This window comes from Paenibacillus aurantius (genome assembly GCF_032268605.1).
Taxonomy (GTDB): domain Bacteria; phylum Bacillota; class Bacilli; order Paenibacillales; family NBRC-103111; genus Paenibacillus_AO; species Paenibacillus_AO aurantius.
This window is the reverse complement of record NZ_CP130318.1, coordinates 177,501-234,504: the sequence shown is the minus strand read 5'-3', so window position 1 is coordinate 234,504 and position 57,004 is coordinate 177,501. Positions and strand designations below refer to the sequence as shown.

Annotated in this window: 57 protein-coding genes, 1 tRNA gene, 2 rRNA genes and 1 riboswitch (2 of these 61 only partly in view); of the genes, 5 read left to right on the top strand and 55 right to left on the bottom strand. The window is 55.5% G+C overall.

All coding sequences use genetic code 11. From position 1 onward, the window contains the following. The 29 genes from pabA to pth form a co-directional block, all read right to left on the bottom strand. Positions 1–349 carry the 5' portion of an aminodeoxychorismate/anthranilate synthase component II gene (gene pabA / locus MJA45_RS01085; protein WP_315605478.1) on the bottom strand. The gene continues 230 nt to the left of window position 1, outside the view, so 349 of the gene's 579 nt are visible here — the first part of the coding sequence; its start codon is at positions 347–349; its stop codon lies beyond the left edge, outside the window. Positions 350–362: 13 nt separating this feature from the next. Then, complete coding sequence (locus tag MJA45_RS01080; protein WP_407083096.1) at positions 363–1,946, bottom strand: anthranilate synthase component I family protein; 1,584 nt, start codon at positions 1,944–1,946, stop codon at positions 363–365. Between the two features lie 125 nt (positions 1,947–2,071). Further along, positions 2,072–3,010: a cysteine synthase A gene (gene cysK, locus MJA45_RS01075; protein WP_315605477.1), complete on the bottom strand. Its 939-nt coding sequence runs from the start codon at positions 3,008–3,010 to the stop codon at positions 2,072–2,074. Between the two features lie 88 nt (positions 3,011–3,098). Continuing rightward, positions 3,099–4,040 carry a peptidylprolyl isomerase gene (locus MJA45_RS01070; RefSeq protein ID WP_315605476.1) on the bottom strand — a complete coding sequence of 314 codons (942 nt, stop codon included), beginning with the start codon at positions 4,038–4,040 and terminating at the stop codon, positions 3,099–3,101. A 27-nt stretch (positions 4,041–4,067) separates the two neighbouring features. After that, positions 4,068–4,946: an Hsp33 family molecular chaperone HslO gene (gene hslO / locus MJA45_RS01065; RefSeq protein WP_315605475.1), complete on the bottom strand. Its 879-nt coding sequence runs from the start codon at positions 4,944–4,946 to the stop codon at positions 4,068–4,070. Positions 4,947–4,983: 37 nt separating this feature from the next. Further along, positions 4,984–5,748 (bottom strand): type III pantothenate kinase, encoded by a 765-nt coding sequence (locus MJA45_RS01060; RefSeq protein ID WP_315605474.1) that lies wholly within the window; start codon positions 5,746–5,748, stop codon positions 4,984–4,986. Next, positions 5,745–6,614 carry a carboxylating nicotinate-nucleotide diphosphorylase gene (nadC, locus tag MJA45_RS01055; protein ID WP_315605473.1) on the bottom strand — a complete coding sequence of 290 codons (870 nt, stop codon included), beginning with the start codon at positions 6,612–6,614 and terminating at the stop codon, positions 5,745–5,747. Before nadC ends, MJA45_RS01060 begins: the two co-directional genes overlap by 4 nt. After that, on the bottom strand, positions 6,607–8,226 hold the full coding sequence (nadB, locus tag MJA45_RS01050; RefSeq protein ID WP_315605472.1) for an L-aspartate oxidase: 1,620 nt from the start codon (positions 8,224–8,226) through the stop codon (positions 6,607–6,609). Before nadB ends, nadC begins: the two co-directional genes overlap by 8 nt. A gap of 39 nt (positions 8,227–8,265) precedes the next feature. Continuing rightward, positions 8,266–9,204, bottom strand: coding sequence for a quinolinate synthase NadA (gene nadA / locus MJA45_RS01045; RefSeq protein WP_315605471.1), 939 nt, complete (start codon positions 9,202–9,204; stop codon positions 8,266–8,268). A 286-nt stretch (positions 9,205–9,490) separates the two neighbouring features. After that, positions 9,491–11,482 carry an ATP-dependent zinc metalloprotease FtsH gene (gene ftsH, locus MJA45_RS01040; protein WP_315605470.1) on the bottom strand — a complete coding sequence of 664 codons (1,992 nt, stop codon included), beginning with the start codon at positions 11,480–11,482 and terminating at the stop codon, positions 9,491–9,493. Between the two features lie 198 nt (positions 11,483–11,680). Further along, on the bottom strand, positions 11,681–12,217 hold the full coding sequence (hpt, locus tag MJA45_RS01035) for a hypoxanthine phosphoribosyltransferase (RefSeq protein WP_315605469.1): 537 nt from the start codon (positions 12,215–12,217) through the stop codon (positions 11,681–11,683). A gap of 51 nt (positions 12,218–12,268) precedes the next feature. Beyond that, complete coding sequence (gene tilS / locus MJA45_RS01030; protein ID WP_315605468.1) at positions 12,269–13,699, bottom strand: tRNA lysidine(34) synthetase TilS; 1,431 nt, start codon at positions 13,697–13,699, stop codon at positions 12,269–12,271. 21 nt (positions 13,700–13,720) lie between these two features. Beyond that, the gene (locus MJA45_RS01025) at positions 13,721–14,632 is read right to left on the bottom strand and encodes a protein kinase domain-containing protein (protein WP_315605467.1); all 912 of its coding nucleotides are present in this window, start codon (positions 14,630–14,632) and stop codon (positions 13,721–13,723) included. Next, positions 14,616–15,383 carry a vWA domain-containing protein gene (locus MJA45_RS01020; protein ID WP_315605466.1) on the bottom strand — a complete coding sequence of 256 codons (768 nt, stop codon included), beginning with the start codon at positions 15,381–15,383 and terminating at the stop codon, positions 14,616–14,618. Before MJA45_RS01020 ends, MJA45_RS01025 begins: the two co-directional genes overlap by 17 nt. 326 nt (positions 15,384–15,709) lie before the next feature. Further along, positions 15,710–18,202, bottom strand: coding sequence for a stage II sporulation protein E (gene spoIIE, locus MJA45_RS01015; RefSeq protein ID WP_315605465.1), 2,493 nt, complete (start codon positions 18,200–18,202; stop codon positions 15,710–15,712). A gap of 366 nt (positions 18,203–18,568) precedes the next feature. Further along, a tRNA-Met gene (locus MJA45_RS01010) sits at positions 18,569–18,645 on the bottom strand. Between the two features lie 150 nt (positions 18,646–18,795). Continuing rightward, positions 18,796–19,341: a S1 domain-containing RNA-binding protein gene (locus tag MJA45_RS01005; protein WP_315605464.1), complete on the bottom strand. Its 546-nt coding sequence runs from the start codon at positions 19,339–19,341 to the stop codon at positions 18,796–18,798. Between the two features lie 89 nt (positions 19,342–19,430). Next, positions 19,431–19,754: an FtsB family cell division protein gene (locus tag MJA45_RS01000; protein WP_315605463.1), complete on the bottom strand. Its 324-nt coding sequence runs from the start codon at positions 19,752–19,754 to the stop codon at positions 19,431–19,433. 20 nt (positions 19,755–19,774) lie between these two features. Beyond that, complete coding sequence (yabQ, locus tag MJA45_RS00995; RefSeq protein WP_315605462.1) at positions 19,775–20,359, bottom strand: spore cortex biosynthesis protein YabQ; 585 nt, start codon at positions 20,357–20,359, stop codon at positions 19,775–19,777. Continuing rightward, complete coding sequence (gene yabP / locus MJA45_RS00990; protein ID WP_315605461.1) at positions 20,356–20,634, bottom strand: sporulation protein YabP; 279 nt, start codon at positions 20,632–20,634, stop codon at positions 20,356–20,358. The genes yabQ and yabP overlap by 4 nt, the downstream gene beginning before the upstream one ends. 161 nt (positions 20,635–20,795) lie before the next feature. Continuing rightward, the gene (locus tag MJA45_RS00985; protein ID WP_315605460.1) at positions 20,796–21,059 is read right to left on the bottom strand and encodes an RNA-binding S4 domain-containing protein; all 264 of its coding nucleotides are present in this window, start codon (positions 21,057–21,059) and stop codon (positions 20,796–20,798) included. Beyond that, the gene (locus tag MJA45_RS00980; protein WP_315605459.1) at positions 21,059–21,331 is read right to left on the bottom strand and encodes an HU family DNA-binding protein; all 273 of its coding nucleotides are present in this window, start codon (positions 21,329–21,331) and stop codon (positions 21,059–21,061) included. The genes MJA45_RS00985 and MJA45_RS00980 overlap by 1 nt, the downstream gene beginning before the upstream one ends. A gap of 89 nt (positions 21,332–21,420) precedes the next feature. Then, positions 21,421–22,908 (bottom strand): bifunctional methyltransferase/pyrophosphohydrolase YabN, encoded by a 1,488-nt coding sequence (yabN, locus tag MJA45_RS00975; RefSeq protein WP_315605458.1) that lies wholly within the window; start codon positions 22,906–22,908, stop codon positions 21,421–21,423. 68 nt (positions 22,909–22,976) lie between these two features. After that, positions 22,977–24,620: a putative polysaccharide biosynthesis protein gene (locus MJA45_RS00970; protein WP_315605457.1), complete on the bottom strand. Its 1,644-nt coding sequence runs from the start codon at positions 24,618–24,620 to the stop codon at positions 22,977–22,979. Positions 24,621–24,747: 127 nt separating this feature from the next. Then, entirely contained in the window at positions 24,748–25,290 is a 543-nt protein-coding gene (spoVT, locus tag MJA45_RS00965) for a stage V sporulation protein T (protein WP_315605456.1), read from the bottom strand. A gap of 206 nt (positions 25,291–25,496) precedes the next feature. After that, positions 25,497–26,609 carry a peptidylprolyl isomerase gene (locus MJA45_RS00960; protein WP_315605455.1) on the bottom strand — a complete coding sequence of 371 codons (1,113 nt, stop codon included), beginning with the start codon at positions 26,607–26,609 and terminating at the stop codon, positions 25,497–25,499. Continuing rightward, positions 26,596–30,117, bottom strand: a complete 3,522-nt coding sequence (gene mfd, locus MJA45_RS00955) for a transcription-repair coupling factor (RefSeq protein ID WP_315605454.1) — start codon at positions 30,115–30,117, stop codon at positions 26,596–26,598. The genes MJA45_RS00960 and mfd overlap by 14 nt, the downstream gene beginning before the upstream one ends. 260 nt (positions 30,118–30,377) lie before the next feature. Then, positions 30,378–30,608 carry an anti-sigma-F factor Fin gene (locus MJA45_RS00950; RefSeq protein ID WP_315605453.1) on the bottom strand — a complete coding sequence of 77 codons (231 nt, stop codon included), beginning with the start codon at positions 30,606–30,608 and terminating at the stop codon, positions 30,378–30,380. Positions 30,609–30,705: 97 nt separating this feature from the next. Then, positions 30,706–31,266 (bottom strand): aminoacyl-tRNA hydrolase, encoded by a 561-nt coding sequence (pth, locus tag MJA45_RS00945; RefSeq protein ID WP_315605452.1) that lies wholly within the window; start codon positions 31,264–31,266, stop codon positions 30,706–30,708. A 166-nt stretch (positions 31,267–31,432) separates the two neighbouring features. On the opposite strand from pth, the gene MJA45_RS00940 reads away from it, so the two are divergent. Beyond that, positions 31,433–31,633: a hypothetical protein gene (locus MJA45_RS00940; RefSeq protein ID WP_315605451.1), complete on the top strand. Its 201-nt coding sequence runs from the start codon at positions 31,433–31,435 to the stop codon at positions 31,631–31,633. 244 nt (positions 31,634–31,877) lie between these two features. Here the strand turns inward: MJA45_RS00940 and MJA45_RS00935 are convergent, their stop codons facing one another. The 12 genes from MJA45_RS00935 to MJA45_RS00880 all read right to left on the bottom strand — a co-directional run bounded on the left by MJA45_RS00935 (position 31,878) and on the right by MJA45_RS00880 (position 41,548). Further along, the gene (locus tag MJA45_RS00935) at positions 31,878–32,519 is read right to left on the bottom strand and encodes a 50S ribosomal protein L25 (protein ID WP_315605450.1); all 642 of its coding nucleotides are present in this window, start codon (positions 32,517–32,519) and stop codon (positions 31,878–31,880) included. 158 nt (positions 32,520–32,677) lie between these two features. Beyond that, positions 32,678–34,069: a bifunctional UDP-N-acetylglucosamine diphosphorylase/glucosamine-1-phosphate N-acetyltransferase GlmU gene (glmU, locus tag MJA45_RS00930; protein WP_315605449.1), complete on the bottom strand. Its 1,392-nt coding sequence runs from the start codon at positions 34,067–34,069 to the stop codon at positions 32,678–32,680. Positions 34,070–34,295: 226 nt separating this feature from the next. Next, positions 34,296–34,580: a septation regulator SpoVG gene (gene spoVG, locus MJA45_RS00925; protein ID WP_315605448.1), complete on the bottom strand. Its 285-nt coding sequence runs from the start codon at positions 34,578–34,580 to the stop codon at positions 34,296–34,298. Between the two features lie 129 nt (positions 34,581–34,709). After that, a complete protein-coding gene (locus MJA45_RS00920) occupies positions 34,710–35,096 on the bottom strand; it encodes a RidA family protein (protein ID WP_315605447.1) in 387 nt (128 codons plus the stop codon). A 29-nt stretch (positions 35,097–35,125) separates the two neighbouring features. Next, complete coding sequence (purR, locus tag MJA45_RS00915) at positions 35,126–35,944, bottom strand: pur operon repressor (RefSeq protein ID WP_315605446.1); 819 nt, start codon at positions 35,942–35,944, stop codon at positions 35,126–35,128. A gap of 186 nt (positions 35,945–36,130) precedes the next feature. Continuing rightward, positions 36,131–36,985: a 4-(cytidine 5'-diphospho)-2-C-methyl-D-erythritol kinase gene (gene ispE / locus MJA45_RS00910; RefSeq protein ID WP_315605445.1), complete on the bottom strand. Its 855-nt coding sequence runs from the start codon at positions 36,983–36,985 to the stop codon at positions 36,131–36,133. A gap of 222 nt (positions 36,986–37,207) precedes the next feature. Next, positions 37,208–37,387 (bottom strand): small, acid-soluble spore protein, alpha/beta type, encoded by a 180-nt coding sequence (locus MJA45_RS00905; protein ID WP_315605444.1) that lies wholly within the window; start codon positions 37,385–37,387, stop codon positions 37,208–37,210. A gap of 126 nt (positions 37,388–37,513) precedes the next feature. Further along, on the bottom strand, positions 37,514–37,789 hold the full coding sequence (veg, locus tag MJA45_RS00900) for a biofilm formation stimulator Veg (RefSeq protein WP_315605443.1): 276 nt from the start codon (positions 37,787–37,789) through the stop codon (positions 37,514–37,516). Positions 37,790–37,940: 151 nt separating this feature from the next. Continuing rightward, positions 37,941–38,849 carry a sporulation peptidase YabG gene (gene yabG, locus MJA45_RS00895; RefSeq protein WP_315605442.1) on the bottom strand — a complete coding sequence of 303 codons (909 nt, stop codon included), beginning with the start codon at positions 38,847–38,849 and terminating at the stop codon, positions 37,941–37,943. 52 nt (positions 38,850–38,901) lie between these two features. After that, on the bottom strand, positions 38,902–39,798 hold the full coding sequence (rsmA, locus tag MJA45_RS00890; RefSeq protein WP_315605441.1) for a 16S rRNA (adenine(1518)-N(6)/adenine(1519)-N(6))-dimethyltransferase RsmA: 897 nt from the start codon (positions 39,796–39,798) through the stop codon (positions 38,902–38,904). After that, positions 39,795–40,349: a ribonuclease M5 gene (gene rnmV, locus MJA45_RS00885; protein ID WP_315605440.1), complete on the bottom strand. Its 555-nt coding sequence runs from the start codon at positions 40,347–40,349 to the stop codon at positions 39,795–39,797. The genes rsmA and rnmV overlap by 4 nt, the downstream gene beginning before the upstream one ends. Positions 40,350–40,489: 140 nt before the next feature. After that, complete coding sequence (locus MJA45_RS00880; protein WP_315605439.1) at positions 40,490–41,548, bottom strand: resuscitation-promoting factor; 1,059 nt, start codon at positions 41,546–41,548, stop codon at positions 40,490–40,492. Positions 41,549–41,945: 397 nt separating this feature from the next. After that, positions 41,946–42,129, bottom strand: a riboswitch (cyclic di-AMP (ydaO/yuaA leader). A gap of 280 nt (positions 42,130–42,409) precedes the next feature. On the opposite strand from MJA45_RS00880, the gene MJA45_RS00875 reads away from it, so the two are divergent. Then, positions 42,410–43,156 (top strand): ABC transporter ATP-binding protein, encoded by a 747-nt coding sequence (locus tag MJA45_RS00875; protein ID WP_315605438.1) that lies wholly within the window; start codon positions 42,410–42,412, stop codon positions 43,154–43,156. After that, on the top strand, positions 43,153–44,376 hold the full coding sequence (locus MJA45_RS00870) for an ABC transporter permease (protein ID WP_315605437.1): 1,224 nt from the start codon (positions 43,153–43,155) through the stop codon (positions 44,374–44,376). Before MJA45_RS00875 ends, MJA45_RS00870 begins: the two co-directional genes overlap by 4 nt. Here MJA45_RS00870 and MJA45_RS00865 read toward each other — a convergent pair. Further along, positions 44,369–45,136 carry a TatD family hydrolase gene (locus MJA45_RS00865; protein ID WP_315605436.1) on the bottom strand — a complete coding sequence of 256 codons (768 nt, stop codon included), beginning with the start codon at positions 45,134–45,136 and terminating at the stop codon, positions 44,369–44,371. The genes MJA45_RS00870 and MJA45_RS00865 overlap by 8 nt on opposite strands. Before the next feature lie 35 nt (positions 45,137–45,171). Then, complete coding sequence (locus tag MJA45_RS00860) at positions 45,172–46,464, bottom strand: HD domain-containing protein (RefSeq protein ID WP_315605435.1); 1,293 nt, start codon at positions 46,462–46,464, stop codon at positions 45,172–45,174. A 287-nt stretch (positions 46,465–46,751) separates the two neighbouring features. Here MJA45_RS00860 and MJA45_RS00855 point away from each other — a divergent pair, with 287 nt between their 5' ends. Continuing rightward, positions 46,752–47,006 carry an AbrB/MazE/SpoVT family DNA-binding domain-containing protein gene (locus tag MJA45_RS00855; protein ID WP_315605434.1) on the top strand — a complete coding sequence of 85 codons (255 nt, stop codon included), beginning with the start codon at positions 46,752–46,754 and terminating at the stop codon, positions 47,004–47,006. Between the two features lie 357 nt (positions 47,007–47,363). On the opposite strand, the gene rsmI is transcribed toward MJA45_RS00855, so the two are convergent. The 10 genes from rsmI to MJA45_RS00805 form a co-directional block, all read right to left on the bottom strand. Next, positions 47,364–48,287, bottom strand: a complete 924-nt coding sequence (rsmI, locus tag MJA45_RS00850; RefSeq protein ID WP_407083095.1) for a 16S rRNA (cytidine(1402)-2'-O)-methyltransferase — start codon at positions 48,285–48,287, stop codon at positions 47,364–47,366. Then, complete coding sequence (locus MJA45_RS00845; RefSeq protein WP_315605433.1) at positions 48,211–49,014, bottom strand: tRNA1(Val) (adenine(37)-N6)-methyltransferase; 804 nt, start codon at positions 49,012–49,014, stop codon at positions 48,211–48,213. Before MJA45_RS00845 ends, rsmI begins: the two co-directional genes overlap by 77 nt. Before the next feature lie 159 nt (positions 49,015–49,173). Then, positions 49,174–49,509 (bottom strand): DNA replication initiation control protein YabA, encoded by a 336-nt coding sequence (yabA, locus tag MJA45_RS00840; protein WP_315605432.1) that lies wholly within the window; start codon positions 49,507–49,509, stop codon positions 49,174–49,176. 25 nt (positions 49,510–49,534) lie between these two features. After that, on the bottom strand, positions 49,535–50,338 hold the full coding sequence (locus MJA45_RS00835) for a PSP1 domain-containing protein (protein ID WP_315605431.1): 804 nt from the start codon (positions 50,336–50,338) through the stop codon (positions 49,535–49,537). Between the two features lie 2 nt (positions 50,339–50,340). Continuing rightward, the gene (holB, locus tag MJA45_RS00830; RefSeq protein WP_315605430.1) at positions 50,341–51,318 is read right to left on the bottom strand and encodes a DNA polymerase III subunit delta'; all 978 of its coding nucleotides are present in this window, start codon (positions 51,316–51,318) and stop codon (positions 50,341–50,343) included. Between the two features lie 33 nt (positions 51,319–51,351). Next, entirely contained in the window at positions 51,352–51,798 is a 447-nt protein-coding gene (locus tag MJA45_RS00825) for a YaaR family protein (RefSeq protein ID WP_315605429.1), read from the bottom strand. Next, positions 51,798–52,127, bottom strand: a complete 330-nt coding sequence (locus MJA45_RS00820; protein WP_315605428.1) for a cyclic-di-AMP receptor — start codon at positions 52,125–52,127, stop codon at positions 51,798–51,800. The genes MJA45_RS00825 and MJA45_RS00820 overlap by 1 nt, the downstream gene beginning before the upstream one ends. A gap of 38 nt (positions 52,128–52,165) precedes the next feature. Further along, positions 52,166–52,807, bottom strand: a complete 642-nt coding sequence (gene tmk / locus MJA45_RS00815; protein WP_315605427.1) for a dTMP kinase — start codon at positions 52,805–52,807, stop codon at positions 52,166–52,168. 60 nt (positions 52,808–52,867) lie between these two features. Beyond that, a complete protein-coding gene (locus tag MJA45_RS00810; RefSeq protein ID WP_315605426.1) occupies positions 52,868–54,379 on the bottom strand; it encodes an aminotransferase class I/II-fold pyridoxal phosphate-dependent enzyme in 1,512 nt (503 codons plus the stop codon). A 104-nt stretch (positions 54,380–54,483) separates the two neighbouring features. Next, positions 54,484–54,669, bottom strand: a complete 186-nt coding sequence (locus MJA45_RS00805) for a sigma factor G inhibitor Gin (RefSeq protein WP_315605425.1) — start codon at positions 54,667–54,669, stop codon at positions 54,484–54,486. A gap of 193 nt (positions 54,670–54,862) precedes the next feature. Between MJA45_RS00805 and MJA45_RS00800 the strand changes: the two genes are divergently transcribed. Then, a complete protein-coding gene (locus MJA45_RS00800; protein ID WP_315605424.1) occupies positions 54,863–55,393 on the top strand; it encodes a hypothetical protein in 531 nt (176 codons plus the stop codon). A 286-nt stretch (positions 55,394–55,679) separates the two neighbouring features. Here MJA45_RS00800 and rrf read toward each other — a convergent pair. Next, a 5S ribosomal RNA gene (gene rrf, locus MJA45_RS00795) occupies positions 55,680–55,796 on the bottom strand. A gap of 135 nt (positions 55,797–55,931) precedes the next feature. Next, positions 55,932–57,004: ribosomal RNA gene (locus MJA45_RS00790) — 23S ribosomal RNA — on the bottom strand (it continues 1,861 nt past the right edge of the window).

Genomic DNA, 57,004 nt, shown 5'->3' with positions numbered 1-57,004 from the left:
CGCTGAAAATGGTCCGCCCGTCATGGTGGATCGGGGACGTTTTGCCGTGCATGAGCTTCTCAGCCCGGATGACGTCTCCCCCAAAGGCTTGTCCAATGGACTGATGGCCGAGGCAAACACCGAAAATAGGAATTTCGCCTTTGAACCGGTCGATCAAGCTAAGGCTGATCCCGGCTTCGTTCGGGGTACACGGCCCCGGAGAAATGAGAATATGATCGGGCTTGAGGGCGGCAATGCCCTCCAGGTCGATCTCGTTATTGCGCCGGACCACGATCTCTTCCCCGATTTCACCGAGGTACTGCACGAGATTATAGGTAAAAGAATCAAAATTATCGATAACCAGAATCATCCGGATCCGCTCCTTATCCTTGACTTCCTGCAGGAAGGGCCGCCAGAAAGCTTTCGCTGCATTGGATGGCTTTCCACAGCGCCTTCGCCTTGCTCAGGGATTCGTCGTATTCTTTATGGGGAATGGAATCGATGACGATGCCCGCTCCTGCCTGGACATAGCCGATCCCGTCTTTGGCCACAAGGGTACGTATAACTATATTTAATTCCATATTGCCGTTATAGTCAATCCAGCCGATAGAGCCGGTATAAGGGCCGCGCCGGACCGGCTCCAGCTCCTCGATGATCTCCATCGTCCGTACTTTGGGGGCCCCGGTTATGGTCCCGCCCGGAAAGGCCGCGGCGATCACATCAAAGGCATCCCGCCCGTCGGAGATCTCCCCGCGCACCTCCGAAACAATGTGCATCACATGAGAGTAATATTCGATCGCCATCAGCTCGCTCACTTTAACCGAACCGTACTTGGAGATCTTGCCGATGTCGTTTCGTTCGAGATCCACAAGCATGATGTGCTCGGCCCGTTCCTTCTCATGGTGAATGAGCTCGTCCGCCAAGCTGCGGTCTTCCTCCGAGGTCCTGCCGCGCGGCCGGGTTCCGGCAATGGGACGGGCCCGGACGACGGAACCCTCGAGCTGGACGAGAAGCTCCGGCGATCCGCTCACGAGGTCAAAGCCGCGTAGGCGGAGCATGCCCATGTAGGGAGAGGGATTCAGGAGGCGCAGCCATTCGTAAATCTCCTCAGCCGGAGCCTCGAGTGCTTTGCTCTGACGGACGGAGAGGTTAACCTGAAACACATCCCCGTCGCTGATATAGCGCTGGATCCGACGGACTGCCTCCATAAACTCCTCCCGACCGAAAGCCCGCTCGACCGACTCCGGGGATTCCCCGTTCCAGGCGTTCCGGGTGTGTCCCTCCGTACGCAGGAACTCCCGCCGCCGGACGGCCCGCTCCTCTCCGGCTTCCGCCGCGGGACCGCTCATCTGCTCGTCCCAGAAGGCTTTCATCTGCGCGGCCCGCTCCGCTGCTTCCCCATACAGCTCCTCCAGCAGCTTCTGTTCCCCGTCCGGTCCGCCAATCTCCACCGGCATATGGACCGCGCAATAGAGCCGGTGCTCCTCCTGGTCGATGATCCACAGCTCCTCAAAACGAAGCATCACATAATCGGGGAGCCCCAAATCGTCCGCCGCCAGAACCGGCAGCTTCTCCAGGGACCGGGCGACGTCGTACCCGATCATGCCTACGCAGCCCCCTATGAATTTGGGAAGCCCCGGAAGCGCGGGGGAGCGGTAAGGCTCCATCCACTGCTTGATGAGCTCCAGCGGTCGGCCGGTCACCTTATAGCGAGGGTCGGAGGGTCCGTTCACCACCGCGCTCTCTCCTTTTCCCTCCATAACGGAGACGGGGTTACGGCCGAAGAAAGTGTACCGGCCGGCTTTGCCGCTCTCCAGGACGAAGGCTTCCGTACCGTCCCCTTCCCATAACGCTTTCCAATCGGCGGGCCGCGTCTCGGTTTCCTTAATCGGATGGGTCTCTACATAGGGCAGCATTGTATAGCTTCCGCACCACTGCCTCCACTTCTCCAGCGATAATAACGTCAAGGCCGTTCCTCCTCTAGGCGATTAGGACTAGTATACCTAAAATCAGCCGAAAACGGGGAGAAAGTTAAGAAGTCCGGCAGATAAAAAAGAAAACCCCTCAAGCTGAGGGGCCTTCGGAACAACCATTAGTCTTCAAACTGATAAAGAGGCGTACTCAGGTAACGCTCCCCGTTACTAGGCAGAATGGCGACGACACGCTTGCCTTTGCCCAGCTGCTTGGCTACCTTCAAGGCGGCGAAAATGGCTGCGCCGGACGAGATGCCGCCGAGAATGCCTTCTTCTTTGGCTACACGGCGTGCCGTTTCGAAGGCTTCTTCGTTCTCCACGGGAATGATTTCATCGTAAATGTTCGTGTTCAAAATATCCGGAACGAACCCGGCTCCGATGCCCTGGATTTTGTGGGGGCCCGGCTTTCCTCCGGCTAGGACGGGGGACGCGGAAGGCTCCACGGCATAAATTCGGATGCCCGGGAAGTTTTCTTTCAGCACTTCACCCGCTCCGCTGATCGTACCGCCGGTCCCGATCCCTGCGATGAACGCGTCCAGCTTGCCGTCATGGCCTTTGATGGCTTCCACAATTTCCGGGCCGGTCGTTTCGCGGTGGATTTTGACGTTGGCGGTATTCTTGAACTGCTGAGGCATGAAGTAATCCGGATTCTCCTGAAGAAGCTCCTCAGCCCGGCGGATGGCTCCTTTCATTCCTTCGGCTCCCGGCGTCAGCACCAGATCCGCACCGTAAGCACGCAGCAGGTTGCGGCGTTCCATACTCATCGTCTCCGGCATAACGAGAATGGCTTTGTAGCCCTTCGCCGCTGCCACCATGGCAAGACCGATGCCGGTATTTCCGCTGGTAGGCTCGATAATGGTTGCACCCGGCTTAAGCTTGCCTTCCTGCTCGGCCACTTCTACCATGCTGATGGCGATCCGGTCCTTAACGCTGGAGCCCGGGTTCTGGTATTCCAGCTTCACATAAATTTCGGCGCTGTCTTCCGGAACCACACGGTTGAGCCGTACCAAAGGGGTAGATCCGATCAATTCTGTTACGTTCTGTACCAATCTTGCCATGGTAATGTAACCTCCCCGATTTATTTCCGACAAAAATAGTCGGTATTAACTACTTTCATAGTATCAACCCGCCTAAATGTTGTCAACCTTATTTTGATGAGGAGGGGTGGGAAGCGAGCGTCGAGTCCAAAATAATAGCGTTGTACTTGTCGCGCAAGCTTTTGACTATGTCCTTGAGAGGGGGAGCCTGCTGCAGGGCCAGCTGTTTACGCACCGATTCCGCAATCTGTGCCGGGGTTCCCTTGGACTGCTCCTTCCGATCCTTGAGCCGGATGACCGCATAGCCTCTATCAACCTTAATCGGACGGCTGATGTCCCCCACCTTCATCATTTCCACCGCTTTCATGATAGGAGCCGGAATAAAGGGATCGTTGTCCTCCACCCAGCCCAAGTCGCCGCCTTCGTTTGCCGTATTCGTATCGAGCGACCGCTGCCGGGCAAGCTGGCCGAAGTCTTCCTTCTGCGCGAGTTCATAGGTTTTGTTGGCCTGCTCCAAGGTATCGCTAATGATTTGCTGGATGCGGAACTGGATGATATTCTTGAATTCCTCCGCATGCGACTTTATGTAAGCTTGAACTTCCCCTTCCGTAATGACGATCGAGGCGGTCGCTATTTTCTCCAGAAGCAGCTTGTAGTGAACATCTTCTCTCAGCTCTTCCTTCGTCAGCCCTACCTGATCCTTCATGGATTGATAGAACTGCTCCTCGCTGTCATAGCCCTGCTGCATCTTGGTCAGCTCTTGGTCGATCTCCTCATCTCCGGCGTGAATCCCTTTCTGCTCCGCTTCCAGCCGAACGGCTTCGCGGTCCAGAATCTGATCCAGCATTTCCGTACCGTATTTTTTGTACAGGGCGTCCGTTAAGCGGTCGGAACTTATCTGCACCCCGCCGATGGAAGCCACCGCTTTCTCTTCCGCCACCGGCGATGCCGGTCGTGGGTTTGCTTTATCGAACATGGCCATCCTGGTTAGAACGAGAATGGCCGCCGCCAGCACCAGTATTATTCCCCACAACAGCTTAACGTTTCTCATCCCCGTCTCCTCTTGCCGAACTTGCTTTTATTGAATCTCGATCCGGTCTCGGATCTCCTCGATTTCTTTCTCTGTGAACGTATAGACTTCATTGCAGAAATGGCAGGTAACCTCGGCCTTCTTGTCTTCTTCGAGAATGGCCGTCAGCTCCTCGCGTCCAAGGCTCATCAGGGTTTGTTCCACCCGTTCGCGGGAGCATTTGCACCGGAAAACAATGTCCAGGCTGTCCTTCACGTCAACGTCCTCTGTAATAGACGTAAGAATCTGCTCCAAGGTTGCACCTTGCTCCAAAAGCGTCGTGATGGGAGGCAGCGCACTCAGCTTCTTCTCCATTTCCTCGATTTCCTCTTCGGAAAGCCCCGGCAGCAGCTGAAGAATAAAGCCGCCGGCCGCTTTTACGGTATAATCCGTATTCACGAGCACCCCAAGAGCTACCGCTGAAGGCGTCTGTTCCGACTTGGCAAAATAATAAGTGAAATCTTCCCCCAACTCCCCGGAAACAATCGGGGTTCCCCCCCGGTAAGGCTCCTTTAGGCCGAGGTCTTTCGTTACATAGAGGAACCCATCCCGTCCTACCGCGCCGGCTACGTCCAATTTGCCGATCGGGTTCAGGGGAAGGTCCACGGAAGGATTGGTGACATAACCCCGAACCTCGCCGTGGGCGTTGGCATCCACCACGATCTGGCCGATCGGTCCGTCTCCCTTTACCTGAATGGTGAGCTTCTCCTCGCCTTTCAGCATGGCCCCCATCATCGCCCCTGCTGTCAGGGTTCTCCCGAGCGCGGCGGTAGCGGTCGGCATGGTCCCATGTCTGCGGCTCAGCTCGTTGACCAGCTCTGTCGTTTGTACCGCGAAGGCACGCACCTTGCCGCCCAGGGCGGTGGCTCGGATTAGGTGATCTTTCATGGGCCTCTGCCTCCTTTTCCAATTCTGTATTCTTCTTTTATACGTTCCGCTCGTAAATAATCCTTAGTCCTTCCAAGGTCAGAAGGGGATTGACGGTTTCAATCGACCGCGATTCGGAAGAAATCAGTTCGGCCAACCCTCCGGTGGCGATCACCTTGGGCGATGTGCCGAATTCTTCGCGGATTCTCTCGACAATGCCGTCCACCTGCCCCGCAAAGCCAAAAATGATACCGGCCTGCATGGAGCTGACGGTATTGCGTCCAACCGTGCTCTTAGGCTTGACCAGCTCAATTCTCGGCAGCTTGGCCGCCCACTGGTACAGGGCCTCCGTGGAAATGCCGATACCCGGAGCAATGTTGCCCCCGATGTATTGGCCCTGCTCGTCAATATAATCGAAGGTCGTCGCCGTACCGAAATCCACAATAATAAGCGGAGGACCGTAGATTTCGATTCCCGCCACCGCATTGACGATGCGGTCGGCTCCTACTTCCCTCGGATTCTCATACCGGATATTGAGGCCGGTTTTGATCCCGGGCCCTACGATCATAGGTGTTTTCTTTATATATTTTACACACAGGTTCTCCAATACAAACATTAAAGGAGGAACCACCGAGGAAATGATCACTCCCTCTATATCCTCCACTTTGATTCCCGCATGATGAAAAAGATTGTGAACCATGATTCCATACTCATCTACCGTTGCGGAACGGTTGGTGCTCAATCTCCAGTGATGCAGAAGGGATTCTTTCTTATAAATGCCCAGGACAATGTTGGTATTGCCCACGTCCACGACTAAAATCACAGGTACTGCTCCTTCCTTCCGTTAAGGTCCAGGCTGATATCCAAGGCATTCACCGAATAGGTCAGCCGACCGACGGAAATGACATCGACACCGGTTAAGGCGATTTCTTTTATCGTTTCCAACCGGACGGTTCCGGATGCCTCGATGACCACATGAGGGCTGTGGTTTCGGATCCCTTTCACGGCTTTCGCCATATCGGCGGTCTTCATGTTGTCCAGCATAAGAATGTCCGCGCCCGCTTCTAGTGCCTCATCCAGCTGCTCGAACGTCTCCACTTCCACTTCGATCTTCATCGTATGGGGAATGTGGGTACGAGCCGCCTGAACCGCCTGGGTAATCCCGCCGGCCCCCTTGATATGGTTGTCCTTGATCATGACCGCGTCATAGAGGCCGAAGCGGTGGTTGCTTCCTCCTCCCACCCGGACCGCGTATTTCTCCAGCATCCGGTGGCCGGGCGTGGTTTTACGCGTATCCACCAGACGGACGGGCAGCCCCTCCAAGGCATCGACAAACTGGCGCGTGCGCGTGGCAATGCCGGATAGGCGCTGCATTAGGTTAAGCGCCAGCCTTTCGCCGAGCAGAATGCTGCGCGTTCTTCCCTCGACTACAGCCAGCACGGTACCCTTGCTAACGGAGCTGCCTTCGGCCAGCTGGGGAGTGAACGTCAAGCCGGGATCCACCTCGGCGAAAACAGCCTCAGCCACCGGAAGCCCCGCCAGGATGCCGTCCTCCTTCACATGGATCAACGCATGGGAGCGGCTGTCCGCCGGAATGGTCGTCAAGGTGGTGACATCTCCGGTGCCGATGTCTTCCTCCAGCCATTCCCGGATCTGCTTGCGCACCAGCCTAAGGTTCAATTCATACATCGTCAATCGACTCCTCTGTCGTTCCTTTGTTCCGGTTGAACACGATGTGCTTCTTCCATAGCAAATCGTCCCTCTCCGGGAAATCCTCCCTGTAATGGCCGCCGCGGCTTTCTTTGCGTCTTATCGCGGCTTCCATCGTCATCAATCCGCATGTCAGCAGGTTAGCCAGCTCAAACTCTTCCTTCTCCGTAAGGGAACAGCTGAAGAGGCCTTCTTCCTTTAGAAGCTCCTCCTGCCCTTTTCGGAGGGCGGTTTCCGAGCGCTTCACTCCGGCGTACCGCACCATAATCTTCTGAAGCTTGAGCCGCTTCTCTTGGATTTGAGTAGCCGGGGTTGTGGAAGTCTGGGCGGCAGAAGAAACACGGTCCGGCTCCCCTTCCTCCAATGTAGGAAGAGCCGCTATCCGCTCGATGATCCGGCGTCCGAACACAATGGCCTCCGACAGAGAATTGCTCGCCAGCCGGTTCGCTCCGTGAACGCCGGTGGACGAAACTTCGCCGCAGGCAAAAAGCCGTCTAATCGATGTCTCTCCATGAAGATCGGTCTTTACACCTCCCATCATATAGTGAGCAGCCGGAGCAACGGGAATCCAGTCGGTCGTTAAATCCAACCCGTAGGTTAAGCAGTATTCATAAATAGTAGGAAACCGACGCTTGACCATCTCGGGGGATTCGTGCGTAATGTCTATGTATACAAAGGTTGAGTGGGTTTTCTCCATCTCGCTGACAATAGCGCGGGCTACAATGTCCCGAGGGGCCAGCTCAAGCTGCGGGTCGTACCTCTCCATAAAGCGTTCCCCGTTGATGTTGCGCAGCACAGCGCCTTCTCCGCGAACGGCTTCCGAGATGAGAAACCGGGGAGCATTCGCATAACAGAGCGCCGTCGGATGAAACTGCATGAATTCCATGTCCCGGATATCCGCCCCTGCTCGATAGGCCATGGCGATTCCATCCGCCGTCGCGATTTCCGGATTGGTCGTGTACCGGTAGAGCTGACCCGCTCCGCCGGAGCAGAGGATGGTGGCTTCCGCACGGCAGAACAGGCGCCGTCCGTCCGGCTTCTGCACCAAAGCCCCCGTACACTCCCCGGCCTGCGTAACCAAATCGATCACAAAATGATCGTCCCATACTTCAATGTTCGGATGCTGCAGCACTTTCTCCGAGAGCGCCCGGACGATTTCCGCCCCGGTTGCATCTCCTTGGGCATGCAGGATCCGGCGCTGGCTGTGCGCCCCTTCGCGGGTAAGGGCGAATTCCCCGTTCTCCCGGTCAAACTGGGTCCCCATGCGGATGAGATCCTGCACACCTTCCGGTCCCTCGTGAACGAGCACGTCAACGGCTTCGGGCGAGCATAAGCCTGCCCCCGCGAGCAAGGTGTCCTGCCGGTGATAAGCCGGGGAATCCTCCTCGGAAATCACCGCGGCGATTCCCCCTTGGGCGTAGCGTGTGTTGCTTTCGGTCAACGATTTCTTCGTGATCATCAAAACCTTGCGGGTTTCCGCCGCTTTGATGGCCGTAAACAATCCGGCGATACCTGCGCCGATGACCATCACATCACAGACATGCCGCGGAACACGGGTTAGCTCAGCATCGGTTAAATAACGGGGAATCATGGCTTCGTTCTCCTGTCTCTTTACAAGAAGTAGCGCATGCTACTTCACCTGCAGCATGCGCTCTAAGGATAACCGGGCTTTATCTGCTACCTGCGGCGGCACGTAGATTTGGGGAGACATCGTCTCCAGGCATTTGACGACCTTCTTGAGATTGTTGACCTTCATGTTAGGGCACACCAGATACTTCGTGGCAAAATGGAACGTCTTATCCGGGCTGTCCAGCCGCAGTTGATAACCGGTTCCATCCTCGGTGCCTACGATGAATTCCTTCGCGCTGGATTCCTTGCAATATTTGATGATAGCCGTCGTGCTCCCGACAAAATCGCCGAGCTTCACCACTTCGGGACGGCATTCCGGATGGACGACAAACTCGGCATCCGGGTACTGCGCTTTCATCTCCATGACATCCTTTACGGTGAGCATATCATGGGTGTTGCAGTAGCCTTCCCAGATGATCATTTTCTTGCTTGTGAATTTTGATACATAGTCGCCCAAATTTTTATCCGGGACCCAGATGATCTCATCCGAATCTACGGAATTGATAACCTTGATGGCATTGGCCGACGTACAGCAAATATCCGTCTCGGATTTGACATCCGCCGATGTGTTGATGTAGGCCACGACCTTCGCGTTGGGATGCTGCTTCTTCAGAGCCCGCAGCCCTTCCACATTAACCATATCCGCCATGGGACAGCCGGCCCGCTCGTCAGGAATGAGGACGGTCTTGTGAGGAGCGAGAATTTTGGCACTTTCCCCCATGAAATGCACGCCGCAAAATACGATGACATCCGCATCCGTCGTCGCCGCCTTCTGGGCAAGCAGAAACGAATCGCCGCGAAAATCCGCCACTTCCTGTATTTCATCCCTCTGGTAATAATGAGCTAAAATAATGGCGTTGCGTTCTTTCTTAAGCTGAAGAATCCGTTCCTTGAGTTCCCTGTTCTGCTCCGCCTTGCGTTCGAGCGCAAGAGCTTCCATTCCGTTTCCTCCCTACTCCCGGCACGCCCTCGGGCAGCCGGCACGGTCTACCTTGGTTTCCGTGGTTAGTGACTTTTGCCATAGACAAAGAGTTTAAACCTAATTTACATAATCTTATGTTGAGTGTCAATGAGGAAAATCCCCGGAAAACCTGCAAAACGGCCCGGTTTCCAAGCGAAATGTTCCTCTATAATCCCCCTGTCTCGGAGGAGAAACAAATCTGGCTAGCTTTATAAATTTTCACAAACAAAATAACCGGGGCCTTAGGGGCCCCGGCTATGTTCGGTTATTCGTTCTTATCGGAATCCGGCTTGTCGTCCCGATCCGATCCAAGCTTGCCGGATGCGTGATCCGCTTCCTTGGTCTGGATGTTCACCTTCACATCTTCCGTCGCTCCGGGAGCCGCCGTCGGCTGCGTTCCGAACGGAATGGCTTCCTCCCCGTCAATGTGACCATTCTCGATCAGCTGAATGATTTGGTCTTTATCCAGGGTTTCGCGATGAAGAAGCGTGTTGGCGATGAGATGCACCTTATCTTCATATTTCTTAAGGATTTCCTTCGCCCGGTCATAGCAGCGGCGGATGATCGTCTGCATTTCCTGGTCGATCTCATAGGCGATGGCATCACTGTAGTTCTGCTCGTGACCCAGGTCGCGTCCCAGGAACACTTGACCGCCCTGGGAATGGCCGAACTGCATCGGACCGAGCTTCTCGCTCATGCCGTAGTCGACAATCATGCGGCGAACGATATCCGTTGCCTTGCGGAAGTCGTCATAGGCACCGGTCCCGACTTCGCCGATAAACAGCTCTTCGGAAACCCGTCCTCCGAGCAGGCCGGTTACTTGGTCGAGCAGCTCGGATTTCGTGACGATCAACGGATCCTCGTTGTCCTTCGGCAGCATCATGACGTAGCCGCCTGCGCGTCCCCGGGGAACGATCGTAACTTTATGAATCATGTGAGCATTGCGCTCGTAGTAGCCGATAATCGCGTGGCCCGCTTCATGGTAGGCCACGGTGCGCTTGTCGCGCTCGCTGATGACCCGGCTCTTCTTCTGGGTCCCGACGATTACGCGGTCGAACGCTTCTTCCACTTCCGCCATGGAGATATCCTTGCGGTTGCGGCGCGCGGCAATCAGAGCGGATTCGTTAAGCAGATTCTCCAGGTCCGCACCGGTGAAGCCGGTCGTATAACGGGCCAAGTTGTCCAGCTTGACGTCCTTGTTCAGCGGCTTGTTGCGCGCGTGAACTTTCAATACCGCTTCACGGCCCTTCACATCCGGACGGTCTACCGTAATCTGTCGGTCGAAGCGTCCCGGACGAAGCAGCGCCGGGTCGAGAATATCCGGCCGGTTCGTGGCCGCCACGATGATGATTCCCTCGTTCGCTCCGAATCCGTCCATCTCGACGAGGAGCTGATTGAGCGTTTGCTCTCTCTCGTCGTGACCGCCGCCGAGACCGGCTCCACGCTGACGTCCTACGGCGTCAATCTCGTCGATAAAGATAATACAAGGTGCGTTCTTCTTCGCATTCTCGAAGAGGTCACGAACACGGGATGCCCCGACCCCTACGAACATTTCGACGAAGTCCGATCCGCTTATACTGAAGAACGGCACGCCGGCTTCGCCGGCAACGGCGCGGGCGAGAAGGGTTTTCCCTGTTCCGGGAGGCCCTACGAGAAGAACGCCCTTCGGAATGCGGGCCCCGACGGCAGCGAATTTGCGCGGATCCTTGAGGAATTCGACGACCTCGACAAGCTCCTGCTTCTCTTCATCGGCGCCGGCCACATCTTCGAAGGTAACGCGCTTCTTCTCTTCGTTATACAAGCGCGCCCGGCTTTTGCCGAAGTTCATCACCTTGCCTCCGCCGCCCTGCGCCTGATTGAGCAGGAAGAAGAACAAGATGAAAATGATCACGAACGGTACGATGGACGTCAGGAACGAGATCCAGATGCTTCCTTCATCCATTTTCTCATACGTGTCCTCTACCCCGCTTTTCTCGATGAGTGCAATAACGCTCTCGTCAATCGGGCCGCGGGTTTTGAAGCTTTTGCCCGATGCGTATTTCCCCCTGATAACGTACGTGTAACCCTCCGGCTTCAAAGAAACCTTCTCAATCTTTTCCCCCGGTTGGGCGGTAGCTGTATTCTTGAGCTCCTCACGGAATTTGCTGTACGAAATCTGTTCCTCCAGATCGTTCTGGGCACTGATAAATCGCACAATTCCGATCACAACCAAGAAAATTAGCAAGTAAAATCCTGTATTTCGAAGGATCCGATTCATCCCCAACCTCCTCTCATGCGGCAACTTGTTTTATTTTACCACAGCCTATCTTGGCTTCTCAACTGAACTGAACGCCCGCAGGAAGCGGCCGGAAAACGGTTTTACAGCCCTCTCGCTGCCCCTCTGCCCATGTCGGATCAGACACGGGAAAAGAACCTCGCCAACCCAGGAAACAGAGGACCGTATACGAACGAAGCTTTAGGAATAAACTTCTTCCTTCAGCACTCCGACAAACGGAAGATTGCGGTATTTCTCGGCGAAGTCGAGCCCGTATCCGACGACAAACGCATCGGGTATGGTAAAGCCCTTATAATCGGGCTCCAGGTCGACCGTCCGGCGTCCCGGCTTGTCGAAGAGCGCCACTACCGTAACGGATAACGCATTTCTTCTCTCCAGAACATCGATCAGATAGCTCAAGGTAAGGCCGCTGTCGATGATGTCTTCCACAATAAGCACATCGCGTCCTTCCACCGGCACGTCCAGATCTTTGATGATCTTGACCACTCCGGAGGATTTGGTCGACGCCCCGTAGCTCGAAACCGCCATAAAATCAAGATCGAGCGGAATGGTGACGTTCTTGACCAGATCGGCCATGAAGATAAACGCACCCTTCAACACGCATATCACCAAAAGGTTGCGGCCTTCGAAATCGCGGCTGATTTGTTGCCCGAGCTCCTTCACCTTAGCCTGAATTTGCTCTTCGCTGTAAAGTACCTCCTGTATATCCCTCTGCAACGATAACCCTCCTACTTGATATCCTATGAATAGGCCGAAATTTACATTACGTCAACCGTCCAGCTTGCGTGGAATCCGTTCCATGACGAGATAGCGGGTGGTACCCGGTGTTACTTGGGCGTACTCCGAATGCTTCAAGCCGGGCAGCCATAAAATCCGGTCCTCCGCATCCACCAACAGCGGCATGCTGCTGCGCAGGCGGGGAGGCACTTTCTCGTCAATGAAAATATCTTTTACTTTTTTGGATCCCTTTAACCCGGCAATGGCCATCCGGTCTCCTTCCCGGCGGCTGCGAACCGCAAGGGGGCCGTGGAGAGCATCCAGGTCGAACACTGCGTAACCGGTTGACGGTTCCTTCCTCCCGGGCAAGGATTCCCGATCGTTCAGGACCTTATACCTCAAACTAATACCCGCTTCCGGGATAAACAAATCACCCTCCGGCTCCGGGACTATATAATAGAAAGAACCCGGGGGTTCCCGACGCTCCGTAAGCCGGATCCGGTCGTACTCCCGGACCATGACCAGCCGTTCGCTCACATCCAGAGTGAGGGTCGTCGTCTTGTTCTGAAGTACTGCCTTACGGATTAATTCCATCCTGATAAAGTCAAGAGAGCCGTTTTCCCCCGCAAGATAATTTAATATTAGTTTAATCAATCGCCTTTGTAAAGCGAGATGGAGCCCCGTAAAATCCTCGCGGGAGAAATGCATCTCACCGGTTTCGACCGTCACAAGCCGGGCAAAAGCTTCCTTCGCCTGCCCCTCCAAATAGTCGTCCTCCACGCCGGCCACCTCGGCCAAACGGGTAAGGGATTCGACGATCCGGGGATTATAGCCGGCCAGGACGGGCATGACCTCAAGCCTCAGCCGGTTGCGGGTGTATTTGCGCTCGGCGTTGCTGCTGTCAAAACAGTAGGACAAGCCCCTGTCCCGGCAAAACTGCACAAGCTCCTGCTTGGTTATACGGATGAGCGGGCGGATAAGTTCCATTTTTTTTAGTGGCCGCCGGGTAGGAATTCCGGTTAACCCCGAAATGCCGGTTCCTCTCAAAACCCGCATAAGGACGGTCTCCGCCTGGTCGTCGGCATGATGAGCGAGCGCCACCGCTTCCGCCCCATTCCTCCTTGCCGCTTCGTAGAGAAAGGCGTATCTCTTCTCGCGGGCCGCCTCCTGCCCGTTCTTGCCGCTAAGCCGTATGTATTCGGGTACATCGATAGTTCCGACTTCGCAAGGAAGGCCGAACTGCGCCGAAAGGGAGCGGACATAATCTGCCTCCCGGTCCGATTCCTCCCCGCGAAACCGGTGATTGACATGGACAACGAGAAGCTTCCACTGCCAGACGGGAGACAGCAAAAAGAGGATATGCAGAAGCGCCACCGAATCGGGTCCTCCCGACACGGCCACGGCCACGCTATCCCCTGGCTTCAGAAGCTTCTCTTCCTTAATAAAACGCTCTACCCTGCCGACCAGGTCCATGGCGTCCATCCCTTCCTTCGTTCCCGACCTTCAGGTTAGATACAGATAAAAGGCCCACAGGCCTATCCCAAGCGAAGCGGCAAAGCCGGCATGCAGCCACCTCAAGGACCTAACGACCCCGGCCGGCTTCTCCTTTATCCCATATACCGCGTCCTTCCATGTCTGGCGCGCCAGCTCCGATGACGGAAATTGGCCGAGCAGCGCCTTGCGGAGGAAGTCCCGATAGGGGCGGCAGGCCGGCTGAAGCCGAACCTCCTCCAGAAGAACCTCCACGCTCCGGTTCTGCGGAAGCATCCGGCTGGAGAAGCAGGCGGCGTCCGGAGCAGCCAGCTGCAGGCACAACACCGCGAAGGCGAACAGATCATAGCCTTCGTCCGCCGTCCGGCTGCCCGCATGCCAATAGGCGCGGTCATGGATTTCCGTAAATTGGCGGACCGCCCGCCCCTTCGCCGTAACGCCGCCGTAATCGACCAGCTCGGCCTCCCCGTAGCCGGAGACAAGGACGTTATCGGCCTTCAGGTCGCTGAAAATCCACCCTTGCTTATGTAGTTCATTCAGTCGCGATAAGAGGCGCAGGCCGGCCAAGCTGAGCCAGTCAGCCCCTTTAAGCCTCACATAATCGCGAAGGCTCACGCCTCTTACATACTTCATGACGTAGAAAGGGTAGGTCTCCCCTTCTATGAGTACGTCGTCGACATCCTTCAAATAACCGGAGAACGCGCCCTCCCGGCCGGACAAATCGGCCAGCACGTTGATCTCCGACTGGTGGTCGACGGCGTCGAATCCTATTTTAAGCGCATACTCGGTCTTCTCTCTCTGGACGAGAAACACCGCCCCGTTCGCTCCGGAGCCCAGTCTGCGAACCACTTCGTATCGGTTGCGGTTCCACTTTCCGTTCAGAACATGCCCGGACGGAAGCCGCCGGTCAAACGATGTAATCACGGAGCATCCCGTCCTCGCCGTTTTCCATACCTGGGGACCCCAGCTGAAGTCCGTCCTCGACAGTTGGCAAACTCCCTCCGCCCCCGCCGGACTTAAAGTGACGGATGGTGTGCAGAAGGGCAGGGCCCGTCGGAGTCGTCCCCTTCATGTTTAAGTTATAAAATAAGTTAGGTATTTTTGCAAGCTCCCGCGTCCAGTCCGCATCCATGCGGATTTCCTCACTGGAATCCCGTCCCGGAAAGTGGAACACCGAGAGCTCGCTCTTCCCCTCCCGGGCCTGAAGGCTTGCCATCAAATCGCGGACAGCCTCTCTTACCGCACCCAGCTTCGGCTTCATGCTGGCGCTGGCATCGACCAGAAGGGCCACCTGCAGAGGAGCCGTTTCGCTTAGGTCGTCCATGGCGGCCACGATTTTGGCTCTCTTCGGAGGAGGAAGCTCGCCGACATCCCCGCTGCCCATAATTTCTCTCAGCTCCGCGTTAACCGCCTGGCGGATCGTATGCGCCACTGTCTGACGGGTCATCATCTGTACCGTATGCGAAAGGGTAACCGAAGGCACGATTCGGGAAATCCCGCCGCCCGCCTTCGCGATTTCGCCGATCTCTTCGGAGCCCAGCACTCCGATCTCCCCTTGATCGATTACCCCGATCACATTGACCACTATGCCCTCGGACAAGGCGTGTCCCGCCGCTATCACAGGACTGATGCCTACGTTGGAGCAACCGTCCGTAATTAATAGAATCTGTTTCATGCTTATCCTCTCCCGTTACCGGTGTCGGCCAATGGCTGCCCGGCCCGCAGGCCGTTTTTCCCTGTAGAATCAACCCATCAACCATTGGCTACTCTATCAGTTTGGCCGGAGTTGAGAGAGTTTAAACCTCCGAGAAAACGCAAAAGCCCCGTACCGAAAGGGCCCTTCCGGTTACAGGGCGTACCTAAGCAGCCGGTCATCCGCCCCCGTCTTGGGCAAACGACACGGACCATCCGTATTCCGGCTGCCGGCAAAAAGGCCCGCTTGGCTCCCGGGCTCGCGGAATCATGGCTTTGCGATTGGAGCTCCCTATGCACTTAACCATTTCAGCTCACCACCTTAGGCCGCTCGATCCGGGCCATGCCCGGCCAGCGGAAAGTTGCCCATTCGGGCTGGTACCGCTCAATGCGTGCGACGAGAACCGTCATGTCATCGGTAATCTCGCCGTGCTGATGCCTCACGATTCGCTCCAGCAGGCAGTCGGCGATTTCCTGCGGATCGTCGGCGCCGATTTCCTGAATCGCGCGTTTCATCCACAGCTCCTTGTTCACCGCATAGCCCGGGGCATCATAGATTCCGTCCGTCATCATGATCAGAATATCGCCCGGCTGCAGCTGCACGCTGACCAGGTCCACTTCGATCTCCTTCAGGATGCCGACCGGAAGGTTATTCGCCGTGATGGGAATGACCTCATTCCCCCGGCGGATGAAGCTCGGGGTCGATCCGATCTTCATGAAGGTCGTCTGGGCGCTGTACAGGTCGATCAAGGCCATATCCACAGTAGCAAAGATCTCATCGGACGAGCGCAGCATTAGAACCGAATTCACCGATTTGATCGCGAGCCGCTCATCCATGCCCGACTGCAGCAGCTGCTGCAGAATCGTCAGCGCCGTACTGCTCTCCTCGCGGGCCCTTTCCCCGTTGCCCATGCCGTCGCTCAGCGCCACCGCGAACTTGCCGTTCCCAAGCTCCACGGTGCTGAAGCTGTCTCCCGAAAGCAGATCCCCGCCTTTGGCGGCGCCGGCCACGCCGGTCTCCACCTCGTACGTTTTGGCGGACCCGAAGGTGACCACCCCGAAGCCGTCGCCTCGTTCGGCGTTATGCTCCTTTTTTACGGTGATGGTCTCGCCCAGAATATCCGAGAGAAGAGGAGCGATGATTTTGCGGCACTCGTCAAAGCCTTTGACATATTGATGGATGATTTCAATTTCCACATTCCCTTCTTCGAGTGAAATGACGTCGATTCCTTGAATCGACAGCCCCAGCTCCTCCAGGGCGTGACGAATCTGTTCCTCCTGCAGGAATAGCTCCTGCCCTTCCCGCTTGATCTCTTTGGCCAGGTCCTCCATCACCTGGGAGACTCCGATCAGCTGGTCCGCTACCAGCTGCCGGCTTTCGTGAATCTGCTTTTTCCATTGAAGGTTGTTCTGGAACAGGCTGAACTGCTGCTTCATGATTGGGAGCACTTGCTCCGTCTTCGAGCAGGCCTTCTTCCATTCCGCCGGAATTTCATGCTTCGCGAACCCCTCGTCCGCTTCAACCGCTGACATCATCTCCGTCATATATTTATAGGTTTGGTAGAATTGGCTGTTCCAGCAGGTCTTCCGCTTGAAGCAGGAAGCACACGCCTTCTGCGCCACCTCGTTCATGAAATGCTCGACTTCCGCCTCCCTTTTGGCTTCCGGATTGTCATTCGTCATCTGCTTGAAGCTCTTGGAGAGCTGGCGGAACACTTCCGAGAACTGCTCCACGCGCCCCGCCGTTATATCACGCACCCGTCTCGCATAATCGTAGTGCGTTTTCATGTTCTCCTGGGTGCCCGGCACATACTTGGCCAAGGTCCCGAGAATCGATTTGCCTGTCAGGAAGAACAGCACCGCGGCGGCCGCCGACTCCCACGTCGAATTCATGGCCGTTGCCTGCGTTCCGATATAAATAGAGAGAATGGACGAGCCGAGAAGCATGCCGAGTGCTACGGCAATGCGCCCTCCCTCCTTCATCAAGCCGCCCAACATCCCCGCAAACGCGAGCAGGCTCATCTGGTAAACGGCGTTGGCGTCAGCCAAGCTTAAGATCATCCCGGAGATCACCCCCACCGATGCCCCCAAGGGAGCTCCTCCCACCAGCGCAAACAGGAGTATGAGGTACCGGGACAGCACGTGCTCCACCGACACGGGCCCGATGGTCCACCCTACCGTTCCGGTCATGACGGAGGCGAGCAGGATAATCAGGCAGATCACCTCCTCGTTACGCAGCACGTAATTTTTGCGGGTGGAGGAGAAGACGGGCAGGGCCTGGATGAAAATCAGGGTCAAGACGAAGCTGAGGAGAGCCTCGATTCCCGACATGGCGAACGTGAACCAGGTCATGTCCATACTCACGAGATACGCGAAAACCTGCACCAGGAAGGTGGTAATCCCCACCATGATCGGGACGTAGGAGATCTCGGTTCGTTCGTACTTCTCCATTCCCTTCTGAATAAGCAAGAAAACCGCGAGCTCGGCCGCCAGGTAGGCGGAATGGGAGTGAAGAGAGAGCAGGCTCCCCGCCACCACCGAAAGCCCGACCCAGGGCACCAGGTCCTTGCGGATGTAATAAACGACGGCGAAAAAAGCGATGGCGAAAGGGGACAGCTGATCGAGGATCGTAGCCCGGCCCAAGAGAAAGGCCATCCCCACTAACAAAAAAGCCCATTTCTTCGCCACCCAGGTTTGCACCAGCCGGTTTTCTTTGGCTGCCTTTCTCATACTGGTTTGAACCCCTTGCGTCCAATTCCCCATCGCCAATTCCATTCGGTTCCATACTCTCTGCTTCTCCATTACGAAACACCGCCTTTTCCCGATTAGTGTTTCCCCATTATAGATGGAATCTAGCAGAAAGTTTGTCAGATAACCGTAGTAGAGTCCAAGAAATTTCCGACAAAAAGCCAAGGTCCCGCGCGGCCTGCGTCCAAGCCCGGGACCCCTCATCCGCTCTATGAAAACCGCTTGAAAAAGCAAACTTTGCGGAATCGCGCAGCAGCCGGTTTAGCCGAACTTGCCGCTTCCTTGTGTCGGAATCCCCCACCTGATGGGCAGCAGTCTGCCGACTGATGGAAACGCGTCCTGCCGGCTTCCGGTCAAGGCCCTCCTCTTAACCGGAACAACAAAAAAGGCACCCCTGAGGGTGCCTGGTTGATATCGATATGGTAGCGGCGGAGGGGATCGAACCCCCGACCTTACGGGTATGAACCGTACGCTCTAGCCAGCTGAGCTACGCCGCCATAACAAAAGAGAGTATATACCACCGTTCGTCCAAAGTCAAGCTCCGGTTACCAGCGGAGATTGGCCGCCCTCTTCTTCCCTGCCAAGCGAAGAGCGGATCGGACCACAAAAAAACCGCAGCCTTAGCTGCGGTCAGCCGTATCTATGAATTAGTCGCGTCTTGCGCCTCTTCCGCCGCGCTTGCCTTCCGTGTTCTTCTTCAGAGACGAGATGCGCTCTTCGCTATCCTTGAGGAACTTGGAGACTTTGTCTTCGAAGGAAGGTTTACCGAATGCCGGTTTGCCGCCGAATCCGCGTCCGCCGCGGTCTCCCCGGAACCCGCCTGGGCGATCTCCGCCTCCGCGGTTAAAACCACCCGGTCCGCCTGGGCGATCTCCGCCGCCCCGGTTGAAGCCACCTTCGCGTCCACCGAAACCGCCACCGTGTCTTTCCGGTCGTGCAGGCCTTTCTTCCACAGGCTTGTCGACAGCCTGCTTAATCGATAATCCGATCTTCCCGTCTTTGTCCACATTGATCACTTTTACCAGAACTTTATCGTTCAGTTTAAGATGATCGTTTACATCTTTAACGTAGTTGTCGGCGATCTCCGAGATGTGAACAAGGCCGGTGCCTCCCTCCGGAAGCTCAACGAAAGCTCCAAAGTGAGTGATGCCTGTCACCTTACCTTCTAACTTGGTGCCCACTTCAATGGCCATAAAGTCTTATGTTCCTCCTCTTAATAAATAAAAGACTGGCTATGGTGATTATAACCGATCGGTCATAGGAGGTCAACAAAGCCGCAGGGTCAGCGGCTTCTTGGCACTTCGAAGACCGTTTCTCCCGCTTCGGAATAGTTGAGCTGGCTACGGATCTGCTCCTTAAGATACTCCGGATCCTGCAGCCGCTTCAGCTCCAGCTTCACATCATCGTTTACCTTCGTAGCCTCGGCCAGCTTCCCTTTGAGCTCAACGAGCTCCGCGTTCTTCTGTTGGATTCTGCCCAACTGGTCGAAAGCTTTTACCGCTCCCCACGCGAATACCGCAACGAGCACCAGCAGGAAAACCTTGGATCTCCGTCGAGCCCCTTGGTTAGAGGGCTTGGCTGCAGGCTTGTTCTGAGTTTGCGGCATATCGGGCAGTACCTCCTGAATCATTTAAATAAACTCCGGATCATGCCGGCTACCCATTCTCGGCTTCTTGTCAACCAACGCTTCATCCAAAGCGGCCATGACAACCTCTTCCATAAAGGAGAAGTCATCCACCGCAGCAATTTCCATATAGGATAAAGCAATTGTATCACAATTCGGTACAGGAAAACAGCCAGCACCAACACAAATCCGGCCAGAATCTTAACGAGACGGTAGAGCAGGATAATAGGCTTGACCACCACCAGCTCAAACGTACGGCGGATCATCCGGGCCAGCCACCTAACCAGCTTGATCAGCAGCAGCACAAGCCGAATGACCGGCCGGCTCAGGAACCAATAATGAAAAGTTACCCCAACGGCCAGTCCAAGAAACACATAGAACCGAAGGTCTCCCTGGTTGCTGTAGTACAACATCCGGAAGACGAATAGGGTAGATCCTGCCCAATACACGAGATCGAAAAGGGAGATAAGCCAGAGCGGCATCCGCAGCTGCCCAGTCAGCACACGGTAGGTATCGAAGACGACTCCGAGAGCCAGACCGCTCAGGAACATCATGCCCATCGTCACGAATTGAGTCTGAAGGGTCACTTGAAGAGCTTTCCGAGAAGTCCTTTGGTTTTGCCCTGGGCGTTCGTTTCCACATAGCCGAGCTCGTTGATCAAGCCCTCGATCGCCACCAGGCCCTGTTCGAGATTAAGATTTTTTATATGTAAATTCTGTCCCTTGATGGTCAAGAAGCCGCATTCCGTTTCCAGCAGAAACTCCTCGCTGTCGAAGCTCTCCACGTTCATTACTCCGGAAATTTCGAGCAGCTTCCGGTTCAGCATTTTGATCTCCTGACGCTTTACTTTTCCATGATCCATGGCACGTCCCCCTTCCTCTTACCATACCTTATGGGGGATTGTCCCGAAATAGAACCATCCGAAAGAGGCGCAGGCGGATCCGAACGCACAAAAAAGGAGACGCGAATGAATCCGAACGCACAAAAAAAAGAGACGCGAACGTCTCTTTTGGGGTCGCAAGGCTAATCGGCTTTGCGCATTTCTTCCTTCAGCACGGTGTACATCTCGCCGGCCTCTTCCTTGCGGACGGTCTCGACGATCCGCTCCACGCGGACGGTGACGTTCTTCTGCCCAAACTGGATGGTGAGCTCGTCTCCGGCTTTCACCGTGCTGCTTGCTTTTGCTTCTTTTCCGTTGATCCAGATTCGTCCCTGGTCCGACACGTCTTTTGCCACGGTGCGCCGTTTGATCAGACGGGAGACTTTCAGGAACTTATCAAGCCGCATTATTTAACGGCTTCTTTGAGTTTGTTTCCGGCTTTGAACGCAGGCACCGTGGATTCCGGAATGGAGATTTCTTTACCGGTTTGCGGGTTGCGGCCAGTACGTCCGTTGCGTTTGCGCGTTTCGAACGTTCCGAAGCCGATCAGCTGAACCTTGTCTCCGCTCGAAAGAGCATCCGTGATTTCACCCAGGAAGCTGTTCAGGACCGATTCCACGTCTTTTTTGGACATACCGCTCTTCTCGGCGATATTGTTTACCAGATCTGTTTTGTTCATTAATGTTACCTCCTAAAGGGTATAAATGGCAGTGAAGCTTAACATAGTATTCTGGATGATTGGGGAAAATCCTGCTGGAAGCCGCGATTTTATTGGACTTTTTTAGCTTCCTGCCAATATTTCTCCATCACTTGTAACTCAGTCTTGTCCATTTTTTGTCCGTTTATACGCATTTGCTCTTCTATATATTGAAATCTTCTATAAAATTTGCGAGAGCAGCTAGCAATCGCTTCCTCCGGATCCACCTTCAGGAAACGGGCCAGGTTCACCACGGCAAAAAGCAGGTCGCCCAGCTCTTCCGTTCTCCGCTCCGGTTCGGCCCCCTCGCCCATCTCGGCTTCCAGCTCGGCCAGCTCTTCGCGGACTTTGGCGAGGACTTCCTCGGAGCGGTCCCAGTCGAACCCGACGGAAGCCGCCTTCTTCTGCAGCTTGTAGGCCTTCATGAGCCCGGGCAGGTCACGCGGAACCCCGTCGAGGACGCTCTGCTTCTCCACCTCGATCCCCTTCTTGCGCTTCTCCTCCTGCTTGATGTCCTGCCAATTGGCGAGCGCCTCCTCGGCATTGCCCGCGGTCCGGTCCCCGAACACGTGAGGATGGCGGCGGATCAGCTTCTCGTTCAAGCCGGCTATGACGTCGAATACGGTGAACGCCCCGGTTTCCTCCTCCATCTGGGAATGAAGCATGATCTGGAGAAGCAGGTCCCCGAGTTCCTCGGCCATCGCATCGGGGTCGTCATCGTCGATCGTTTCGAGCACTTCGTAGGTTTCTTCTATTAAATTCTTGCGGATGCTTTCGTGTGTCTGCTCCCGGTCCCACGGACAGCCATCCGGGCTGCGCAGAATCGCTACGATCTCATGAAGCCGGGAAAAGGTACGGTTCTGCAGTTCGTCCTGTTCGCTTCGCGGAACCCAAATAAGGGAAAGGTTCCCATACCCTTCCTCGCGGTCCAGCTCATAGAGAGGAACCTCCCGGATCACTTCCTCCCCCGGCACCCCAAGGGCATGGCCGATCGTAACGGGATAATCGTCCGGGTACAGCTCCATCAGCCCAAGCTTGACATCGGATGCCGTGTAGGCGTCATAAACCTGGCCAATGATGGTATGGAGGAGCGGATTCAGCCGTCCTCCTTGAACATCCCCCGCATCGAGCAGCTGGAACCCCTCAATGGGGTCGAAGCCGAACCGCAGGAACACCTGGTCGAGGAAGCTCTCCCCGCCCAGAACCTCAAGCGGGAGTCCCTGTTCGGCGCACCGGCTCCTTAAGAGCTGCGTCGTCTGCTCGGCCACCATCGGATGACCCGGCACTCCATAGAGGACAGGCCCATCGCCCGCTTCCGCGGCAAGCTCCATCAGCTTATCCGCAATCTCTTCATAAACCGAGGCGAAATCGGAGTGGCGTTCATAGACAGGGTCAAACGAGTGGACCTCGATCCCGCTCCGCTTCAGGAAGTCGACGACTGGGTGCTGTTCGGTCCGGACGTAAATCCGTTTGGCTTCCTCTATCCTTCTCCATATTCCGAGCGTCAGTTGGTTCTCGTCGCCGGTTCCCAGCCCTACGATGATGAGCTTTGCTTCCATCGGTTTCTCTTCCTTTCCATATCCGCCCGGACCCCGGCGATTTCTACTGGTCCCCAGGTCGGAATCCATTAGGTTTTGGGCAAAAGGCGCAGCCGCTCCGCCAAGCTGACGAGCTTGTCTCCCCCTTTCGGGAGCTCCGCGAGCCGGCTGCGGGTTATGACGCGAAAGCGGAAGAGGCACACGGCGTAAACCGCTGCTCCGCCCCCGACTCCGCCTAAAGCGAGCGCCGTCTGCGCCAGCCGGGCGTCCTCGGCGATTCCCGAAGCCGGGAACTCCCCGAAGATGAGCTGCAGGAGCAGGAGGGCCGCGGCCATGACGGCGAGCGCGGCCAGCGGCCTGCCGAGAAAGGCCCCGGCGGGGAGGACAAGCGACGTCCTCCGCTGCAGCGCCCACAGGTTCAAGCCGGCGGCAAGCGCATAAGCGGCTACCGTGGATAACGCGGCGCCGTTGATGCCCCAAAGAGGAACCAGAGCCGCGTTCAGCGCCAGCTTAAGACCCACGGCCGCGAACAGGTGCACCGCCGGTGCCCGCAAGGCGCCGAGTCCGACCAGCAGGCTGCCGGTGACGAGGTTGACGGCGCTGAACAGCGCCGAGCTGCCGATCAGGGCCATGGCGGTCGAGCCTTCCGGGCTCTCGTAGAACATGACGTTCAGGGGAATGGCCAGGCTGACGAGACCGACGGCGGCGGCCCCTCCCACGACCCAGGTGAAATGCAGGATGGCGTACGCCCTCCGGCGGACTTCCTCCGCCCCGAGCATCTTCGCCTCCGCCATCGCGGGAACCAGGGCGGCGGAGAGGGACGTCGCCACCAGGGCGACCAGCTGCACGAGCGGCTGCCCGTGGTTATACAGGCCTATCGCATAGAGCCGGCCGGCTTCGTCCCAGCCCTGAGCTCGCAGGAGCCCGGGGAGGGTCAGCGAGTCGGCCATGGTAAGGAGCGGCAGCACCAGCGAGCCAAGGGCCACGGGCACGGCGGCCTTCAGGAACCGCCAGGCCAAGGGGCCGAGCGGTTCGGTGGGCGCCGGGCGGGCGGGGCAGCCTTGGGCGGCGCGCGTACGCCGGCGCCAGTAGACGGCCATCACCAGGAAGCCCGCCGCCGCCCCAGCCGCCGAGCCCGTCATGGCCCCGGCCGCGATGCGGTCCGCACCCGCTCCGAGGCGCACGTAGTAGAGCAGGAGGGTCAGCATGACGGCGACCCTTACCAGCTGCTCGGCTACTTGCGAGACGGCGGTCGGCACCATGTCGCCACGTCCCTGGAAATACCCCCGAAGCACCGCAAGCAGCGGAACGAGAAGCAGGGCATAGGCTACGCTCCGGATGGCGGGTGCCGTCTTCGGCGAGTCGAGCCAGCCGGCCAGAAGGTCGGCGCCGCCGTACAGGAGGACGAAGAAGAGCAGGCTCGACACCGCCAGTACCCCCGCCGCCACGGCTAGCACCCGCCGGGCGTCGCCCGGCCGCCCGTCCTTCAGGCGCTCCGCCACAAAGGCCGAGACGACAATAGGGAATCCCGCTGTAGCCAGGGTCAGAATAAGGATATAAATCGGATAGACGATATTATAAATGCCGAAGGCGGCATCTCCCGCCAGGTTCTGCAGCGGTATTTTCTGAAGGGTCCCCAGCAGCTTGCTGACAACGGCGGCTCCTCCCAGGACGGCCGCTCCCTTCCACAGGCCTGCTTGAACGCGGTGTGCCGGATGATGATCGTTCGCCATAGGTGACTTCCTATTCTTATAAACGGATGCCCCCATTATACCGAAAACCCGCCCATACAAAAAGCTCCCTGTCAGAAGGTGAGATCACCCGCTCGAAGGAAGCCCTTGGTCCGGTACCTTATTTCGACTACTGCTCCATCTGCTTGGCCAGAAATCCCGAAGCGATCTCCGCCATCTTGAGTTCCATTTCTCCCATAGTAACGCCATCGTCTTTGCTGACCAGGATAACCGAACCGATCGGGTCTCCGCCTGCCACGATCGGAGCAATGACATACGAGCTGTAGGATTCTTCCATTCCTTTAATGAGTTCATAGCTGCCGCTGCCGCTTTCCACAGCGGATTTGCGGTTTTCCATACTGGTTTCGATCAGGTTTCCAATCTGCTTGTCCAGGTAATCCTTCTTGGAGCCGCCCGAAACGGCAATAACATTGTCCCGGTCGGTGATCAGGATGAGATGGCCCGTGCTTTCATAGAGCGAATCGGCATATTCCTTGGCGAAATCCCCAAGTTCCCCGATCGGGGAATATTTCTTAAGAATGACTTCTCCGTCCCGGTCCACGAAAATCTCCAAAGGATCTCCTTCCCGAATTCTCAGGGTACGGCGAATTTCCTTCGGGATGACCACCCGTCCCAGGTCGTCAATACGGCGAACAATTCCAGTAGCTTTCATTCGTCTTGATGCCTCGCTTTCTGTGATGATCAGATTCACTGGATATAAGTGTAATTACAGTATTCTTCCACAGAGTTTTTCTTATACATTCCAGCCCCGAGGCGGTTTCGATGGGAGAACCTGTGGGCTTCGGTGCGTCGTTACACATTATGCCCTTATTTAACAAAAAAACAAGGGCCCCTTAAAGGGATCCCTTGGAAGTCTTGTTATTTTTTGCTCGGCTCGGCAGATGGGCTTGCCGAAGGGGCTGCACTAGCACCTGGGGAAGCACCAGCGCCAGGAGCTGCGCTTGTTTCTGGAGCGGCCGGCATGGAAGGCTCCGGAAGATTGGATTTGAATTCATAATCCGGAAGCTTCTTCTCCATGAAATCGTTGATGAGGGATTGTCCGAGGGTCGAACGGATTTCGTCCTTCTTCTCGTCCAAGGTTTCCGTCTTGCGGGTATCGACACGCATAACATGATACCCGTAGTCGGATTTGACCGGATCGCTCACTTTGTTAACCGGAAGCTCGGCCATGGCTTTAGTAAATTCCGGCACGAAGCTGCTGTTGCCTACGCTTTGGTTCTCATATTTGCCTCCGTTTTCCTTAGAGCCCGGATCATCCGAGTATTCCTTGGCCAGGGCATCGAAATCCCCGCCCTTGTTGAGCTTATCCTGAACTTCCTTGGCGCGCTTCAGCGCGTCCTCGTCGGTGCGAAGCACCTTCTTCCCTTCCGGATCGGCCGGATCCTTCGTGGAAACAAGGATGTGACGGACGGTTACGATATCGTAGAAATGAGGGTCTTCCTTCAGACGCTTGTCATAATCGTCCTTCACCTGCTGATCGGTAACCTTGGCATCCATATCGGCCATCACGACGAAGGTTTGCTTGAAGTAATCTTCTACGTCCTTCTGCGTGATTTTGGCATCCTTCAGCTTCTGATCGAAGCTGTCCTTCTGGGTTTTGTCCCAGCTCTTGATGGGCTCCAGGTATTCGGTGGCTTTCTTCTCGCCTTCGGTTTTGGCTGTATCGGTTGCCTCTTTGGAGAGGATTTCGAGAACGGCCTCCTGGGTCAGCATCTGCTTCTCGATGAAGCCCTTGTATTCAGGGCTTTCCAGGGCGGACGCCATTTGCGGATCGAGCACCTTGTTGACGCCCATAAATTTATCGAATTCGGCCTGCGTGATTTCGCCGCCTTTGTATGTGGCCAATGCTTTGCTGGTGTCCGCGGCTTCTTTATTGTCTTTCTTGCCGCAGGCGGCCAGCGATACCGACAGGGTTAAAGCCAACCCCAAGGCAAGCCCCTTTTGAGTCCAACGTTTGTTAATTTGCCGCATTCTGTAATTCTCCCTTCGGTTTGTGCACATCCCGGTACTGCTCCAAAAACTTCACGAGCAGCTCTATCGATTGTTCCGGCTTGTAGCCCTTTCCTTTGATTTCGATAAGGATCTGGGGCCCCGGAATGACCTTGATGCGATTGTCAAATTTGGCGGATAAGAGAACGAGGCGCTTGCCGTCCAACGTTCCATTCTGGTCGGCATGCAGCTTGATGTGGAAATCGTCGCCACGCTGGCTGATCAGCTCAATCCGGTACTTGGATCCGTAAACCTTGATCCGCGCCACATCGAGCAAATTGCTGACCGCTTGCGGCAGGTCCCCGAACCGGTCGACGAGCTCGTCATGCAGATCGTCCGCCTCTTCGAGCGTGGTAATCGTTGCCACTTTTTTGTAAATTTCAATCTTCTGCATGCTATCATAGATATAGTCCGATGGCAAATAGGCATCCAGATGCAGTTCGAGCTGGGTCGTCCAGGCTTCTTCCGGAGCCGCTTCTTCCCCGCCCATCTCCGCTTTGCGCTTGTTGATCTCCTCGGCCAGCATCTGCGAATACATATCAAATCCTACGGAAGCAATAAACCCATGCTGCTCGGCGCCGAGCAAATTGCCCGCACCCCGAATGGACAAGTCCCTCATAGCAATTTTAAACCCTGACCCTAATTCTGTAAACTCTTTAATCGCCTGGAGCCTTTTCTCCGCCACCTCGGTGAGGACTTTATCCCGCTGATACGTAAAGTAGGCATAAGCAATCCGGTTGGAGCGTCCGACCCGCCCGCGAAGCTGGTAGAGCTGGGACAAGCCCATCTTGTCGGCATCATGCACAATCAAGGTGTTGACATTCGGGATATCCACGCCCGTTTCAATAATGCTTGTGCTGACAAGCACATCATACTCCCCGTCGAGGAAGTCCAGTATGGTCTTCTCCAGCTCCTGCTCGGTCATCTGGCCATGGGCGACAATGACCTTGGCATCGGGGACCAGCATGGAGATCTGATCGGCCATCTGCTGAATGCCTTGCACGCGGTTGTACAAGTAATAAACCTGGCCTTCCCTGGCCAGCTCCCGCTCGATCGCTTCCCTGATTAGAGCGTTGCTGTGCTCGAGAACGTAGGTCTGCACAGGGAACCGGTTCTCCGGCGGCGTTTCGATAACGGACAGGTCCCGCACCCCGAGCATCGACATGTGCAGAGTCCGCGGAATAGGCGTCGCCGTTAGGGTCAGCACATCGACATTGGTTTTAAGCCGCTTCAGCTTCTCCTTGTGGGATACCCCAAAGCGCTGCTCTTCATCCACGATGAGAAGGCCCAGCTCTTTGAATTGGACATCGGCGGACAGGAGCCGGTGCGTCCCGATGACCACGTCGACCGTACCGTTCTTGATTCCCTTCATCGTTTCGTTCTGTTCCTTCTTCGAGCGGAACCGGCTCAGCACCTGAATGTTAAACGGATAACCGGAGAACCGCTCCCGGAACGTTTCGTAATGCTGCTGGGCCAAAATGGTCGTCGGCACAAGAATGGCGACCTGCTTGCCGTCGATCGCTGCCTTGAAGGCGGCGCGAACCGCCACCTCGGTTTTGCCGTAGCCCACGTCTCCGCAGAGCAGGCGGTCCATCGGCCGCGGCTTCTCCATATCGGCCTTGATCTCTTCGATCGCCCGCAGCTGGTCGCGGGTTTCTTCGTACGGAAAAATGCTTTCGAATTCGTCCTGGTAGGTCGAATCCTTGCTGAACGGATGCCCGGGAGTCGACTGGCGCGCGGCGTACAGCTGAACGAGCTCGTCCGCAATATCCTTAACGGAGGAGCGTACCTTGCTTTTGACTTTGTTCCAATCGGACCCGCCGAGCTTATAGATCTTGGGCTCCTTGTCCTCGGACCCGACATACTTCTGAATGAGGTCGATTTGATCGATCGGTACCGACAGCTTATCCCCGCCGGCATATAGAATATGGAGGTAATCCTTATGGATGCCCGCCACTTCAAGCGTTCCGATTCCGACATATTTGCCGATTCCATGATTGACATGAACGACATAATCGCCGACCTTCAGCTCCTGGTAGCTTTTGATACGCTCGGCGTTTTCTATTCTCTTTTCGACCTTGCGCGCCTTGCGCTGCTTCTGGGAGAACATCTCTCCCTCGGTGATCACGACAAGTTTAATAGAGGGCAGTTCGAAGCCGGTCTGTAAATTCCCGTTCACGATCACCGGCTCGTCGATCTGGTAATCGCTCAATACCCGCTTGACGCGCTCCTTGCGTTCTTCCCCGTTGGCGAGAAGCTGGACGTTTGCCCCCGCCTTCTTCCAGCGGTCCATCTCCGCCTTAAGCAGGTTCATCTGCCCGTGGAAGTTCTGCATTACCCGGCATGTGAAATTCACGATGTTCTGAGGCTGGGTTTGCGGAACTTGGCGAAGAAAAAGAGAAAGATAGAGCGTCTGGTGCGGCTTTCGCTGAAGAAGAGATTCATAAGGCTTCGAGATGACGAAAGCGGGAAGCGATTTGCCTTCCTGAAGCAGACCGGTCACCCATTCCGCTTCGTCACGCTCCAGCTGCTTGGCCGTTTCCAGAAGACGGGCCGGCTCATCGATTATAAGCAGGGCATCCTTCGGAAGGTAATCAAGCAGCGTCTGCTGCTCGGGATACAAGAGGGAAATATATTTATAGATTCCGGCAAAATGCTGTCCTTGCTCCAACCGGCTTATCTCATCCCGGATTTCATCCCGCAGCCTCTGTTTCGCCTGCCGGTCGACCATCTTCTCGAGTTGAACTTCCAGAAGATCGTAGGCGTGAGCGGATGCATTTTGGAAGCGCTTTCTATCTGCTATGATCTCTTTGCACGGGGTAACCGTCAGCTCCCCAAGCTTATCGATCGAGCGCTGATCAGCCACCTCAAAGGACCGAATGGAATCGACGTCGATGTCGAACAGCTCGATCCGGAACGCTACCTCTGAGGTTAACGGATACAGGTCGACGATCCCCCCGCGGACGCTCATTTCCCCTTTGTTCTCCACCCGCTCTACCCGTTCGTAGCCGAGCATGGTTAGCTGCGTCAAGAACGCATCCAGGTCGAGGGTGTCGCCCACCTTGACAGTTACCTGGGACTCGGTAAAAACAGAGCTGACCGGAAGCAAACGCCGCAGGCCCGCGTACGGGGTAACCACGATCCCGGTGAATCCGGAAGCGAGTCTCGTTAACGCATCAATGCGCTGGGACAGCATCTCGGGGCTCGCCGCGGCGGCTTCCACTGCCAGCATTTCTTGGGCAGGGAATAGCAGCACCTGCTCGGGCGAGAGGCACTCCATCAAATCCTCCGTTATTTTCTGTGCCGCGAACATATTATGCGTGACGACCAGCATCGGCTGCTTCTGCTCCTGCATCAGAGCGGCCATCATCACTTGTCTCGAGGAGCCGGCAAGCCCCGCAATCAGCTGCTCGCGCATCCCGGAACGAACCCCGGACAGAATCGATTGAAAATCTATATCGGCGGCAAAAGCCTGTAACAAATCTTGCACAATTCCACCTCCATCAAGCCTAAAAACAAACGGACGTTTCCTTACGGGAACGCTGAACGCGGTTCCTTCGGGAAGCCCTAAAAGCCCCACTAAGTGGAGCGGATCTACAAGGCGACTTAACGGGGTTGGCGGGAAGTCTGCCTATCCGCCTTAAGGACAAGGCACTGCCCGGTCTCCCCGTAACCTCAAAAGAAGCCCAGGCTGGCGAGCCAAGGCTTACGGCGTCGGTAAGAAAACCGATAAATTCCGGACGAACGTGACTATTGAAGCGGACTGGCCAGCAGGGACAATTCCGGATTCGCTGCCAAGGCTTCCCTGCAGTAGTCACAAACCACTTTCACCGTCATGTCGCCATTTAAGTTATATGCTATTATATCGCTGCGTTCTTCAGGGGTCAAGAAATGCAGGCCGAGCTGCTGCTCGCTTACCGCCCCGCTGTCCAACTCCCCGATTGTCGTGCGGCAGTGCCGGCAGACATATTTAATAGCCATGTGTATGCCCTCCCTTTCCTTCCTATTCCCTCCCAGTATTCCCCGGAATCCGAGAAATTAAGCTTGAGAAAGGAAAGGGAGATTACCGAATAAGACTCTAGGCGTTAAATTTGGCCATCGTCTGCTCAAAGGTATGCTCCAGGCTGTATTCCATTGCCTCGCAGGTCGCCTCCAGCACCTTCGGCAGCTCTTTGAATTCGGCCTTTGTGAAATTCGACAGCACATAGTCCGCGATGCCATAGCCGGGAGCCGGCCGGGAGATCCCGATGCGGATCCGGTCAAACTGCTGTCCGCCCATATGCTGAATCATCGATTTGATCCCGTTATGTCCTCCGGCGCTGCCCTGGTAGCGGAGCCGGATTTTGCCGAATTCCGTATCGAGGTCGTCGTAAATCACCATCATGTCGCCTTTATCGGCTTTGTAGAAATCCATAAACGCTCTTGCGGCTTCTCCTGAGAGGTTCATATACGTAACGGGCTTGATAAGGTAAACCTTGGTTCCTCTCACATTTCCCTCTCCCACCCAAGCCTTCAGCTTGGAGGGCTTAAAGGTAATTCCGTGCTGCTTCGCGAACAAATCGAGCGCCATGAAGCCGACATTATGCCGGGTCGCCTCATATTCCGTGCCCGGATTTCCGAGCCCGATGAACCATTTCATTGGGGTCATCCTTTCGTTAAAAGAACCTTTTGCTTCCTTCTTTCGACTTTTTGGTAACTTTTTTTGTCTTTTGGTGTGATAGAGGCGCGATTTCCTTTGTCTTCTTTAGTAGAGCGGCCCAAAAAAGGGAGCTCCCAATCCAAAAAGAAAATGAGGGTGAACCGCAATGAGCAGCTTCGGTCAAAAGCTGACCCACGATGTGCATTTTCTCGACCATATCAAGCATGAAGTTCCCGTTCAAGTCTATCTCAATACCACTCATGAGGACATCGGCTTCGTCCAGTCGTTCTCCGACCATTATATCAAAATGAACGATGTCTTTTACAACCGCAGCCAGTTCAAATTCATTTCCCGCCCGGGGTACTAAAAAAATCCCCCAAAAGTGAAGCAGATGCTTCGTTGCTTAGTCCGATTACTTTCGGGGGAGCCCCCGGAAACACAAAAAACAAGCCCGCGGGAAAGCAAAAAAACAAGCCCCCGGAAAACAAAAACATCCCCCACAAAAGTGGAGCAAGTGCGTATGCCGCGAGTCTCTTGCCGCTCAACAAAAAAAGAGCTTCTCGCTGGGAGAAGCTCTCTTCACGTCGGGATAAGCCAAGCCGGGAAAGCGGTTATTCCGCTTTCTCTTCGTTGCTTTCTTCCGCCGCTTCGTCCGCATTCGTCTCTGCCGCCGCCTCGCCCGCTTCCTCCTCCTCTTCGACCGCTTTGGTCGGAGCCAGGACGGAAACAATGACACTCGTCGGTTCGGTCAGCAGCTCAAGGCCATCCGGGAGGGTCAGGTCAGAAACGAGAAGGTTCTCCCCTACCTCGAGGTTGCTGATGTCAATCGGCAGGGAAGCCGGCAGGGCTTCCGGAAGACCCTTGACCTCCACCTCGTGCAGAATCGTCTGGAGCACGCCTCCCGCCTTAACGCCGGCGGATTCTCCGGTTTGCTCAATGGCAACCATCGATTTAACCGGTTCGTTCATGTTGATTTGATGGAAATCGACGTGGGTTACCTGCCCCGACACTTTATCCTTTTGAAGCTCGTTGATCATCACGGGATGCTTGCCCACCGAAGCGATATCCAGCTCCAGCACGGCATGCGGATTGCTGCGGAGCACCGCAGTCAGGTCCTTGCCCAGAATGGAAATGGTCGCTGTCCCGACATTTTTGCCGTACACGGAGCCCGGGATGTAGCCTTCCGCCCGCAGCTTGTTCGTTTCGGACCTTCGGGTTCCTTTGCGCACTTCCGCTTTCAAGCTAGTCGACATCTTTAAATTCCTCCTTGGATCGGCAGTTGTCCTTCAACAGCATCGGCCGGGGGAGCAGCTCCCCCAAGTCAGCCGGCAAGCAAATCCACTGCTTGTGCCGCTGTGCCGTACGATTGAATTATTTTACCCTTTCCCGGGAGGTTTGAAACAAGCTGTCTTTACTTCCGGTTCTTCTTCTCCTGCAAACGGTTCTTCAGGCGGGAGGCATAGCCGGGCTTCGTCACCTGACGTTCTCTGGCAATCGCCAGGGCATCGCTTTCGACGTCGTGCGTAATGGTAGAGCCTGCCACCACATAGCCTCCTTTGCCAATCTTGACCGGAGCAATGAGGTTGACGTTGCTCCCTACGAACGCATCGTCCTCCACCTCGGTCAGATGCTTGCTGAACCCGTCATAATTGACGGTTATCGCCCCGCAGCCCACATTAACGTTGCGGCCGATCCGCGCGTCGCCGACGTAGCTCAGATGAGACACCTTGCTGCCGTCCCCAATGGTGGCGTTCTTGATTTCGACGAAGTCGCCGATCTTGACCTGCTCGCCGAGCTTCGCTCCCGGTCTCAAATAAGCATACGGGCCAACCGACGTTTCCGCCCCGATCACCGCTTCCTGGGTAACCGATTGCTTAACCGTTACGCCATTAGCCACTTCGGTATCCGCCAGCTCCGTGTACGGTCCGATGACGCAGTCTTCTCCAATCCGCGTCCGGCCCTTCAGCACGGTTCCCGGAAGGATCGTCGTGTCGGCTCCGATCGTCACATCGGCTTCAATGTACGTATTCTGCGGATCGACAATCGTGACGCCGTTCAGCATGTGTTGGCGCTGAATCCGTTCCCGCATCAGCCGCTCGGCCTCCGCCAGGGCCACCCGGTCGTTCACGCCGATCGATTCCGCCGGATCGGGACTGCAGTAAGGGAGAACGGCCTCTCCCTGGCCGCGGAGGATGCCGATGACATCGGTGAGGTAATACTCGTTCTGGGCGTTCTCATTCGTCACCTGGCCGAGGGCCGCAAACAGCTTGCGGTTGTCAAAGCAGTACGTTCCGGTATTGATCTCCTTGACCCTGGCCTGGTCCTCGGTGCAGTCCTTCTGCTCCACGATGCCCGTTACTTTCCCGTCCGCGTCTCGGATAATTCGTCCATACCCGTGAGGATTGTCCAGCTCCGCCGTGAGAACGACAGCCGCCGCTCCCTGGTCTTTCTGCAGTTCGACCATCCGGCGCAGGCTCTCTTCCGTGACGAGCGGGGTGTCTCCGCAGACGATCAAGGTGACACCGTCCTCCTGCGCGAGCAGGTCCGCCGCCTGCAGAACGGCATGCCCCGTTCCCAGCTGCTGCTCCTGCAGGGCATATTCCGCCCGGTCCCCGAGGTAATTCCGGACCGCTTCCGCTCCGTGTCCGACAATCACGACCTTGCGGGCGCAGTCGATCCGGTCAAGCGCGTCGGCCACATGGCCCACCATCGGCTTGCCGCATACGGGATGAAGCACTTTATACAGCTTGGATTTCATTCGTTTGCCCTGTCCTGCGGCAAGCACTACACTAAAAATTTGCAAGGGAACACCCTCCCATTAGTTAAAATAAATGATTGTTTCTTTTTATGCCGTCCCAGTGCCTTATCCTTGAGTACTGTTCTGCTTCTCTTATGATATTCGTGCGCCTAATGAGGTTTCCTCGGGATAAGGCACCAGCATTCATTGCTTAAGAATTGGGGTCATTATAGCCTACTTTAGGCAAAAAGAAAAGAGAGCCTCACGGCTCCCGTCCAAGTCTGTTCTTGCTTTAAGCTCCCGCTTCGATTACTTCATCTTCAACCGCTGCATTCTCGTATTCGGCGAGTACCGCAGCCTGGATCTTCTCCCGGGTCGAAGACGAAATGGGATGAGCGATATCCCGGAATTCCCCGTCGGGTGTACGTTTGCTCGGCATGGCTACGAACATTCCATTGTTGCCGTCAATGACACGAATGTCGTGAACGACGAATTCATTATCAATGGTAATCGAAGCGATAGCCTTCATTCTACCCTCGGAGTTGACTCGGCGGAGTCTGACATCTGTTATTTGCATTTCTGTTCACCACCTTTTCGCTAGTAGGACTTGGTATATAATTCCACACTCCCTTGCAAAATCCTTCTCGCTCACGAGGATTCTTTATACATTTTTTTATAAATTTTTTAAATATTTATCGAATTGGGATTATTCGGCATTAATCGAGGCGATCAGCTCTATTTCGACAAAAACATCCTTGGGCAGGCGAGCCACTTCGACAGTAGAACGGGCCGGTTTGTGATCCCCAAAGTACGAGGCGTACACTTCATTAATAGCGGCGAACTGGTTCATGTCCTTCAAGTAAACGGTGGCTTTCAGCACGTCGCCGAAATCCGCTCCCGCTTCCCGCAAAACCGCTTTCAAATTACGAAAAACCTGATGCGTTTGTTCCACCGCTCCTCCCTCCACAAGGGTTCCTTCCGTCGTCAGGGGAATCTGGCCGGAGGTGAAGAGCAGATTGCCGAATTGAACGGCTTGCGAATAAGGTCCGATCGCGGCGGGCGCCGCTTCCGTGGATACGATAACGGGTTTCATACGGTCATCTCCTTTTATTACTTTAACTTTTAGTCAAAATAATTTCCCGGCAGTACGGTCACGCTCTTGTTCCGGGAATCGACGTTGGCGAGGCGGGCGAGGGAAACGTAATCCTCCACCAGATGCTCCTCGACTTCTCCCGATTCGACGAACACGCCGACTCCTTTGACCGTGGCGCGGAACTCCTGCAAGAGGTCCTTCATGCCTTGAATGGTCCCGCCCGCTCTCATGAAGTCGTCAATGATCAGCACCTTCGATTCTTCTTTAAGCGCACGCCTGGCGAGCGACATGGTCTGGATTCGTTTGTTCGAACCGGAAACATAATTAATACTCACCGCAGAGCCCTCGGTTACCCGGTTGTCCCTTCTTACAATGACGACGGGCAGGTTCAGGAAGGCAGCGGTCGCATAGGCAAGCGGAATCCCCTTGGTTTCCACCGTCATGATCACATCGATGTCGAGATCGGCGAAAGCCGAGGCGAAGATTTTGCCGATTTCATTAATCACCGAAGGGTGGCCGAGGACATCGGACATGTACATGTACTCCCCTGGCAAAATCCGCTCCGGTACCGCAAGCTCCCGGCAAATGTTCTCGATAAACGGCAGAGAGACGGCCTTGGGGGTTTTCGGGATAAACTTCACCCCGCCCGCAGCTCCGGCCAGCGTATTCAGTTCGCCGAGCCCTTCATCGTGGAATACCTCCTTGATGATGGCTAAATCCTCGCTAATGGAGGATTTGGCGGAATTGTAGCGCTCTGCAAACGTCGTCAACGGGATAAGGGAATGGGGGCGGACCAGCAGGTACTGGGTCATTTCCACCAATCTTGCGCTTCGTTTTAATTTCTTCATGCGACACCCCAAATCCGAATATTATAATCTGAATATATCATTAGTGTACGGTTTTTATCAACCTCAACTATGTAAAAGAAGTTAACACGCAGAGATAGATGCTTTTTCCAAGAAGAAGGCTGTCTTTCGGCGGGCAACCCGTCCCCGGTTTCCTTTTGGTCAGATCGGTCTATGGAAACCCTTTCCTTATGTAAGCAATCTTACCGCGTAAACATCCTTGCAGAAGCCGCGGAGCCCGTTATACAGCTTCTCCGCCTTCGTTTCCTTCGCCACCAGGCCGAAAACCGTAGGACCGCTTCCCGACATGAGAACACCCTCCGCACCCATGCGCTGCATGCATTCCTTGAGCTGCCGAACCTCGGGATACAGCTGCAGAGTCACGTCCTCCAGCACATTGCCGAGGGATCCGCAGAGCCGGTTGAAATCTTGGGTGCCGATAGCCTCGATGACGGACTTCGTATCCGGGTGGCGGCGGATTTCCGATGCCTTGAGCCGGCCGTATACATCCGCGGTCGAGACGTTCAGCGGGGGCTTGGCCAGCACGACCCAGCACTGGGGCGGAGAGGTAATGGGCGTCAGCTTCTCCCCCCGGCCTGTAGCGAGAGCCGTCCCTCCCTGAATGCAGAAAGGGACGTCAGAGCCGAGCTCCGCCCCAAGCGCTTTCAGTTCCTCGAGCGGGATGTTGAGGTTCCACAGCCGGTTTAATCCGCGGAGGGCGGCCGCCGCATCGCTGCTTCCTCCGGCAAGCCCCGCGGCAACGGGAATTTTTTTGTCCAGGTGAATATAGACGCCCTTGCGGACGTGATAACGATCCTTGATTAACCGGGCGGCCTGAAAGGCCAAATTCTTCTCATCCAGGGGGATATACCCCGCCTGGCTCGAGATAATAATGGTGTCGCGCGACAGCTCCTGCATCTCCAGGCGGTCCGCCAGATCGACCATGGTCATCACCATCTCGACTTCGTGGAACCCGTCCTCGCGTTTATATAGTACATCCAGGGATAAATTAATTTTGGCCGGAGCCTTTTCCATAACCTTCATGCCAAGCACCTTCTTCCGCCAACTTGTCCGTGTCTGTTTCGGCTTTAGCATATTATAACAAACGAACCTCGGAAAAACATCTTTCCGACCGCTCTCCCCATGCGGTTGGTCCACCGGCGGTTCCCGCTGTATGTCCTCCTCCAGGGGACTCGGCGGGAAGGCATAGCTCGCACCCCGGTCACAAAAAAGAGCCGCAGCGCATGCGCTCCAGCTCCCGTCGGTTTACCGCCCTTTGCGCGCCGCCTGCTCCGCCATCTGGATCGCGCGTTTGACCATGTTGCCGGCGTCCTTCGTCGTAATGCCTCCCCACCCGTCCTTCTGGATGGTATCGGCGAAGCCAAGATCCTTGGCCAGCTCGTACTTCAGCTCTTCCGACATAACTCCCCGTCTTCTGCGTCCCATGAGCCAACCTCCTTCTCGTTTTCCTTCGGTTCACGCGAGAACCGGCTGGTCCTCCCCCCTAGTATGCTTCTTTTGGGCAAAATAAAAACAGCCGGCCTAAGCCGGCTGCCGTTCTATTCCGTAAAGTTAATGCTGTAAGTAGGTGATGCGAACTTGTCCTTCATCCTGGCATACAGTTACTTCCACGGACTCGGTCAGAATGTCCGCATAACTGTAGGAAACGCGCTTGAAGGTATGCTGTTCTTCATCAAGCTTCACGATAAATACAGAAGGGTAGGTCTCTTCCAATACACCGGATCGTTCGATGGTCTTTCGTCGACCGCCGTTTGCCCGCAACATGATTTTCTGCCCGACGTGGGGCTCCAAACTGCGTTTGATCTCCAACAGCGCATTTTTAGCCATTGTCTGCAACCACCTCTTTCCACTACTCATTATAACAGGAAAAGAGGTCATTGTCAAATCGATCAAATATTATATCAATAGGCTTGAGCAGTTGTCAACGGCGTATTTCGGCAGTCTACCCTGATTATAGGGAAGGATTCTCGCTCATTGTTCACATTTTGTTCAAATTTAAACCGATTCTTGAGCCGGCTTCTTTGTTTTGGCTTACCCATTTCGCATTGGGCAGACCAAGCCGGAAGCAGCCCCTTGTTTCCACCCCGCCCACCCCTTCCAGACCGGCCAGGGTGTTCGGAAGGACATCTGACAGCTGCACGGTATCCTTAAACGGCGTAAAGGCCACCTTGGACGCGACATAGAGAGGATCCAGGGCATGAATCAGCACCCGGCCCGGGGAGCTGGCAAAGTTGGCCCCGGCATACAGCAGCGCTTCAAAATGGGACTGGCAGGCACCCGCCACCACCACCAGTCCTTCCCGGCTTCTCTCGTATTCCCTGGCCGTATGGACGGCGTTAACAAAATGGTGAGAGTTCTTGTAACTGGCCAGACTGTGGATATCGATTTCCCGCTTCTGCTTGAGAAGGCCGTCGTGACCGGTCAGTACGACAATATCCGGCTTCACCTGGGGAAGCAGCCGCTGAAGCGCCAGGGCCATGTTCGGCTCCGACACATAATAGCCGGCCGCGGGAATCCGCAGCTCCTTATAGAGAAGCAGGCACTTGCGCAAATAATTCGGATCCCCGTCCAGGTGCAGAACCGTTCCCGGCACTTCAAAATAATGCTCCGCCATCGGCAGGCGTCCGCCTGCCCGCTGTCTCGTCTCGCTGTGCCCCCGGCGGAACATGTCGAGCTGCCGAACCGACCGGTTGATCCGGTACCGGAGCTCGGCGGACCGGCGGTCATGCTCGGACGGCCGGAACGGGCTCAAATCGGAAGCGGGCGAATCGGCGAGCAGCCGGAATTCCACCCCTTTCAGCAGAACCCTTTCCCCGTCGGCCCCCTGAATCTTAAATACGACGTCCCCGCCGTAGGATTTGCGGACTACCAGATCCCCTTGCCTCATCGCATCATCGCCTCCCTGCCTTTATCCTATGGCAGGGCTGGGCGTTTGGTGTTTAGGAATTCAAATGCCGCTTCAGAATGCCGCTCAGCCGGGCATATTCCTCAATCGACAGCGTCTCTCCCCGCCGGGAGGGTTCTATGCCGCTCTCCTGGAGCACTTTGTCCAGCTTGTCCCTTTCTCCTTTGGCGAAGAAACGGCTCAGCAAATTGTTCGAAATGGTTTTGCGTCGCTGGGCGAAGGAAGCATGCACCACCTCGAAGAAGAAGCGCTCATCCTCCACCTCGACGGCAGGCGTCTCCCGGATCTTGATCCGGATGACCGCGGAATCCACATTCGGCTGAGGAATGAAGACGGTGTGCGGCACGATGGTCACGAGCTCCGGCTCCCCGTAATACTGCACCGCAATGCTCAGGCTGCCGTATTCCTTCCCTCCGGGCTTGGCGGCCATCCGCTCGGCCACTTCCTTCTGGATCATCACCACGATGTTATCAAGCGGGAGCTTCTCCTCTAAGAGCTTCATGACAATAGGCGTGGTTACGTAATACGGAAGGTTCGCCACCACGCTGATCTTATCCACGTCCGGGAAGGCCTCACGGACCAGCTCCTTCAAATCCAGCTTGAGCACATCCCCGTGAACGATGCGAACATTGTCATAAGGAGCCAGGGTATCGGCAAGAATCGGCAAAAGCCGCTGGTCGATCTCCACCGCCGCCACCCGGCCGGCGGCTTTTGCAAGCTGTTCCGTCAGGGCTCCGATGCCCGGGCCGATCTCCAACGCCCCGCGCGTCCGGTCGAGTCCGGCAGCGGATACAATTTTATCCAGGATGTTAAGGTCGATCAGGAAATTTTGCCCCAGGCTTTTCTTAAGGGAGAACCCATGCTTCGCAATAATTTCCTTTGTTTGGCTGGGAGACGCGATGTCTCCCCGTCTGCTCCCCGTCTGGCTCATGGCGCACTCTCCTCTTCCTCGTCCATCCGGCGGTAGGCCTCGATGAACTCTTCCCTCGATATCTGAAACATGCGGCAGCGCTTGTGAAACTGCTTGCCGTTGGCATAGCCGATGCCCAGCAGCCGGCCCATCCGCATCCTGCGGCTCGCGGCCTCCGGATGAACGACCAGGCCGGCGTCGATCATATCTTCCCACGTGATCTCCGACTCCGCCCGCTGGAAATCGGTCTTAACGTTGTCCAGGGCTTTACGGATCACCTCGGGAGGGGCATTCTCCACACCGATGTCGCCTTTATGGGTAGCCTCCTCCCGAGAGAGAAAGGCATGCTTGCAGCCGGGAACGCGGGCCGTAATCAACCGGCGGAGCTTCTCTCCGGCGTGATCGGGATCGGTCAGGATGATGACCCCCCGGCGCTTCTGGGCGAGCTCGATGCGCCGGTAAACGGCTTCGTTGATGGCCGAGCCGCCGGTTTCAATCGTTTCGGCGTCCACCGCCCGCCGGATCGCGGCCGTATCATCTTTGCCTTCTACGACAATGACTTCTTTGATCATGTATGGATCCTTTCTTACGCACAAAAAGAAGAGGTTCGACGCCTCTTCTTACGATTAAGTATAGTATAACAGAATCAATCCTGACGTATACCATCCGGGAGCTTATCCGTCTCCCGGGCGGTTGGATGCCTATATAAGAGTTACTCGCCTGCCGGCTTGTTAGGGCCGATCACATAGACGGTAAACCCTCTCTTTAAACCAAATTTCTGGGCGTACGCCTCGCTGTCGAAGTAGACATCAATCTTGTTGCCTTTGATGGCGCTGCCTGTATCTTCCGCTCTGCGGTAGCCGATGCCGTCAATGTAAACCCACCATCCCAGCGGGATGACGTTAGGATCCACGGCGATCGTACGGCCTTCGGTAACGGTTGTTCCGGTAGCCGTTTTGCCGTATCCGGCCATGCCGGCGGATTTACCGGTCGAAGCCGGGCCGGCGGAATAAGCGGTAAGCGTAGCATTATTGATGATCTGCTTATACGAAGCAGGAGCCCCTGCTTTGGTGACGGTTTTCGCTTTTGGTGCCGGTGCTGCTGCAGCTGCCGGTGCTGCTGCGGGAGCAGGCTCTGGTGCCGGTGCCGACAAGGCGACTACCGGATTTTTAGTTCCCAGGGCAACGATCTTGTTAACACTTGGGGTTTGGACCGCTTCTCCAAGCGGGTTCTGAGCGACGAGCTTGCCGTCCTCAAAGACCTTCTCGGTCTTAATAACTTTGGTTCCTTCCTTGCCTTCTTGAACCGTTTGTTCCTTGCCCTTCAACAGGTTGGCGTCCTGGCGCGTTTCCGTGGTAAAGGCGATCGGCGCTTGCTGCTCTTCGACTTGCTTCTTAACTCTTACAATCTTGACATCGGTATTGCCGGTAACGCCGGCTTCCAGGGACGGGGTAATCCGGTCTTCCGTTCCCAGGGTAATATCCAATTCGTCCAAAAGACTCGAAACCGTCTTGGCCGTCGTGTACACGGTCCGGGTTTCCCCATCTGCGGTCAACTGCACCGGGGATTTCTGAACGATCGTAAAGGTCGCACCGTCCTTGATTTTCGTGCTGAGGTCGGCGGATAGCTTATCGTGCTTCCCGATTACAATAGCTTGTTCATCCAGTAGGTGCTGCAGGTCCAATTGCTTTGTCTTCACAATGGTTTCCTTGCCGTTCACCACCATTGATACGCTTTTGGTAGCCGTACCGTACAACAACATGAAAAACATGAGGATTACGCTGAGTGAAAAGAGAGTGAAAAAACTTATCATTCGAACGTTTTCATGATTCCAACGCAATGCGAAGGACATGCTGGATGATCGTTTTACATGGGGGTTCTCATACTGAATTGCGCCCACTTCTTCGGTCCTCCTTCAAAGCCTCGCCGTCGACTGTTATGCATGATTATATCTGACGCGACTAAGGGTTTATTTGTACTTTCTTTACGCCAATTCCCGTTTTCGTAAATCGAGTAAAAACGGCAATCCTTGTACTACATTCACCTCCGTGGGTTAAAGTGTGAGCCCGAATGGGACAAAATGGCTTTTTTGGACAACAAAAAAAGCCATAAGAAGAGGAACCTTCTCGTGGCTTTAGCTCATTAGCTAGTAGACAAGCCCGATCAACGTTACCTCTCTCTTCACGCTTACGAGGTTAGCTGACGGATTCGGACAAGAGAGTCGCCCTACTCAGGTCTGCCAAAGACAAACCTGTGATTCACCCCTTTAACCATGATGCGATCGAAAAAGTTCTTCGACCGACCATTTACGGTTCCCCCGTTTCCCATATGGAAACTCAGCGAAATTGGAAAATTGGCATCGGTATTAAGTTATCATGAATGTATGATACGCTGTGAAAGAGAACCTGTAAAGAGGTATCGGCCCGAGAAAAGAAGAAAAATATAACCGATTTAAGGCAAAAAGGAACGATTTCGGAAAAACACACCATAATTATCTCTTTATATCTCGGTTTATCTCCGCTTATTGCCTTCTTTTGAGTTAAATTTTGATTAGGACCTGGTAAAGATTATACTATTCTCGAAATCATGGCGTGATTTTTAGGGTTTATATACTGTCGAAGCGGGTGATGAATTGGAAACGATTTTGCATCTAAAGGGGCTCTATGGGGGGTATCTTCTCAATAAGCCGGTGCTGAAGGATCTGCACTTCTCGGTGGCCAAAGGGGAGATGGTCGGGCTCATCGGCTTGAACGGGGCCGGCAAAAGCACCACGATCAAGCATATTCTCGGGCTGATGAAACCGCAAAAGGGATCCATCGAGGTGCTCGGCCAAACGCTTGGCGACCGGACCCCAGGACACCGCACCTCCATCGGCTATGTACCAGAAAGCCCCGAGCTGTATGAAGAGCTGACCATCCGGGAGCATCTGGAGTTGACCGCTATGGCTTACGGGCTCGACCGCCAAATATACGAAGAACGTGCCGGCAGGCTTGCGGAGCTCTTCTCCATGCAGGATAAGCTCGGCAGCTTCTCGGGCCACCTCTCCAAGGGCATGCGTCAGAAGGTCATGATCATGAATGCGTTTCTTGTCGAACCTCCGCTTTACATTATCGATGAGCCGTTCCTTGGGCTTGATCCTCTTGGAATCCGGTCGCTGCTCGAGCTCATGGTTTCCTTCAAGAGAGCGGGAGCCGGGTTTCTGATCTCTTCGCATATTTTGTCAACGATTGAGAACTATTGCGAGAGATTTGTCGTTCTCCACCGCGGCGTTATCGTGGCTCAGGGGACCCTCGAAGAGATCCGCGCCGCCGCGGGGATGCCGGGAGCTTCCCTGGACAACGTCTTCTTCGAGCTTGTCGGGGGAGGCGGGAAAGGATGAACGGCTTCGAAACGCTGTGGAGGACAAGAAGACAAGCCTTCCTCCGGGAGACCTCTATTTATTGGAGGGATGTGGGCCGAAGCGGCTTTTTCTCTATCCTGATCCTTGCCCTGATCGCCGGAATCTACGGATATGCCAAAGCTCTGAAGACGCTGCCCCCGGATTTCCCCTACTTGTGGATCATCCTTCCGCTGCTTGCCCTGACGGTGGCGTCCGGGCGCATCCGCACCTTCTTGCGGGAGGCCGACCGGGTGTTCCTGCTTCCGGCCGAGGATCGGCTGCAGGGGTATTTCCGGCTTTCGTTCCGCCACAGCTTCCTCATGCAGGGCATCCGGCTTCTCCTGGTGCTCTTGGCGGTGTGGCCGCTGTATCACAAAGGGGCGGGGACGGGCGCCCTTCCTTATTGGTGGCTCGCCGCCTTTCTGCTTTTGACGAAGTGGGCCGGCCTTCTCACGGTCTGGCAGCAGGCACGCTGCGTTTCCATCCGGCACGGCCGCCTCATCGCCGCTTACCGGTGGGCGGCAGGCACGATGGCTGTTTACGGCCTTTTCCGCTTTCCGCTGCCTTATGCGTTCCTTCTTCTGCTCGGATTGGCGCTGACTGGCGTCTTGCTTATCCGCAGCCTTCCGAAATTCCGCATTCCTTGGGAAGCGCTGCTCCGGTACGAGAAGGCGCAAAGGGATCTCTATTATCTTTTTTTCAGCTGGTTCACGGATGTCCCGGCCCGGCCGAATTCCATCAAAAGGCGGATGCTCCTCCCCCGGCTGACCAAGCTTCTGCCGTTTGAGTCCTCATCCGCCTTTTTGTATCTGTATGCCCTGACGTTCCTGCGCTCCGAACTAAGCTCCATCTATTTGCGGCTGCTTGCGGTCGGAGCGTTGTTCCTGATCTTGTTCCAGGGGGAGCTGGCCCAGGTGATCATCTATGGTCTCGCCCTGCTGATCGCCGGGGTGCAGCTGGCCGCTCTCGATCAGGCGCACCGGTACTCCCCTTGGATTCAGCTGTATCCCGGTGGAGAACAAGTGCGGATCCGTGCCGTCACTACCCTTGTGCTCATCGCCTTACTCGTGCAGGCCCTTGTCTTAGGAGCGGCTTCCGCGCTTTCCGGCACCTCATTCTCTCTCTCGGCGCTGCTCACCGCAGCCGGTCTTGCCTACGCGTTCGGATACGCCCGCCTTCTCCTTCCCCGCCGGCTGACCCGGCGGGCGGAGCTTATTTAAGCTTCAGCAGCCGGACGGCGTTCTCCGTCGTGATCCGCGCAAGCTCCTCGTACGGGATGCCCTTCAGCTCCGCGGCGGTTTCGGCGACAAGCCGGACATAGCCGGTCTCATTCCGCTTCCCCCGGTACGGATGCGGAGTGAGGTAAGGGCAGTCCGTTTCCACCAGCAGGCGGTCAAGAGGGGTTTTCTCCAGCACCTCTTTCGGCTGCCGGGCGTTCTTGAACGTAACCGGTCCGCCGAAGGACAGATGAAAATTCATATCGAGGCACTGCTTCGCCGTTTCCCAGCTGCCTGAGAAGCAGTGCATGATACCCCCCACCTCGGCCGCCTTTTCCTCCTTCAGCACCTTCAGAATATCGTGGTGGGCTTCCCGGTTGTGAATGACAAGGGGAAGCCCTACTTTGCGGGCGAGCCGGATCTGTTCGCGAAACACCCGGTCCTGCACATCCTTCGGAGACGTGTCCCAATAATAATCCAGGCCGATTTCTCCGATGGCCACCACCTTTTCATGGGCGCACAGCTCTTCGATCCATTCCAGATCCTCCGGCCTCATGTCCTTGGCGTCCTGCGGATGCCAGCCGACCGTCGAATAAATAAAATCATACCGCTCCGCCAGCTCCAGAGAGCTCGGGATCGTTTCGCGGTTGAAGCCTACGTTGACGATTCTCGTCACTCCATTATCCCGCGCCCGGGCAATCACCTCGTCGCGGTCTTCGTCAAAATCCGGTGAGTTCAAGTGTGCATGGGTATCGGTCAGCATGGTATCTGTTCTCCTTTCCTAACACGGTCTTCCGCCTATTCGGGCTTTCCCGGGCGAAGAATTCTCTTCAGCTCTTCCGGAAAAGACGGGTCCTCCAAAAGCTCCTCCGGGAAATACAAGTGGTGCTCTCCCATATGAATGCCGCTGATCGAGCGAACGATCTCGGACTTCAGGGAAATTTCGACAAGCTCCTCCTTGTGGTCCAGCAGCAGAATGGGCAGCTTCTCCTCCACCTCCCCCGGACGGTACACATCATAGGGCAAATCCGTGGCGAAATCAATTTCGAGGTAATATAGAGGATCCCATCCCGCTTTGATCATCGCCTGTCGAATGGACTCGAGAACGGAAGAATTCTCGCGGTGATCCAGCTCGATATAACGGAACAGTTTACGGTTAAGAAACCGGCGGCACAAATCGGCGAGAACGGGATCGTCCTCCTCCTGCCATAGGGTGAACATCGTCTGCATCACCGATTCGTCCAATCCGTGATAATCCTCCACCGTCAGTCTCTGCTCCAGAAGCGCGCGAATGGGGGGGAGAAGGAAGCCGAAGGAGTACGCCTCTTCATGGAGCTGCTTGGCTCTTCCGAAGATTTTGCTTAGAAGAATTTCCGCGCTTCTCGTAACGGGATGAAAGTAGATCTGCCAGTACATTTGGTACCGGGACATCAGGTAGTCCTCCACCGCGTGCATCCCGCTGTCCTTCACCACTATCCCTCTCTTATACGGACGGAGCACCCGGAGGATGCGGTCGAGATCGAAGGTTCCGTAGTTCACCCCGGTAAAATAAGCGTCTCTCAGCAAATAGTCCATGCGGTCGGCATCGAGCTGGGACGAGATCAGGCTGACGACAATAGGCTCCCCGTACGTTTTGCAGATGACATTGGCCACCTTCCGGGGAAAGTCTTCCTCCACCTCCCGCAGGATGGCATTCACTTCGGTGTCGCCCAGAATGATCCGGCACGACCATTCCTCATGATGAACGGTAAACGTCTGCTCGATGGAATGAGAGAAGGGGCCGTGCCCGATATCGTGCAGCAGGGCCGCACACAGGCACAGCAGCTTCTCCTGGCGGGGCCAGTCCGGGTATTCGTTTCGTTCGAATTGGGAGATGATTCTCCGGGTAATCTCGTACACACCCAGAGAATGGGAGAAGCGGCTGTGCTCCGCGCCATGAAAGGTCAGAAAGGAAGTGCCCAGCTGCCGGATTCTTCTCAATCTTTGGAATTCCTTGGAATTAATCAAATCCCAGATCGTCTTCTCCTGAACGTATATGTACTTGTGAACCGGGTCTTTAAAGACTTTTTCTTCTTTCAGCAGCTTGTCCATTCTCCACACTCCTCCATCTTTCGACATTCGACTTTCGCGTTTGTCGAAATTTGTCGTAATAAATCTTCCAATTGTTCTATGAAGCTAACTGGCTCTAACGCCTTCTATTAGAATTTATCAACGAAAAACACCCGTAATCAAGCCTATTTTACGGTATAAAGTCACAACTCTATCACATACCATATTTTTCAAGTCCAATTAAGTTGACTATTTTGGGAATGGTTGGTATCATGATTTTAAGAACGATGTCGAATTGTGACGATAATTATGTCGGAGGTAGACGTGATATGATGAAATCTACAGGTATTGTTAGAAAAGTCGATGAATTGGGCCGCGTGGTGATTCCTATCGAGCTACGCCGGACATTAGGTATCGGCGAGAAGGACGCTCTTGAAATCTACGTGGACGGCGAACGCATCATGCTGAAAAAGTATGAACCTGCCTGCATCTTCTGTGGGAATGCGGAGAATGTTACATACTTCAAAGGAAAAATTGTTTGCAACGATTGTGTATCCGAAATGCCGGTGCCAGCCGCTAAATAATTTGTTAGTGTCTAATTTATCCATTTGGTGTATACTATAAATATCCTATTGGTATTTCTAACCTTTTCTATATCTCCTTTCTTCCCTAAGCGTAACGGCTGGTGATTTTCACTTTGCTGCTTAGGGATCTTTTTTTGTCCTGAGGTGCCGACTGCCTCTAACGCAATCAGCCTTGCGAGTAAGAAACGGGGTCCTTTCCCGGCTGCTCTGTCGGCAAGACCGCTATACGGATGCACGCGATTCGAGCTATCTATAGTGGGTTTATTCTTTGCGAGAAAGGAGCAGGGTCCTTTCCCGGTTACTCTGTCGGCAAGACCGATTAACGGATGCGCGCGATTCGAGCTATCTCCAGTGGGGTCAGCCTTTGCGAGAAAGGAGCTCGTTGTAAATATCCCGCTTGGACACGCCCCGGTCGGCAGCCGCCCGTTTCATGGCGCTTTTGCGGTCCTCTCCCTGCTCCTCGTAGCGCTCCACATGCTCGGCGACGCTCAAGTCCTTCCACCAGGCCTCCTCCGTAGAGGCGGCCCCTTCTCCCCGGTCCACCACCAGGCAGTATTCACCTAGGGGAGGATGCTCCTCCAGATGAGCGAGACACTCGTCGAACGTTCCGCGAACCGCCTCCTCGTAGCGCTTCGTCAGTTCCCGGACCAAGGCAACCCGACGGTTGCCCCATACCTCCCTCATGGCGGCGAGGGTCTTCGCTACCCGGTGCGGGGACTCATAGAACAGCAGCGTAGCGGGAACGGAAGCGAGACCGGCCAGCTCCTCGTGAAGCTTCCGGCGCTCCCGGGGAAGAAAACCGGCGAAGAAGAAGCGGTCTGTCGGAAGCCCCGAGATGATCAACGCCGATAGAGCAGCATTCGCGCCGGGCACGGGAATCACGGCAATGCCTTCTTCCACCGCCTCACGGACGAGCTCATAGCCCGGATCGGAAATGCCCGGAAGGCCCGCATCCGAGACGAGCGCCACCTTCGCTCCTTCGGCAAGGAGCCGGATCAATTCCCTTCCGCTCGCCTCCTTGTTGTGCTCATGATAGCTGACCAGACGGGTGCCGATGTCGAAATGAGTAAGAAGTTTCCGTGTCTGCCGCGTATCCTCGGCCGCAATCCAGTCCGCCTCCTTCAACGTCTGAACGGCCCGGAAGGTCATGTCCTCCAGGTTCCCTATTGGCGTCCCCACCAGGAAGAGCATGCCCTTCCCCGTCTCATTCTGAAAGCTCTTCTGGATGTTCACGTTCTTCCCTCCTGTTCCCGGCCTCCGGCTTTCCTGCGGGGCCTCCATAGTAAATCTCCATCAGCTCATCACAATAGTCCGTCCGATTTTTGTAGACGATTAGCGGCGGAAGCAGCCGGACGTCGGGCTTCGCGTCCCTCATCGCTTCCACAAGAATCATGTTCGCCTCTTCTCCGGCGCGGGGATGAACGAACCGCAAGCGCTTCGGCTCCAGCTTGTATTGCCGCATAAGGCAGAGGATGTCCGTCAGCCGGGAGGGGCGGTGTACCATGGCCACCTTTCCTCCGGTTCGCACCAGCTTGGCACAAGCGGCGATCACCTCCTCCAGCGTGCTGTAAATTTCGTGACGAGCGGCGGCAAAATGGGGGTTACCGTTCTGCTCCCCCGCCACTACCGGCAGGTAGGGCGGGTTGACGGTCACCAAATCAAACACACCGTAGCCGAAGTGGGTATGGCTGTTTTTCAAATCCTGGTGAAGCACCTGGATCTGCTCTTCCAGCCGGTTAATCTTGACGTTGCGCTCCGCCATATCGGCGAGCCTCTCCTGGATTTCCACCGCCCAGATCGGGGCCTTCGTCCGCGTGGTAAGCAGCAGTGGAATGACCCCGTTGCCTGAGCATAGATCGAGAATCCGGCCGCGCACCGGCACTGAGCAGAAGCGGGCCAGCAGCACGGCGTCCATGGAGAAGCTGAACACGTCGTCGCTCTGTATGATTTTCAGGTCATTGGTTAACAAATCGTCCACACGCTCGGTCGGTTGGAGCGGGATCGTCATGGTAGGGTCCTCCTTCCGGAAAGGGACGTCACTCCTCGGGAGGCGGTCTTCCGGGTAAGCTGGCAGGCTTGCCGCATTTCAAAAAAAGCCGTAGAGATCCGATCTCTACGGCGAACGGGTATGAAGGGCATGGTTTGCGAGGTACCACCCTCAGCAGCCCTATTTATTAAGAAAGGATAAGCAGAAGAGACAATCCCCTTCGGTTCGAAGATGGCCGTAGTACACGTTGCAGATATGAAAGCCTTCGTTATACAACCGGGCCAGGTTGTCATAGCCTTCTCCAATGACCGCCGTTTCTTTCTCCGACGGCTGTTTGGCTTTGACAGGCTCCTCCTTGGACAAAAGCTTGCGCAGCTGTTCATTCTCCTGAGTAAGCCGGTTGTTCTCCTCGAGCAGTTCCACGATGGTTTTCTTCAACGAACCAAGTTCGGTATGGGTCAGCCCCATCCTCTCTTCCATTTGTTCCACTTGAAGGAAAAGATTTTGTTTGTCCACGGTTTCACCTCAGCGATTAAATCGGCTACTCTTGCTCCGCCACGTCATCCGACGGCAATTCGACCACCTTTCCCGTTTCAAACAGGTGCACCTTAACCAGCCTTTCCCCGGTATTGAGGCTCAGCACCTTGCCGGCTCCGTGGGAGGTCAGCACCAGCTTGCCTACACGCGGCAGCTCGTCCTTAACACTTTCATAGTTATCATGCTCATATTTCAAGCAGCACATAAGCCGTCCGCAAAGACCGGAAATTTTGGTGGGGTTGAGAGAAAGATTCTGGTCCTTCGCCATCTTGATGGAAACGGGCTCGAAATCCCCGAGGAACGTCGAGCAGCACAGAATCCTTCCGCACGGCCCGATTCCGCCCAGCAGCTTGGCCTCGTCGCGAACCCCGATTTGGCGGAGCTCGATGCGTGTCCGGAAGATGCTTGCCAGGTCCTTAACCAGCTCACGAAAATCGACACGTCCTTCGGCGGTGAAATAAAAAATGACTTTGTTGCGGTCAAACGTATATTCCACATCGACCAGCTTCATCCGCAGGCCATGCTCCCTAATCTTGTTCTGGCAAATGCCGAACGCGTCGACGGCAGCCGTCCGGTTGCCTTCCACCAGCACGGCGTCGTGATCGTTTGCGATCCGGATCACTTTCTTGAGCGGAAGCACGACATCGTTCTCCGGAACTTCTCGTTTGCCGATGACGACTTTGCCGTATTCCAGTCCGCGCGCGGTATCCACAATCACATTATGGTCCTTCTCCACGGGAAGATCGATAGGGTCAAAATAGAAGACTTTGCCGGCTTTCTTGAAGCGCACCCCTACTACAGAATACAAAACTATCCCCCCTGTATATCAATCAGCAGCTTTTCCAAAGCGAGCTGAGCATTTGCATGAAATCGCAGTCTTTTCTGGGCTTCTACAATCTTCTCGATTCCCCCAACCCAGAATTTAGCTTCCTTACTCAAGGCGAGCCTCGCCAGCTCGTCCCTCTGATCTATATAAACGACATTATCTTGGTTGCCCACCTGCAGATGAATCATATCCTTGAACCAGAGAATCCATAAATCCAACAGGGCCGGCACGCGCTCGGCCAAATCCGTCTTGATGACCTTCTGCTGGACGGTCAGCAGCGCAGCCGGGAACCGCGTCAGCGTTTCCCTGGCCAATTGTACCACTACGTTTCTTGCCTCAGCAAACCAGGGAGCCTCGACCAGCTCCCGGGCTGCCTTCATCCCCGCGGCCAGCTGCACGGCCGGAAGCACCAAAGTCACCGACAGGCCGTCCTCCTGGAGACGGGCGGCCATGACTTTCGGGTCCATCGGAACGAAGGGAATTCCCTGTGCCCTCGATTGAATGGTGGGAAGCAGCGCATGGGCGTTCTCGGTGATGAGAATGGCCATGATGTCCGACTGGGGTTCTTCCAGGAACTTCAGCAGCGAATTGGCGGCCTGAACCGTCATTTTATCGGCTTCGTTCAGGACATAGATCTTCCTCTTCGAATCCGTAGATTTATACGAAAAGCCCTTTTGGAGCTCCCGGATCTGTTCAATCTTAATGGATGCTCCATCCGGCTCCACCCAATAGAAATCGGGATGGTTGCCGTGTTCCACCTTCCGGCATTCAATGCATTGGCCGCAGGCGTCGTCCTCTCGCTCCAGGCAATAAACGGCCTGGGCGAGCTTGGCTGCCATCCGCTTCCGTCCGGACCCGCTCGGTCCGCTGAATATATAAGCGTGGGACAGCTTGTTATTCCTCAGGCCGTTTCGCAGAAACCGTTTGGCCTGTTCCTGCCCCGCGATTGTATCAAAAGACATTATGCTTCGCCTCGCCAGGTAATCAGACTTCTATTAGAAAAACAAATTAATCAGCATCCCCCGGATTTCTCCGATCTTCTGCAGCAGTTCGATCCTTCCCTGCTCTTGGTCAAGCAGGTCGTCGGCCATTCCGACCAGCGCCTCATCGATCTCCTCCAGCAGCTTATAGCGCTTCGTCCGGCCCCGCCGGTCCCACCCGCGGGTATCCCGCAGTACGATTCCGCGCCGGGCCGTCTCTTCGAGAAACCGTTTTACGAGCAGCTTATACTGCCTCAGCTCCCGCACCGTCATCGCTTTGGAAAGCCGCTCCCCTTGAAGATGAATTTGCTCCATAATCCGGTTCAGCTCCTCGTGAGAGGCCCGGACGTCCTGGTGCTGCATCATTTCTGAGAACGATTTCTGCTGCACATGGGCGGGGTTGGAGCTGTCCGGCAGCTTGATGTCCTTGCCAAGGGGCCTCCAGCCCGGGTTGATCTTCATCAGAAATGCTCGAATCGCTCAACCGGCAGAACAAAAACCGCAGCGCCGCCGACCTGTACTTCCACCGGGAAAGGAATATACGAGTCCGTCGTTCCCCCCATAGGAGAGACCGGCGTAACCAATTGATCGCGTACCTTGCAGTTAGCCTTGATGACCTGCATCACTTCCTGGGTCCGCTCATCCTCGATCCCGATCATGAACGTCGTATTGCCCGCTTTCAGGAAGCCTCCGGTACTGGCCAGCTTCGTTGCGCGGAATCCCGCCTTGATCAGCGCATTGGACAGACGGTTGCTGTCCTTATCCTGTACGATCGCTACAACCAATTTCATAACATTACCTCCTTTATTATTATACCTTATCCCGTCAACTAAAGGGGCAGCAATTGAAGGCAGTCTTCCAGAATCTCAGCAAAAATGGCATCCGGACTCCGGTCCGCCTTCACCAGCCTCACCCGCACCGGCTCCGCCTCCGCTATCGCAAAGAAGCCTTCCCGCACCTTACGATGGTACTCCAGCCCTTTTTGCTCGATGCGGTCAAGCACGGCCGGACTCCCTCCGCCGGCCCGGTTCAAGAGCCTCTCCCGGCTTACCTCGGGGGAGACATCCAGCAGGTACGTCCGGTCCGGCTTTAATCCGGAGGTGGCGAATCGGTTGATGGCCTCCACCGCCTCGCGGTTCATACCAAGCCCGTAAGCCTGGTAGGCCACGCTCGCATCCACGAACCGGTCGCATATCACGAGCCGGCCTTGCTCAAGCGCGGGAAGAATTTTCTCCTGCACGTGCTGGGCGCGGGATGCCGCATACAACAGCACCTCCGACGGATCCGCCATTTCTTTGTTCTCGGGGGAAAGAATAATTTCGCGAATCTTGTCGCCGATCGCGGTTCCCCCGGGCTCCCGGGTGACCAGCGGGTCCTGCCCCAAGCGGCGCAGATGCTCGGCCAGCCGGTGCAGCTGTGTCGTTTTACCGGAACCGTCAGGTCCCTCAAAGGTTATAAATACGCCTTTCACATGTGCCTCCTGCTGTCGGTATAAGTGGTATCGCATGGCTCTTCTTGCCTCATCGCCCTACTATATAGTATGCGGGCTAATCGGGGCGTTCCATCCGTTTGGTCCATCTTCTTCTATCTGTAGAGTTCGAAGCTGCGGATCGCGGGCCCCTTGAAAGCGGGCGCCCCGATCCCGGAGACCGGCGAGCTCCTTCACCGCCGCCGCGGTAATCCGTTCCCCGGGATAAAGCACCGGGATGCCTGGTGGGTAAGGAATGACCATCTCCGCCGCCACGCGGCCGGTACACTGCTCGAGTTCCAAGGCTTTCACCTTAGTGGAGGCTCCCGGAACCGGTCTGGCAAAAGAAACGGGCGCCGATAAAGGAAGAAAAATCGGCTTATTAGGGATATTCGTCGAAAGAAGGCCGTTTTCCTGCTTATTCGGCGCTTCTTCCCTTGTTATCTTATGCAGCGCTTCGAGCAGGCGGTCTGCCTCTTCCTTCGTCGTAGCGAGGCTGCAGCATAACAGCACATAGCGGATATCCGCCATTTCCGCCATGCAGCCGCAGGCTTCCAGCTTTCCCTGCAGCTCGAAGCCGGAGAGGCGATTTCCCTTCATCCTAAGGGTGAGCTTAAAGGGATCGAGCGCCGAATAAGAAGCCGCCCCGTCACGGTCGATCATTTCCCAGTCCGGCATCTCCCGGATTTCCCGCCGGAGCTGGCGCAGGACCCGAAGACCACTCTCGATCCACTCTTCCCCTCTTGTATGAAGCTGGCGCCGGCTGAGATCCAACGAAGCCATCAGCGGATAAGAAGGGCTGGAGGACTGCACCACCCCGAGGTTATGTCGAATCAGGTGCCGGTTGACCCGGCTGCCCTGCAGGTGCAGCATTCCTCCCATGGTGAGGGCGGTCAGCATTTTATGAGTGGACTGGACCACAGCGTCCGCCCCACAGGATAAAGCCGAGGGAGGCAGGTCCGGGTGAAAGCCGAAGTGAGCCCCATGGGCTTCGTCCACCAAGAGCGGGATCCCATGGGAATGCGCCAGCCGCGCGAGCTCCGTCAAATCGGCTGCGAGTCCGTAGTACGTCGGGTTTGTGAGGAAAAGCCCTTTAGCCTCCGGGTAGGCAGCCAACGCCCGCTCCACCTCTTCCACGCTTACCCCGAAGGTCAGTCCGCTTGCCCTGTCCCACTCAGGTGTCAAGAAAACAGCCCGGGCTCCCGCTAGAGCGAGTCCGTTAAGTACTGATTTGTGCACCGTTCGCTGAACCAGCAGAAGTTCCCCCGGGGCGCAAACGGACAAGATCATAGCCAAGTTCCCCGCCGTGCTCCCATTCACCAGAAAGAAGCTTTCCTCCGCCCCGAAGCATTGGGCCGCCAAGGCTTGCGCTTCCTTAATTACCCCTTCCGGCTGGTGCAAATCGTCCAGTCCGCTAATCTCGGTAACATCCAGTTCCATGACGGAGCCCAGATAAGACTCCGCGGCCGGGTCGAGACCTTGCCCGTTTTTGTGCCCGGGGACATGAAAGCTCGCGGTCCTCCGGTTATGATGCTCCACCAATCTATCGTAAAGCGGTGCCTTGTGCCTGTTCATTCGCTGCCCTCGCTTTGGCCATCGTCATTAAAAAAAGAGAATAAGCCGCCGGCCTATCCTCTTTTACTATATGAAAAAAACGCATGACGATAAAGTCTTTTCTCTCATGCGTTCTTCTTGTACCAGATTTGCCTCATTTGATGAATGAAAAAAGGATACTTCTCGTCGCGCACATCCGTCTGAACCATTTCCGCTTCGCATTCCACGCAGATAAACTCCGTCACAATATGGATGCCTTCCCTGCCCGTTTCTCCGCAGATGATGCACGTTCCGCCGGTTTGCTGCTCCATTTCGATTCACCTCAATCTTGTTTTCTATAAGTATACCCGAAAAGAAGACTTCTAAACTTCCCTCCCCTTTCTATATTCCTATGATAAAGCACCCGGTCCGGTGTCTGTACCACAAAAAAATTTTAGGCGGCCGCCTTGTTTCGACGGGCTTCCGTGCCGATATATAAGGGGTATCTTACTGACGGAGGACCCTATGAAAGAACGCGGACTTTCCACCGATTCGACCATCTACAATTATACTCTTGTACGCAAGGTGAGCCCGAGGTTTCCTCATTCGCTTGGGCACCTTCTTTTTCTCGCGGCCGGCTGCCTTGCCATTCTTCCCCGGACCGGAGGCTGGAGGGGATTGCTCTATCTCGGCGTCTCTCTTGCAGCCGTTTCTCTATGGCAGGGCAGCATTCTCTATCTCTACTTATGGTTTCGAGGAAGACCGCCCGGCGCTGCTTGGACTTATCACTGGACCCTGCCTTGGCTCGGTTGGCTGCCGGCCGGCTTTCATTCCTTCTCGGGCTTTGTCAAGCTGCTTGGCCATCTCACGTGGGTCGGCCTGGCCGGATTGAGCCTTACGTACCTATGGCTTCCCCGGGAAGCCTATGCTCTGCTTCTGTTCGTGCATCTGTGGATGCTGCACCCCCGCTACATCCTTTTGCTGAAGTTCCGTAAGCTGAAGAGAGGCGGCCTTATCAAGGTTCTCCAAAAGGACGTCTCCTACTATTTGTCGTGACGGGCCGATTTCTAACCCTCTTACTTCCACTATTGAAAAAAAGCCTATCTGGCATCAAGCCCGAGAGGCTTTCTGCCTCGTTGGACCAGCGCATTTCTAAGACAGGCTTCGCCGTGGTCTAAGCACCCTCTTCGCTGGAACAGCAAAAAGCCCCTCTGGCTTTAACCAGAGAGGCTTCATTTCGCTTGGCCATCTACTCTCCCAAGACAGGCTCCGCCGTGGTCAAGTCCCCTCTTGCTGGAATAAGGAAAAGCCCCTCTGGCTTTAACCAGAGAGGCTTCATTTCGCTTGGCAACGTCCTACTCTCCCAAGATCCTGCGATCTAAGTACCATTGGCGCTGGAGGGCTTAACGGTCGTGTTCGAGATGGGAACGCGTGGTTCCCCTCCGCCATCATCACCAAACGTCAGAGTTTGCACCCTGAAAACTGGAATCGAAGTTTACGTTGTTTCATCCTTTGCTCCCCTACTTCGTGCTCTCGGGGTCCCCGAAAAGTAATCGGAATCACCTTCGAAGCCTCTGCTTCACTTTTTGGGGTGTAGATTAAGCCCTCGACCGATTAGTATTCGTCCGCTGCATGCCTTACAGCACTTCCACGCCGAACCTATCTACCTCGTCGTCTACAAGGGGTCTTACTAATTGGGAAATCTCATCTTGAGGGGGGCTTCACGCTTAGATGCTTTCAGCGCTTATCCCGTCCGTACTTGGCTACCCAGCGGTGCTCCTGGCGGAACAACTGGTACACCAGCGGTACGTCCATCCCGGTCCTCTCGTACTAAGGACAGCTCCTCTCAAATTTCCTGCGCCCGCGACAGATAGGGACCGAACTGTCTCACGACGTTCTGAACCCAGCTCGCGTACCGCTTTAATGGGCGAACAGCCCAACCCTTGGGACCTACTTCAGCCCCAGGATGCGATGAGCCGACATCGAGGTGCCAAACCTCCCCGTCGATGTGGACTCTTGGGGGAGATAAGCCTGTTATCCCCAGGGTAGCTTTTATCCGTTGAGCGATGGCCCTTCCATTCGGTACCACCGGATCACTAAGCCCGACTTTCGTCCCTGCTCGACCTGTACGTCTTGCAGTCAAGCTCCCTTCTGCCTTTGCACTCTGCGAATGATTTCCAACCATTCTGAGGGAACCTTGGGGCGCCTCCGTTACACTTTAGGAGGCGACCGCCCCAGTCAAACTGCCCGCCTGACACGGTCCCTCTCCCGGATTCACGGGAGGAGGTTAGAACCTAGATACGATCAGGGTGGTATCCCAACGTCGCCTCCTCACAAGCTGGCGCTCATGATTCTCTGGCTCCCACCTATCCTGTACAGATCGTACCCAAGTCCAATATCAAGCTGCAGTAAAGCTCCATGGGGTCTTTCCGTCTTGTCGCGGGTAACCTGCATCTTCACAGGTATTAAAATTTCACCGGATCTCTCGTTGAGACAGCGCCCAAGTCGTTACGCCATTCGTGCGGGTCAGAATTTACCTGACAAGGAATTTCGCTACCTTAGGACCGTTATAGTTACGGCCGCCGTTTACTGGGGCTTCGGTTCACAGCTTCGCTTGCGCTAACCGCTCCCCTTAACCTTCCAGCACCGGGCAGGCGTCAGCCCGTA

Coding starts and splice junctions, on each gene's coding strand:
- MJA45_RS00805 (WP_315605425.1), bottom strand. CDS start 54,669: ATGGAGCAGCAAACCGGCGGAACGTGCATCATCTGCGGAGAAACGGGC.
- yabG (WP_315605442.1), bottom strand. CDS start 38,849: ATGAGGCAAGGGGATCTGGTAGTCCGCAAATCCTACGGCGGGGACGTC.
- nadB (WP_315605472.1), bottom strand. CDS start 8,226: ATGATTCCCCGTTATTTAACCGATGCTGAGCTAACCCGTGTTCCGCGG.
- MJA45_RS01005 (WP_315605464.1), bottom strand. CDS start 19,341: ATGGCCATTGAAGTGGGCACCAAGTTAGAAGGTAAGGTGACAGGCATC.
- ispE (WP_315605445.1), bottom strand. CDS start 36,985: ATGAAGGTTATGGAAAAGGCTCCGGCCAAAATTAATTTATCCCTGGAT.
- MJA45_RS00960 (WP_315605455.1), bottom strand. CDS start 26,609: ATGCGGCAAATTAACAAACGTTGGACTCAAAAGGGGCTTGCCTTGGGG.
- MJA45_RS00980 (WP_315605459.1), bottom strand. CDS start 21,331: ATGAACAAAACAGATCTGGTAAACAATATCGCCGAGAAGAGCGGTATG.
- purR (WP_315605446.1), bottom strand. CDS start 35,944: ATGAAGAAATTAAAACGAAGCGCAAGATTGGTGGAAATGACCCAGTAC.
- MJA45_RS00865 (WP_315605436.1), bottom strand. CDS start 45,136: ATGCTGACCGATACCCATGCACACTTGAACTCACCGGATTTTGACGAA.
- rnmV (WP_315605440.1), bottom strand. CDS start 40,349: ATGATCAAAGAAGTCATTGTCGTAGAAGGCAAAGATGATACGGCCGCG.
- MJA45_RS01020 (WP_315605466.1), bottom strand. CDS start 15,383: ATGAAACAGATTCTATTAATTACGGACGGTTGCTCCAACGTAGGCATC.
- rsmA (WP_315605441.1), bottom strand. CDS start 39,798: ATGAGCCAGACGGGGAGCAGACGGGGAGACATCGCGTCTCCCAGCCAA.
- MJA45_RS00905 (WP_315605444.1), bottom strand. CDS start 37,387: ATGGGACGCAGAAGACGGGGAGTTATGTCGGAAGAGCTGAAGTACGAG.
- yabP (WP_315605461.1), bottom strand. CDS start 20,634: ATGGATCATGGAAAAGTAAAGCGTCAGGAGATCAAAATGCTGAACCGG.
- MJA45_RS00985 (WP_315605460.1), bottom strand. CDS start 21,059: ATGCGGCTTGATAAGTTCCTGAAAGTCTCCCGTCTGATCAAACGGCGC.
- spoVT (WP_315605456.1), bottom strand. CDS start 25,290: ATGAAAGCTACTGGAATTGTTCGCCGTATTGACGACCTGGGACGGGTG.
- MJA45_RS00810 (WP_315605426.1), bottom strand. CDS start 54,379: ATGAACAGGCACAAGGCACCGCTTTACGATAGATTGGTGGAGCATCAT.
- yabN (WP_315605458.1), bottom strand. CDS start 22,908: ATGGAAGCAAAGCTCATCATCGTAGGGCTGGGAACCGGCGACGAGAAC.
- MJA45_RS01000 (WP_315605463.1), bottom strand. CDS start 19,754: ATGCCGCAAACTCAGAACAAGCCTGCAGCCAAGCCCTCTAACCAAGGG.
- nadA (WP_315605471.1), bottom strand. CDS start 9,204: ATGGAAGCTCTTGCGCTCGAACGCAAGGCGGAGCAGAACAGGGAACTC.
- holB (WP_315605430.1), bottom strand. CDS start 51,318: ATGTCTTTTGATACAATCGCGGGGCAGGAACAGGCCAAACGGTTTCTG.
- hslO (WP_315605475.1), bottom strand. CDS start 4,946: ATGAAAGATCACCTAATCCGAGCCACCGCCCTGGGCGGCAAGGTGCGT.
- MJA45_RS00935 (WP_315605450.1), bottom strand. CDS start 32,519: ATGTCGACTAGCTTGAAAGCGGAAGTGCGCAAAGGAACCCGAAGGTCC.
- MJA45_RS01070 (WP_315605476.1), bottom strand. CDS start 4,040: ATGAGAAACGTTAAGCTGTTGTGGGGAATAATACTGGTGCTGGCGGCG.
- ftsH (WP_315605470.1), bottom strand. CDS start 11,482: ATGAATCGGATCCTTCGAAATACAGGATTTTACTTGCTAATTTTCTTG.
- rsmI (WP_407083095.1), bottom strand. CDS start 48,287: ATGGAGGCCCCGCAGGAAAGCCGGAGGCCGGGAACAGGAGGGAAGAAC.
- MJA45_RS00845 (WP_315605433.1), bottom strand. CDS start 49,014: ATGACGATCCCGCTCCAACCGACCGAGCGTGTGGACGATTTGTTAACC.
- MJA45_RS00800 (WP_315605424.1), top strand. CDS start 54,863: ATGAAAGAACGCGGACTTTCCACCGATTCGACCATCTACAATTATACT.
- MJA45_RS00870 (WP_315605437.1), top strand. CDS start 43,153: ATGAACGGCTTCGAAACGCTGTGGAGGACAAGAAGACAAGCCTTCCTC.
- veg (WP_315605443.1), bottom strand. CDS start 37,789: ATGGCTAAAAATGCGCTGTTGGAGATCAAACGCAGTTTGGAGCCCCAC.
- MJA45_RS00920 (WP_315605447.1), bottom strand. CDS start 35,096: ATGAAACCCGTTATCGTATCCACGGAAGCGGCGCCCGCCGCGATCGGA.
- MJA45_RS00860 (WP_315605435.1), bottom strand. CDS start 46,464: ATGGACAAGCTGCTGAAAGAAGAAAAAGTCTTTAAAGACCCGGTTCAC.
- MJA45_RS00825 (WP_315605429.1), bottom strand. CDS start 51,798: ATGAAGATCAACCCGGGCTGGAGGCCCCTTGGCAAGGACATCAAGCTG.
- spoIIE (WP_315605465.1), bottom strand. CDS start 18,202: ATGGAGAAGCAGAGAGTATGGAACCGAATGGAATTGGCGATGGGGAAT.
- MJA45_RS00940 (WP_315605451.1), top strand. CDS start 31,433: ATGAGCAGCTTCGGTCAAAAGCTGACCCACGATGTGCATTTTCTCGAC.
- MJA45_RS00970 (WP_315605457.1), bottom strand. CDS start 24,620: ATGGCGAACGATCATCATCCGGCACACCGCGTTCAAGCAGGCCTGTGG.
- spoVG (WP_315605448.1), bottom strand. CDS start 34,580: ATGCAAATAACAGATGTCAGACTCCGCCGAGTCAACTCCGAGGGTAGA.
- MJA45_RS00950 (WP_315605453.1), bottom strand. CDS start 30,608: ATGGCTATTAAATATGTCTGCCGGCACTGCCGCACGACAATCGGGGAG.
- MJA45_RS00820 (WP_315605428.1), bottom strand. CDS start 52,127: ATGAAATTGGTTGTAGCGATCGTACAGGATAAGGACAGCAACCGTCTG.
- MJA45_RS00880 (WP_315605439.1), bottom strand. CDS start 41,548: ATGTTTTTCATGTTGTTGTACGGTACGGCTACCAAAAGCGTATCAATG.
- cysK (WP_315605477.1), bottom strand. CDS start 3,010: ATGGCAAGATTGGTACAGAACGTAACAGAATTGATCGGATCTACCCCT.
- pth (WP_315605452.1), bottom strand. CDS start 31,266: ATGAAATGGTTCATCGGGCTCGGAAATCCGGGCACGGAATATGAGGCG.
- nadC (WP_315605473.1), bottom strand. CDS start 6,614: ATGTATGAATTGAACCTTAGGCTGGTGCGCAAGCAGATCCGGGAATGG.
- tilS (WP_315605468.1), bottom strand. CDS start 13,699: ATGGACGCCATGGACCTGGTCGGCAGGGTAGAGCGTTTTATTAAGGAA.
- MJA45_RS00855 (WP_315605434.1), top strand. CDS start 46,752: ATGATGAAATCTACAGGTATTGTTAGAAAAGTCGATGAATTGGGCCGC.